Annotated in this window: 52 protein-coding genes (2 of these 52 only partly in view); 37 read left to right on the plus strand and 15 right to left on the minus strand. The window is 74.4% G+C overall.

Annotation, left to right across the window (positions count from 1 at the left end; genetic code table 11):
* From gadC to BIV28_RS11745, 5 genes are all read left to right on the plus strand, one after another.
* A protein-coding gene (gadC, locus tag BIV28_RS11725) for a glutamate/gamma-aminobutyrate antiporter GadC (protein ID WP_076262011.1) crosses the window boundary here: on the plus strand, positions 1-639 show its 3' portion. The gene continues 825 nt to the left of window position 1, outside the view; the window shows 639 of its 1,464 coding nt (coding positions 826-1,464); its start codon lies off the left edge, out of view; it ends in the stop codon at positions 637-639.
* Positions 636-1,079: a hypothetical protein gene (locus tag BIV28_RS11730; RefSeq protein WP_076262012.1), complete on the plus strand. Its 444-nt coding sequence runs from the start codon at positions 636-638 to the stop codon at positions 1,077-1,079. The genes gadC and BIV28_RS11730 overlap by 4 nt, the downstream gene beginning before the upstream one ends.
* 6 nt (positions 1,080-1,085) lie before the next feature.
* Positions 1,086-2,435, plus strand: coding sequence for a dipeptidase (locus BIV28_RS11735; protein ID WP_076262014.1), 1,350 nt, complete (start codon positions 1,086-1,088; stop codon positions 2,433-2,435).
* A 1-nt stretch (position 2,436) separates the two neighbouring features.
* Positions 2,437-2,760, plus strand: coding sequence for a hypothetical protein (locus tag BIV28_RS11740; protein ID WP_076262015.1), 324 nt, complete (start codon positions 2,437-2,439; stop codon positions 2,758-2,760).
* 114 nt (positions 2,761-2,874) lie between these two features.
* The gene (locus BIV28_RS11745) at positions 2,875-4,110 is read left to right on the plus strand and encodes a threonine/serine exporter family protein (RefSeq protein ID WP_242652928.1); all 1,236 of its coding nucleotides are present in this window, start codon (positions 2,875-2,877) and stop codon (positions 4,108-4,110) included.
* Positions 4,111-4,165: 55 nt separating this feature from the next.
* Here BIV28_RS11745 and BIV28_RS11750 read toward each other — a convergent pair whose 3' ends face one another.
* A complete protein-coding gene (locus tag BIV28_RS11750) occupies positions 4,166-6,514 on the minus strand; it encodes a heavy metal translocating P-type ATPase (protein WP_076262017.1) in 2,349 nt (782 codons plus the stop codon).
* Between the two features lie 118 nt (positions 6,515-6,632).
* Here BIV28_RS11750 and cmtR point away from each other — a divergent pair, with 118 nt between their 5' ends.
* Together cmtR and BIV28_RS11760 are read left to right on the plus strand one after the other, a co-directional pair.
* Positions 6,633-6,989 carry a Cd(II)/Pb(II)-sensing metalloregulatory transcriptional regulator CmtR gene (gene cmtR / locus BIV28_RS11755; protein WP_076262018.1) on the plus strand — a complete coding sequence of 119 codons (357 nt, stop codon included), beginning with the start codon at positions 6,633-6,635 and terminating at the stop codon, positions 6,987-6,989.
* Positions 6,986-8,980 (plus strand): heavy metal translocating P-type ATPase, encoded by a 1,995-nt coding sequence (locus BIV28_RS11760; RefSeq protein WP_423221538.1) that lies wholly within the window; start codon positions 6,986-6,988, stop codon positions 8,978-8,980. Before cmtR ends, BIV28_RS11760 begins: the two co-directional genes overlap by 4 nt.
* Before the next feature lie 37 nt (positions 8,981-9,017).
* Here the strand turns inward: BIV28_RS11760 and BIV28_RS11765 are convergent, their stop codons facing one another.
* Both BIV28_RS11765 and BIV28_RS11770 read right to left on the minus strand, forming a co-directional pair.
* On the minus strand, positions 9,018-9,944 hold the full coding sequence (locus BIV28_RS11765) for a cation diffusion facilitator family transporter (RefSeq protein ID WP_076262020.1): 927 nt from the start codon (positions 9,942-9,944) through the stop codon (positions 9,018-9,020).
* Positions 9,941-10,369 carry an ArsR/SmtB family transcription factor gene (locus BIV28_RS11770; RefSeq protein WP_076262021.1) on the minus strand — a complete coding sequence of 143 codons (429 nt, stop codon included), beginning with the start codon at positions 10,367-10,369 and terminating at the stop codon, positions 9,941-9,943. Before BIV28_RS11770 ends, BIV28_RS11765 begins: the two co-directional genes overlap by 4 nt.
* A 129-nt stretch (positions 10,370-10,498) precedes the next feature.
* Here BIV28_RS11770 and BIV28_RS11775 point away from each other — a divergent pair, with 129 nt between their 5' ends.
* Positions 10,499-10,705, plus strand: coding sequence for a hypothetical protein (locus tag BIV28_RS11775; RefSeq protein WP_076262023.1), 207 nt, complete (start codon positions 10,499-10,501; stop codon positions 10,703-10,705).
* A gap of 10 nt (positions 10,706-10,715) precedes the next feature.
* Here the strand turns inward: BIV28_RS11775 and BIV28_RS11780 are convergent, their stop codons facing one another.
* On the minus strand, positions 10,716-11,186 hold the full coding sequence (locus BIV28_RS11780; RefSeq protein WP_076262024.1) for a hypothetical protein: 471 nt from the start codon (positions 11,184-11,186) through the stop codon (positions 10,716-10,718).
* A 227-nt stretch (positions 11,187-11,413) separates the two neighbouring features.
* Between BIV28_RS11780 and BIV28_RS11785 the strand changes: the two genes are divergently transcribed.
* Positions 11,414-11,848: an SRPBCC family protein gene (locus BIV28_RS11785; protein ID WP_076262026.1), complete on the plus strand. Its 435-nt coding sequence runs from the start codon at positions 11,414-11,416 to the stop codon at positions 11,846-11,848.
* Between the two features lie 3 nt (positions 11,849-11,851).
* Here the strand turns inward: BIV28_RS11785 and BIV28_RS11790 are convergent, their stop codons facing one another.
* Entirely contained in the window at positions 11,852-12,757 is a 906-nt protein-coding gene (locus BIV28_RS11790) for an alpha/beta hydrolase (protein WP_076262028.1), read from the minus strand.
* A gap of 190 nt (positions 12,758-12,947) precedes the next feature.
* Between BIV28_RS11790 and BIV28_RS11795 the strand changes: the two genes are divergently transcribed.
* Entirely contained in the window at positions 12,948-13,517 is a 570-nt protein-coding gene (locus BIV28_RS11795) for an NADPH-dependent FMN reductase (RefSeq protein WP_076262029.1), read from the plus strand.
* Between the two features lies 1 nt (position 13,518).
* Here BIV28_RS11795 and BIV28_RS11800 read toward each other — a convergent pair whose 3' ends face one another.
* From BIV28_RS11800 to BIV28_RS11810, 3 genes are all read right to left on the minus strand, one after another.
* Complete coding sequence (locus BIV28_RS11800; RefSeq protein WP_076262031.1) at positions 13,519-14,160, minus strand: trimeric intracellular cation channel family protein; 642 nt, start codon at positions 14,158-14,160, stop codon at positions 13,519-13,521.
* Between the two features lie 8 nt (positions 14,161-14,168).
* A complete protein-coding gene (locus BIV28_RS11805) occupies positions 14,169-15,437 on the minus strand; it encodes an amidohydrolase (RefSeq protein ID WP_076262033.1) in 1,269 nt (422 codons plus the stop codon).
* A 142-nt stretch (positions 15,438-15,579) separates the two neighbouring features.
* Complete coding sequence (locus tag BIV28_RS11810; protein WP_076262035.1) at positions 15,580-16,773, minus strand: thiolase family protein; 1,194 nt, start codon at positions 16,771-16,773, stop codon at positions 15,580-15,582.
* A gap of 193 nt (positions 16,774-16,966) precedes the next feature.
* Between BIV28_RS11810 and BIV28_RS11815 the strand changes: the two genes are divergently transcribed.
* The 3 genes from BIV28_RS11815 to BIV28_RS11825 are packed head-to-tail and all read left to right on the plus strand — an operon-like array spanning position 16,967 to position 19,433.
* A complete protein-coding gene (locus tag BIV28_RS11815) occupies positions 16,967-17,929 on the plus strand; it encodes a beta/alpha barrel domain-containing protein (protein WP_076262037.1) in 963 nt (320 codons plus the stop codon).
* Positions 17,930-17,974: 45 nt separating this feature from the next.
* Positions 17,975-18,370 carry an ArsR/SmtB family transcription factor gene (locus BIV28_RS11820; protein ID WP_076262038.1) on the plus strand — a complete coding sequence of 132 codons (396 nt, stop codon included), beginning with the start codon at positions 17,975-17,977 and terminating at the stop codon, positions 18,368-18,370.
* 1 nt (position 18,371) lies between these two features.
* Positions 18,372-19,433 (plus strand): cation diffusion facilitator family transporter, encoded by a 1,062-nt coding sequence (locus tag BIV28_RS11825; protein ID WP_083707272.1) that lies wholly within the window; start codon positions 18,372-18,374, stop codon positions 19,431-19,433.
* 63 nt (positions 19,434-19,496) lie between these two features.
* Here the strand turns inward: BIV28_RS11825 and BIV28_RS11830 are convergent, their stop codons facing one another.
* From BIV28_RS11830 to BIV28_RS11840, 3 genes are all read right to left on the minus strand, one after another.
* Positions 19,497-20,141, minus strand: coding sequence for an SH3 domain-containing protein (locus tag BIV28_RS11830; protein ID WP_076262040.1), 645 nt, complete (start codon positions 20,139-20,141; stop codon positions 19,497-19,499).
* Positions 20,132-21,874, minus strand: coding sequence for a lamin tail domain-containing protein (locus BIV28_RS11835; RefSeq protein WP_207555935.1), 1,743 nt, complete (start codon positions 21,872-21,874; stop codon positions 20,132-20,134). Before BIV28_RS11835 ends, BIV28_RS11830 begins: the two co-directional genes overlap by 10 nt.
* A gap of 130 nt (positions 21,875-22,004) precedes the next feature.
* On the minus strand, positions 22,005-23,069 hold the full coding sequence (locus BIV28_RS11840; protein ID WP_076262043.1) for an alcohol dehydrogenase catalytic domain-containing protein: 1,065 nt from the start codon (positions 23,067-23,069) through the stop codon (positions 22,005-22,007).
* Positions 23,070-23,130: 61 nt separating this feature from the next.
* Between BIV28_RS11840 and BIV28_RS11845 the strand changes: the two genes are divergently transcribed.
* The 3 genes from BIV28_RS11845 to BIV28_RS11855 all read left to right on the plus strand — a co-directional run bounded on the left by BIV28_RS11845 (position 23,131) and on the right by BIV28_RS11855 (position 26,116).
* Positions 23,131-23,688 carry a GNAT family N-acetyltransferase gene (locus BIV28_RS11845; RefSeq protein ID WP_207555936.1) on the plus strand — a complete coding sequence of 186 codons (558 nt, stop codon included), beginning with the start codon at positions 23,131-23,133 and terminating at the stop codon, positions 23,686-23,688.
* 309 nt (positions 23,689-23,997) lie between these two features.
* Positions 23,998-24,774, plus strand: coding sequence for a lysozyme family protein (locus BIV28_RS11850; RefSeq protein WP_076262045.1), 777 nt, complete (start codon positions 23,998-24,000; stop codon positions 24,772-24,774).
* Between the two features lie 154 nt (positions 24,775-24,928).
* Positions 24,929-26,116: a sensor histidine kinase gene (locus BIV28_RS11855; protein WP_207555937.1), complete on the plus strand. Its 1,188-nt coding sequence runs from the start codon at positions 24,929-24,931 to the stop codon at positions 26,114-26,116.
* Here the strand turns inward: BIV28_RS11855 and BIV28_RS20025 are convergent.
* The gene (locus BIV28_RS20025) at positions 26,113-26,253 is read right to left on the minus strand and encodes a hypothetical protein (RefSeq protein WP_207555938.1); all 141 of its coding nucleotides are present in this window, start codon (positions 26,251-26,253) and stop codon (positions 26,113-26,115) included. The genes BIV28_RS11855 and BIV28_RS20025 overlap by 4 nt on opposite strands.
* A 38-nt stretch (positions 26,254-26,291) precedes the next feature.
* The gene (locus tag BIV28_RS11860; RefSeq protein WP_076262047.1) at positions 26,292-27,842 is read right to left on the minus strand and encodes a lanthionine synthetase LanC family protein; all 1,551 of its coding nucleotides are present in this window, start codon (positions 27,840-27,842) and stop codon (positions 26,292-26,294) included.
* A gap of 84 nt (positions 27,843-27,926) precedes the next feature.
* On the opposite strand from BIV28_RS11860, the gene BIV28_RS11865 reads away from it, so the two are divergent.
* The 17 genes from BIV28_RS11865 to BIV28_RS11945 all read left to right on the plus strand — a co-directional run bounded on the left by BIV28_RS11865 (position 27,927) and on the right by BIV28_RS11945 (position 50,431).
* The gene (locus tag BIV28_RS11865) at positions 27,927-28,574 is read left to right on the plus strand and encodes an HAD-IA family hydrolase (RefSeq protein WP_076262049.1); all 648 of its coding nucleotides are present in this window, start codon (positions 27,927-27,929) and stop codon (positions 28,572-28,574) included.
* 392 nt (positions 28,575-28,966) lie between these two features.
* Complete coding sequence (locus tag BIV28_RS11870; RefSeq protein ID WP_076262051.1) at positions 28,967-29,602, plus strand: sensor histidine kinase; 636 nt, start codon at positions 28,967-28,969, stop codon at positions 29,600-29,602.
* A gap of 14 nt (positions 29,603-29,616) precedes the next feature.
* Positions 29,617-30,270 carry a response regulator gene (locus BIV28_RS11875; protein WP_076262053.1) on the plus strand — a complete coding sequence of 218 codons (654 nt, stop codon included), beginning with the start codon at positions 29,617-29,619 and terminating at the stop codon, positions 30,268-30,270.
* Between the two features lie 97 nt (positions 30,271-30,367).
* Positions 30,368-31,114 carry a response regulator transcription factor gene (locus tag BIV28_RS11880; protein ID WP_083707274.1) on the plus strand — a complete coding sequence of 249 codons (747 nt, stop codon included), beginning with the start codon at positions 30,368-30,370 and terminating at the stop codon, positions 31,112-31,114.
* The gene (locus BIV28_RS11885; RefSeq protein WP_083707275.1) at positions 31,107-32,390 is read left to right on the plus strand and encodes a DegT/DnrJ/EryC1/StrS family aminotransferase; all 1,284 of its coding nucleotides are present in this window, start codon (positions 31,107-31,109) and stop codon (positions 32,388-32,390) included. The genes BIV28_RS11880 and BIV28_RS11885 overlap by 8 nt, the downstream gene beginning before the upstream one ends.
* A 44-nt stretch (positions 32,391-32,434) precedes the next feature.
* The gene (locus BIV28_RS11890; protein ID WP_242652929.1) at positions 32,435-33,895 is read left to right on the plus strand and encodes a polysaccharide biosynthesis protein; all 1,461 of its coding nucleotides are present in this window, start codon (positions 32,435-32,437) and stop codon (positions 33,893-33,895) included.
* A 136-nt stretch (positions 33,896-34,031) separates the two neighbouring features.
* A complete protein-coding gene (locus BIV28_RS11895; RefSeq protein WP_242652931.1) occupies positions 34,032-35,534 on the plus strand; it encodes an RtcB family protein in 1,503 nt (500 codons plus the stop codon).
* Between the two features lie 112 nt (positions 35,535-35,646).
* Positions 35,647-40,146 carry a PKD domain-containing protein gene (locus tag BIV28_RS20440; protein WP_076262057.1) on the plus strand — a complete coding sequence of 1,500 codons (4,500 nt, stop codon included), beginning with the start codon at positions 35,647-35,649 and terminating at the stop codon, positions 40,144-40,146.
* A 365-nt stretch (positions 40,147-40,511) separates the two neighbouring features.
* A complete protein-coding gene (locus tag BIV28_RS11905; RefSeq protein WP_076262058.1) occupies positions 40,512-42,233 on the plus strand; it encodes a hypothetical protein in 1,722 nt (573 codons plus the stop codon).
* Positions 42,230-43,222, plus strand: a complete 993-nt coding sequence (locus BIV28_RS11910; protein WP_207555939.1) for a hypothetical protein — start codon at positions 42,230-42,232, stop codon at positions 43,220-43,222. Before BIV28_RS11905 ends, BIV28_RS11910 begins: the two co-directional genes overlap by 4 nt.
* Entirely contained in the window at positions 43,222-44,436 is a 1,215-nt protein-coding gene (locus BIV28_RS11915) for a glycosyltransferase (RefSeq protein ID WP_076262062.1), read from the plus strand. Before BIV28_RS11910 ends, BIV28_RS11915 begins: the two co-directional genes overlap by 1 nt.
* On the plus strand, positions 44,433-44,903 hold the full coding sequence (locus tag BIV28_RS11920; protein ID WP_076262063.1) for a hypothetical protein: 471 nt from the start codon (positions 44,433-44,435) through the stop codon (positions 44,901-44,903). Before BIV28_RS11915 ends, BIV28_RS11920 begins: the two co-directional genes overlap by 4 nt.
* A gap of 5 nt (positions 44,904-44,908) precedes the next feature.
* Complete coding sequence (locus tag BIV28_RS11925) at positions 44,909-45,940, plus strand: phosphotransferase family protein (protein ID WP_242652960.1); 1,032 nt, start codon at positions 44,909-44,911, stop codon at positions 45,938-45,940.
* Between the two features lie 59 nt (positions 45,941-45,999).
* Positions 46,000-47,322: an O-antigen ligase family protein gene (locus BIV28_RS11930; protein ID WP_207555940.1), complete on the plus strand. Its 1,323-nt coding sequence runs from the start codon at positions 46,000-46,002 to the stop codon at positions 47,320-47,322.
* Positions 47,319-48,602: a lipopolysaccharide biosynthesis protein gene (locus BIV28_RS11935; protein ID WP_076262068.1), complete on the plus strand. Its 1,284-nt coding sequence runs from the start codon at positions 47,319-47,321 to the stop codon at positions 48,600-48,602. Before BIV28_RS11930 ends, BIV28_RS11935 begins: the two co-directional genes overlap by 4 nt.
* Positions 48,599-49,648, plus strand: a complete 1,050-nt coding sequence (locus tag BIV28_RS11940; protein ID WP_076262069.1) for a hypothetical protein — start codon at positions 48,599-48,601, stop codon at positions 49,646-49,648. Before BIV28_RS11935 ends, BIV28_RS11940 begins: the two co-directional genes overlap by 4 nt.
* Positions 49,649-49,651: 3 nt before the next feature.
* Complete coding sequence (locus tag BIV28_RS11945; protein WP_083707277.1) at positions 49,652-50,431, plus strand: sugar transferase; 780 nt, start codon at positions 49,652-49,654, stop codon at positions 50,429-50,431.
* Here BIV28_RS11945 and BIV28_RS11950 read toward each other — a convergent pair.
* Positions 50,394-52,034, minus strand: coding sequence for a Rieske 2Fe-2S domain-containing protein (locus BIV28_RS11950; protein WP_076262071.1), 1,641 nt, complete (start codon positions 52,032-52,034; stop codon positions 50,394-50,396). The genes BIV28_RS11945 and BIV28_RS11950 overlap by 38 nt on opposite strands.
* 160 nt (positions 52,035-52,194) lie before the next feature.
* Here BIV28_RS11950 and BIV28_RS11955 point away from each other — a divergent pair, with 160 nt between their 5' ends.
* Positions 52,195-52,986 (plus strand): helix-turn-helix transcriptional regulator, encoded by a 792-nt coding sequence (locus tag BIV28_RS11955; protein ID WP_207555941.1) that lies wholly within the window; start codon positions 52,195-52,197, stop codon positions 52,984-52,986.
* A 30-nt stretch (positions 52,987-53,016) separates the two neighbouring features.
* On the opposite strand, the gene BIV28_RS11960 is transcribed toward BIV28_RS11955, so the two are convergent.
* Positions 53,017-54,039: an NHL repeat-containing protein gene (locus tag BIV28_RS11960; protein ID WP_076262072.1), complete on the minus strand. Its 1,023-nt coding sequence runs from the start codon at positions 54,037-54,039 to the stop codon at positions 53,017-53,019.
* A 293-nt stretch (positions 54,040-54,332) separates the two neighbouring features.
* Between BIV28_RS11960 and BIV28_RS11965 the strand changes: the two genes are divergently transcribed.
* The 3 genes from BIV28_RS11965 to BIV28_RS11970 all read left to right on the plus strand — a co-directional run.
* Positions 54,333-55,961 carry a DEAD/DEAH box helicase gene (locus tag BIV28_RS11965; protein ID WP_076262074.1) on the plus strand — a complete coding sequence of 543 codons (1,629 nt, stop codon included), beginning with the start codon at positions 54,333-54,335 and terminating at the stop codon, positions 55,959-55,961.
* Between the two features lie 92 nt (positions 55,962-56,053).
* Entirely contained in the window at positions 56,054-56,221 is a 168-nt protein-coding gene (locus BIV28_RS20030; RefSeq protein WP_207555942.1) for a hypothetical protein, read from the plus strand.
* A gap of 97 nt (positions 56,222-56,318) precedes the next feature.
* On the plus strand, positions 56,319-56,825 hold the 5' portion of the coding sequence (locus BIV28_RS11970; RefSeq protein WP_207555943.1) for a hypothetical protein. Its footprint extends 54 nt past the window's final position; only the first 507 of its 561 coding nucleotides appear in the window; it begins with the start codon at positions 56,319-56,321; the stop codon falls past the right edge of the window.

Genomic DNA, 56,825 nt, shown 5'->3' on the forward strand with positions numbered 1-56,825 from the left:
TCCCTGACGGCGGGTGTGATGCAGGCCTTCGACGCCGTCCTGGCCAACTTCGGCGCGCAGTGGCTCACGCCGATCTTCGGGATCATGCTGGTGTCCGCCTCCCTCGGAGGCATGCTCACCTGGCTGGCGGGCCCGTCCAAGGGACTGCTGCTCATCTCACGGCAGGAGGGCTACCTGCCGCCGGTGCTGCAGAAGCTCAACAAGAACGGCGTCCAGCAGAACATCCTGGTCGCCCAGGGCATCGTGACGACCATCATCGGCCTCGGCTACGCCTTGATCCCCAACGTCTCGAGCGCCTACTGGATCTTCTCCGTCATCACCACGCAGGTCTACCTCATCATGTACCTGTTGATGTTCGTCGCCGCAGTTCGACTGCGCCGCAACGATCCTGACCATCCGCGGGGGTACCGCGCCCCGATCCTCGGGGCCCTCTGCGGGGTCGGGTTCGCAGCCTCACTGGCCGCCCTGCTCATCGGGTTCATCCCACCCTCGCAGTTCGAGTCCGGCAGCCCGGCGCTGTACCTGCTCATCGTCGCCGGCGGCGCGCTGGGTCTCGGGCTGCTGGTGCCGTTCCTCTTCTACCGGTCGCGCAAGCCGTCCTGGAAGCAACCAGAGGCCGCGGAGGTGAGCCAGTCATGACCGTCACCGAAACCTCCTCGAAGAAGGAGAACCGAACCACGTACATCGTCATGGGGGCCCTGGTGCTGGTGCTCACGGTGATCGCGTTGGTCACCTTCCACTCCGGCAAGACCTCGCAGGAGGCACAGCAGAAGGCCGTCCAGCTGACCGCCGCCCTCACGGCCGCCGGCGCACGTGCCCCCAGCCAGGAGACGCTGGTGCGACTCTTCGGCAACGACGGCGGCTCCGTGTGCGACGACCCCAACGGGGCCCTGCGACGGGGAGTCCTGACGCAACAGCTGATGAACGGCGCTGCCGGCCCGGGCATGCGCCCGGTCATCGCGGACCGACGCGTCGTGGGTGCCCAGCTGCTCATCATGAAGGTCTACTGCCCGGACGAGGTGCCGAGCTTCCAGGAGTTCGTCAACAGCCTGAACCTCAGCGACACCGTGAAGGGCTGAGGAACCGTGGACCTGCGTGGCCGGGTGACCGGGCTGATGGGACGCGCGCGAACGGACCTCGCCGAGCTGGTGGTGATCCCGTCGGTCGCAGATTCGCGGCAGTACCCGCCGGAGGGGTGTGCGCGTGCCGCCCAGTGGGTCGTCGAAGCCTTCATCGAGGAAGGCTTCCGCGACGCCCACCTGGAGGAGACGGCGGACGGCAGCCAGGCGGTCATCGGCTCACGCCCGTGCGCGGATCCGGCAGCACCGACGGTCCTGCTCTACGCCCACTACGACGTCCAGCCTCCCCTGGATGAGGACGCCTGGCGTACCCCGCCGTTCGAGCTGACCGAGGTCGACGGACGCTGGTACGGGCGCGGCGCGGCCGACTGCAAGGGCAACATCGTCATGCACCTCACCGCGCTGCGAGCCCTGGGTGACGACGTGCCGGTCAACCTCAAGCTCGTGGTCGAGGGCTCGGAGGAGCAGGGGACCGGCGGCCTCGAGGACTTCGTGCCCAAGCATGCGGAGCTGCTCCAGGCCGACACGATCCTCGTGTGCGACACGGGAAACGCGTCCGTCGGCGTCCCGGCCGCGACGGTGAGTCTTCGTGGCATGGTCAACCTCGTGGTCAGCGTCGACGCGTTGTCCTCGGAGGTGCATTCCGGCATGTTCGGCGGAGCTGCCCCGGACGCCCTCGCGGCTCTGGTTGCCATGCTGGCCACCCTGCGCGACGCGACAGGCGACACCACCGTGACCGGGCTGGACCACGGCCAGACCTGGCCGGGCGAGCCCTACCCGCCCGAGCAGTTCCGCACCGACGCGGGACTGGTCGACGGCGCGGCCCTGCTGGGGAGCGGCACCGTCTCCGACATGCTCTGGGCACGTCCCGCCCTCACCATCTTGGGCATCGACTGCCCGCCCGTGCTCGGCTCCGCGGCGGCCATTGCACCGCACGCGAGGGCCCGCCTCAACCTGCGCATCCCTCCGGGGACCGAGCCGGACGTGGCGGAGAAGGCGCTGACGGAGCACCTGCTCGCGAGTGCCCCGTGGGGAGTCCGCGTCGGCGTCGAGTCGGAGGCGACCGGAGCGCCGTTCCTGGCTCGGACCGACGGCCCCGCCTACCGCGCCATGGCGGCGGCCATGGAGGAGGCGTTCGGGACTTCGATGGTCCATCTCGGCCAGGGCGGCTCGATCCCCTTGTGCAACGTCTTCGCGGAGACCTACCCGAACGCAGAGATCGTCCTCATGGGCGTCGAGGAGCCGCAGGCTCTCATCCACGCGCCCAACGAGAGCGTCGACCCGCGGGAGATCGCCCGTCTCGCTCTCGCCGAGGCACTCTTCATGCAGGGACTGGCGTCGGGGAGGGAGCGGTGAGGTGGACGCACGGAACACGATCTCGATGACCTTCCGGGCGAGCGGCGGCGAGGCCGTCGCGGCCCTGGAGGAGGCAGCGCGGCGCGCCGGGATGCAGCACCTGTCCTCGGACGCCGTGACCGGCATCTTCGTCTTCACCGCCGGGCGGCTCGTGCTGTCCGCCGGAGAGAAGGTCACGGCCCGGATCCACGAGGTGGTTCCGGGCACCGTGGAGGTGACGCTGTCCTCGAACCTGCAGTTCGGCCTGGGGAACGTGGGTGCCGGGGGCGTCGGCCGGGACCGCATGGGCGAGGCCCTCGGCCAGCTCCTGCCGCCGGCCACCTAGCCCGAGGGCCTCGGTGTCCCCACGGTGATCCGGAAGGCGCTGTCGCACCTGACGCACCTCGCGTCCCGGCGCCTGGGGGTCCGGGCTCGCACGGTCGAACCCGAGCCCCAGCCGGTGCCCCCGCCCCCGCCCGAGGCCGTCGTCGAGCTGCTGCGGCACCTCGGGGTCTCGCTGACCCGCGCAGGAGACGCGACGCAGCGCGTCACCCGGATCCTCGAGGACGTGGCCCGGGTGTATGCCGCCAGGGGCGTGACCTTCTTCGTCGTCCCGACAGGAGTGTTCGTCCGCATCAGGACGGGGGGCACGAGCCGGATGGACTTCCAGGCCGGCGCCAGCGCACCCCTACGGCTCGATCAGATCGACGCTCTCTACCGTCTCGTCGACGACATCCGCCACGGGCTGGTGGACGCCGAGCCCGCCCGCGCGAGACTGGGCCGCCTGCTGCAGGCCGAGCCGCGCTTCGGGCGAGTGGTCTCGATCCTGGCCAGCGGGATCCTCACCCTCGGTCTCGGTCTCGTGCTCAACCCCACCGCCGCAGCCCTCCCGGCATTCCTGTCGATCGGCTTCCTCGTCGGTGCCCTCCGATGGTGGGCCGACCGCAACCCGGTGCTCTCCCTGGTGCTGCCCGTCGCCGCGGCGGCACTGGTCACCGCGCTGGTCTTCCGGTGGCTGGCTCCGGCGCTCGACAGCCCGCCCCTCGAGATCGTCATCCCGACCCTGATCACCTTCCTGCCGGGGGCGGCCCTGACGGTGGCGACCGTCGAGCTCTCCACCGGCGACATCGTCGCGGGCTCTGCCCGCCTGGTCGACGGGCTCCAACGGCTCTTGGTCCTGTCCTTCGGCATAGCCCTCGGAGTCGAGGTCGGTGGCCTCCCGACGCCGCCCAGCGTTCCGGGAGCAGCCCTGGGCCCGTGGGCGGCCTGGGTGGGCGTGCTCGTCTTCGGGGTCGGCCAGTTCTTCGCCTCCTCGGCGCCGCCCGGGACCCTCCCGTGGCTGCTGCTCGTCCTCTACGTCGGCTACGGGATCCAGGCAACGTCCGGCCTCGTCCTCGGCCCTCTCGGAGCCAGCTTCCTGGCAGCCGCGCTGGTCCTGCCGGTCTGCTACGCCATCCAGAGCCGTCGCAGCGGCCCGCCGGTGCCGGTCACCTTCCTGCCCACCTTCTGGCTTCTCGTCCCCGGCTCGCTCGGCCTCCAGGGTGTGGCACAGATGGTGGGTGCCGACCAGGTGGCGGGGCTGGGCGACTTCCTCGACGCGCTCCTGACCATCGTCGCGATCGCGGTCGGGGTGGTCGTGGGCTCCGGCCTCTCCGAGCGGATCGGTCGCGTGACGTCGACCTGGCGCGGGCTCTAGTGCGGCCAAGGCCAAGGCCAAGGCCAAGGCCAAGGCCGACGCTCGGCGGCTGCGGTCACAGCCGCCGCGTGCGCAGGCGGAGGGCGTTGCCGATGACGCTGACCGACGAGAGGGCCATCGCGGCAGCCGCGACCATCGGGGACAGCAGGAGCCCGAAGGTGGGGTAGAGGACGCCGGCGGCGAGCGGGATGCCCGCGGCGTTGTAGACGAACGCGAAGACGAGGTTCTGGCGGATGTTCGACATCGTCGCCTCGGACAGCGCGCGCGAGCGGACGATGCCGGTCAGGTCGCCCTTGAGCAGGGTGACCCCGGCGCTCTCGATGGCGACGTCGGTGCCGGTGCTCATCGCGATCCCCACGTCAGCCGCGGTGAGGGCGGGGGCGTCGTTGACGCCGTCGCCCGCCATGGCTACTACCCGGCCCTCGGCGCGCAGCGCGTTGACGACGTCGCTCTTGTGATCCGGGAGCACCTCCGCCTCCACGCGGTCGATGCCCAGGCTGCGGGCGACGGACCGCGCGGTGACCTCGTGGTCTCCGGTCAGCATGACGACCTCGATGCCGTCCTCCCGCAGCGCCGCGAGCGCGGCCGGGGTGGTGTCCTTGACGGGGTCGGCGATGGCGAGCACCCCGGCGACCGCGCCGTCGACGGCGACGTGGACGGCGCTCGCGCCGTCGGCCCGCAGCCGGTCGGCCTCGGCATCCGAGCCGGAGGTGTCGATGCCGTGGGCAGCCAGGAAGCCACTGTTGCCCACGAGGACGCGTCGACCCTCGACGGTCGCCGTGACGCCCTTGCCGACCGGCGCGTCGAAGTCGGCGGCCGGTGGGACGTCGAGACCGGCGTCGGCGGCCGCCCGGACCACGGCGAGCCCGAGCGGGTGCTCGCTCGCGCGCTCGACGGCGGCCGCGAGCCGCAGCACGTCGTCGTCGCGCCAGCCCTCCGCGGCGGCGACGTGGGTGACGGTCGGGCGTCCCTGCGTCAGGGTGCCGGTCTTGTCGACGACGAGGGTGTCGACCTTCTCCATGAGCTCGAGGGCCTCGGCGTTCTTGATGAGGACGCCGAGGGACGCGCCGCGGCCGACGCCGACCATGATCGAGACCGGCGTGGCCAGCCCGAGCGCGCAGGGGCAGGCGATGATGAGGACGCTGACCGCGACGACGAGGGCGTGGGCGAGCCGGGGCTCGGGCCCGATGACGGCCCACACGACGAACGCGACGATCGCGGCGGCGATGACGGCGGGCACGAAGACGGCCGAGACGCGGTCGGCCATGCGCTGGATGGGGGCGCGGGAGCGCTGGGCCTCGGCGACCATCTGCACGATGCGCGCCAGCATCGTGTCGCGGCCGACGCCCTCGGCGCGCACGACCAGCGAGCCGGTCTGGTTGACCGTGCCGCCGATGACGGCGTCGCCGCCGGTGCGGGTGACCGGCATCGACTCGCCCGTCACCATCGACTCGTCGACGGTGGACCGGCCCTCGTGGACCGTGCCGTCGACCGGCACCGACTCGCCGGGCCGGACCCGGAGCAGGTCGCCGACCTGTACCTGTTCGAGGCCGACGTCGGACTCGGTGCCGTCCGACCCGAGGCGGTGCGCGACCTTCGGGGTGAGGTCGAGCAGGGCGCGGATGGCGCCGGACGTGCTTTCGCGGGCGCGCAGCTCGAGGACCTGCCCGAGCAGCACGAGCGTGGTGATGACGGAGGCTGCCTCGAAGTAGACCGCGACCGCGCCGTCCATCCGGAAGGCCTCCGGGAACAGCCCCGGCGCCACCGTCGCGACGACGCTGAAGAGCCAGGCGACGCCCGTGCCCATCGCGATGAGGGTGAACATGTTCAGCCGCATCGTGCGCACGGAGGTCCACCCCCGCTCGAAGAACGGCCAGCCGGCCCAGAGCACGACCGGTGTCGCGAGGACGAGCTGGGCCCACGTGGCCACGGAGGCGGGGATCGCGTCGTGCAGGGCCGGAACCAGGTCGCGGCCCATCGACAGGACGAGGACGGGGATCGTCAGCGCCACCGCGAACCGGAAACGACGGGTCATGTCGGCCAGCTCGGGGTTGGGGCCGGAGTCGACGGTCACGGTGACCGGCTCGAGCGCCATCCCGCAGATGGGGCACGAGCCCGGCCCCGGCCGCCGGATCTCCGGGTGCATCGGGCACGTCCACTCGACGTCGTCGCCGGTGGCCTCGTGGGCATCGTGGCCGGCGTGTGCCTGACCAGCCGAATCGCCCACGTAGCCAGCAGGGTTCGCGGTGAACCTCGATCGGCACCTGGCTGAGCAGAAGTGGTAGGTGTGCCCGTCGAGGTCGTGGCGGTGCTCGCTCGTGGCGGGGTCGACGTCCATGCCGCAGACAGGGTCCTGCACCAGGGGGCGCGTCGCCGCCATCGAGGGGTCGCGATCGGTTTCCATACCTCCAAGATACCCCTATGGGGTATCTAGTCAAGGGGCCCGGTGACGGCCGGGGGCTCGGCTCGGGGGCCGTGGAGCCCGCTGGTGGACACGTCAGCGGACGCTGTATGGTCAGCGAGTGCTGACCATTGACCCGCGCCTCGACGTCATGACCCGGCTCGGGCGGGCGATGTCCGACCCGACGCGGGCCCGCATCCTGACGGCCCTCCTCGACGGGCCGGGCTACCCCGCCGTGCTCGCCCGCGAGCTCGGGCTGACGCGCACCAACGTGTCCAACCACCTGGCGTGCCTGCGTGGCTGCGGCCTCGTCGTCGCCGAGGCGGAGGGCCGGCAGACGCGGTACGAGATCGCCGACCCGCACCTGACCCTCGCGCTCGAGTCGCTGCTGGCCGTCGTCGTCTCCGTCGACGACGGCACGGCCTGCTCGGACGTCGGGTGCGAGCTCGGCTGCTGCCGGCCGGGAGAGGCGCCGTGAGCCGCGAGTGCTGCGGCCCCGACGAGCCGGCCCGCGCCGAGGGGGAGGCGCTCGCGCAGACCCCGCTCGAGCTGCGCCCCCTGACGCCGTGGTGGCGGGACCGGCTGCTGCTCCTGCCCGCCGTGTCCGGTGTGGCCCTCGTCGTCGGCTTCGTCGCCGGCCGCCTCGGTGCCGACGCCGTCGCCACGGTGGTCGAGGTCCTCGGGCTGGCCGCCGGCGCCTGGACCTTCGTGCCCGGCGCGCTGCGCAGCCTCGCGCGCGGTCGCCTCGGCGTCGGGCTGCTCATGACGATCGCCGCCGTCGGTGCCGTGGCCCTCGGACGCGTGGCGGAGGCCGCCGCGCTCGCCTTCCTCTTCTCGGTGGCCGAGGCGCTGGAGGAGCGGGCGATGCAGCGCGCCGAGCACGGGCTGCGCGCCCTGCTCGCCCTGCTGCCCGACACCGCCGACGTCGAGCGCGCCGGCGAGGTCGTCGCGATCCCGTCGGCGCAGCTGCGGCGGGGCGACGTGCTCCTCGTCGGCGCCGGCGCGCGCATCGGCACCGACGGCGTCGTCCTCGACGGACGCTCCAGCCTCGACACCTCGCCCGTCACCGGCGAGTCGATCCCGGTGCCGGTCGAGGCGGGCGACGAGGTCGCCGCCGGCTCCGTCAACGGCTCCGGCACCCTGCGGGTCCGCGCCACCGCCGACGGCCGCGACAACTCCCTGACGCAGATCGTGCGGCTCGTCGAGGAGGCCCACGCCCGCAAGGGCCAGCGCGCGCGGCTCGCCGACCGCATCGCCCGGCCCCTCGTGCCGACCGTCCTCGTCCTCGCCGGGCTCGTGGCCGCCGCGGGGCTGCTCACCGACGACCCGGGGCTGTGGCTCGAACGGGCCCTCGTCGTGCTCGTCGCCGCCTCCCCGTGCGCCATGGCCATCGCGGTCCCGGTCACGGTGATCTCGGCCATCGGCGCGGCCAGCCGCCTCGGTGTCGTCATCACGTCCGGGGAGGCCTTCGAGCAGCTCGGCACCGTGCGCACCGTGGCGCTCGACAAGACCGGGACCCTGACCCGCAACGAGCCCACCGTCGTCGCGGTGTCGGTCGCCCCCGAGGCTGACGGGACCGACGAGGACGCCGTGGTCGCCCTCGCCGCCGCCCTCGAGGCGAGCAGCACCCACCCGCTCGCCGACGCGGTCCGCACCGCCGCGCAGGCGCGCGGGCCGGTGGGCGCCGCCACCGGCGTCGAGGAGCAGCCGGGTCACGGCGTCTCAGGGTTCGTCGACGGCCGCGCGGCACGCGTCGGCAGCGACCGCTGGGTCGACCCTGGCCGGCTGCGCGACGCGGCCGACGCCATGGCGTCGGAGGGCATGAGCGTCCTCGTCGTCGAGCGCGAGGGCGCCGTCATCGGTGTGATCGGCGTGCGCGACGAGCTGCGCCCCGAGGCCCCGGAGGCGGTCGCGATGCTCCGCGACCTCGGCGTCGGCGTCGTCATGCTCACCGGTGACGACCGGCGCACCGCAGCCGCGCTCGGTCGCGACGCCGGGATCGACGACGTGCGGGCCGAGCTGCTGCCTGCCGACAAGGCGCGCGCGGTCGAGGCCGGTGCGGGGCTCGGGCCGGTCGCGATGATCGGCGACGGCATCAACGACGCCCCCGCCCTCGCGGGGGCCGCCGTCGGCATCGCCATGGGCGCCACCGGTTCTGCCGCCGCTGTCGAGTCCGCCGACGTCGCGTTCACCGGTCACGACCTGCGACAGATCCCGCTCGCCCTGGCGCACGCCCGACGCGGCCGGCGGATCATGACCGGCAACATCGGCCTGGCGCTCGCGATCATCGTCGTGCTCGTGCCGCTCTCCCTCGCCGGTGTCCTCGGGCTCGCCCAGGTGGTCCTCGTGCACGAGGCGGCCGAGGTGCTCGTCATCCTCAACGGCCTCCGTGCAGCCCGGGTGCGGCGTCGGACGGACGCCGGGACCGAGGTGCGCGAGCCTCGGCCCGCGACCTCACTGACGGCCTAGCCGCCGACGGGCCGGACCGAGGGCGACGCGTCGCGGGTCACCACGAGGTCTGGGCACAGGCGCTGGAGCCGGCCGGTTCGACCTGCAGCGTGGCGTGCTCGATGCCGAAGCGCTCGCGCATGACCGCCGCGGCCTGGGCCAGGATCGCGCCGGAGTCGACCGGGGCCGCGCCACCCTCCGCGACCGCGGTGACGAGGTGGGCGGTGGCGACGTTCATGCCCGACGTGAGGGTCCACACGTGCAGGTCGTGCACCTCGATGACGCCCTCGATCCGGGACAGGGCCTCCTCGGCCTCGTCCGGGTGCATGCCGGCGGGCGCGTGCTGGCCGAGGACGGCCAGGACCTCGCGCCCGAGCATCACGGCGCGGACCGCGACGAAGACGGCGATGGCGAGGGCCACGACGGTGTCCCACCACGGCTGGCCGGTGGTGCCGACGAGGATCGCTGCGGCGATGACGCCGACCGAACCGAGGGTGTCGGCGAGCACCTCGAGGTAGGCGCCCTTGACGTTGAGGCTCTCGCCGGCCCCGCCCCGCAGCAGCGCGATGCACACGAGGTTGACGACGAGGCCGAGGGCGCCGACGAGCAGCATCGGGCCCGAGGCGACCTCGGGCTCGGCGCCGATGCGCCCGATCGCCTCGATGCAGATGTAGACCGCGACGCCGAGCATGAGCAGGACGGCCAGACCCGACGCGAAGACCTCGGCGCGGTAGGAGCCGAACGTGCGGCGGCCGGTGGTGTCCTTGCGGGTGGCGATGCGCGTGGCCACGAGGGCCGCCCCGAGGGCGACGACGTCGGCAGCCATGTGTCCGGCGTCGCTGATCAGGGCCAGGGAGCCGGAGCTCAGGCCGACGACGAGCTCGACGACGAAGAACGTGGCCACCAGCCCGAAGGCCAGCTGCAGGCGCCAGCGGTGGGCTCCGGCGGCCGAGGCGCCCCCGCCGTGCGAGTGCCCGTGGCTCATGCGCCGGCCCCTCGGCCCGTCCGTGCTGCTGTCCCTGCGCCGGCGGAGTTCTCGTGGGTCAGGTGCTCTCGGGTGACGTCGAGGAGCATCCGGACGTGGGCGTCGGCGAGCCGGTAGTACATGAGCCGGCCCTCGCGGCGGGCGACGACGACCCGCGAGGCGCGCAGCAGGCGCAGCGACTGCGACACCGTCGTCTCGGCGACGCCGGTCGAGGCGGCGAGGTCGCAGACGCACAGCTCGCCGGCCTCGAGGAGGGCGTAGAGCAGCTTGGCGCGCGTCGGGTCGCCGAGCAGCTTGAAGACGGCGGACACCTGGACGAGCTCGTCCTCCGGCAGGGCACGGGACCGGACGTGACGCACGGTCTCCGGGTGGACGCAGTGGTCGGTGCAGGCGTCGATCCCGACGACCGTCTCATCTGAACGCATGCTCAGATATTACGGGCGAGTGGCGAGTCACGGAACCGGGGCCGGCGCACTCCGGGCAAAGAGGGCAGACGGTCGCCGCCACGCCAGCCGGGTCGTCTCGACGTGGCCCCGAGCGGGCATGACCATGGCATGGACGACGAGGAGAGGCTGCTCTGCGAGTGGCAGGCGGCGCGCGAGGCCTACGACGAGGCGCTCGTGTCCCTCTTCCCCACCGGCGCGGGCGGGAGCGGCGGGCGGCCAGATCCGCTGCTGCTGCGCGAAGCCGCACACCGACGCGCGGTCGAGGAGCTCGCGCGACGCCGCTACTACGCGAGCCGCGGACTGGACGGCGCCTGAGGCGCCTGGCTCACGTGACGAGGTCCAGGCGGTGGTCCTGGCCGCGGAAGCTGAAGGTGTCGCCCACGCGCTTGCCGACGATGGCCGCGTAGACGGGGGAGCCGGCGCCGATGCCCTCGTAGCTGACCCCGTCGCAGTCGAAGGCGTCGCTGCTGACGCCGACGACGTAGTGGTCGCCGTCGAAGCCCACGACGGCGCCGGGGCCGACCTCGGTCGTCGGCGTGAAGTCGAGCGCGCGGATGGCGTCGAGGGACTCGCGCGAGTGCGCCGCGGACCGCTGGAAGAGACCCTCGAGGTCGCCGGCCTCGAGCGTCTGGGACGAGTCACCGGCCTCCGGCACGGCGTCGCGGTCCTGGCGTGCGGCGTCGCGCTCGGCGGTGCTCTGGCTCGTCAGCGCTGCGAGCGCGGACTCGGCGTGCGCGATGAACGCGTCGCGCACGCGGAGCTTGCCGTCGGCGTCGAGGCCGGTGGGCTGCGTCATGGGTCTGTCCTGCCTGACGTCGGGAACGCTGGAGCAACTCTCCAAGGTAGATCCCCGGCGCCGTCCCGGTCGAGGGATCCGGTCGCGCCTGGGACGCTTGACGGCTTGCCCGTGGACGCCTGCGACCACCTTGTCGGGGCTCCTGGCCGGCGGGAGAATCGCAGGGAGTCGCGGTGCAACGACCACCGAAGCGACCACTGGAACGACCACTGACGGGAGGGGCCGACATGCCATCAGCGCGACGGACCATCGTCATCGAGCGCCCCATCGAGGCCGTCTTCGCCTTCTTCACCACGCCGTCCAACGACCTCCGGTGGCGGCCCCACGTCCGCGAGATCGACGGCCCGGCGCAGCTGTCGACCGGAGCCCGGATCCATCAGGTGGTCGCCGGGCCGGGTGGCCGGGGGATACCGGCCGACATCGAGGTGACCGAGTACGCGCCCTCGACCGCCTACGCCTTCAGGGTCGTCGCCGGACCCGCACGACCCCAGGGGGCGTATGCGTTCACGAGCGCCGGGCCCGACGCGACCGAGGTCACCTTCTCGCTCTCCGCAGAGCTCGGCGGCCTGAAGAAGCTCGTGATGGGCGCCCCGGTGCAGAAGTCGATGGACGGCGAGATGGCCTCGCTCGACACCGCCAAGCGTCTGATCGAGTCCGGCTAGCCATCAGCCGCCGTCGCTCGCGCCGCCCACGACCGGGACGCGCGCGCCCTGGCCGGTCGCGATCTGCGCGACGGCGCGCACCGAGTCGGTGCCGGCGGCCAGGTAGCCGTTGTGCCCGTGCGCCCCGCCGACCGGGAGTGGCCGTGCCCCGAACGACGGGGACGTCGGGTCGGCGGCGTGGCCGAAGCCCTCGAGCCGGGTGTGCGGGACGAGGCCGATGGGGTCGTCGGCGGCGACGCCGGCCCAGACCGTCGCGCGGGTCCGCAGGGCCGATCGCGTCCACACGTCCATGCCCGGCGACCCGACGACGACGAGGTTGGAGACGCGCAGGCGGGGAGCGGCGTGGCCGCAGACCACCGAGCCGTAGCTGTGGCACACGAGGCTGACGGTGGCCGAGCGCGGGAGGTGGTCGACGAAGGCGACGAGGCGGGGCGCGCCGTCGAGGGCGCGGTCCGAGCGGGCGGCGTCGGCGTCGAGCCCTGCCGGGGCGTCGTAGTCGAGCCAGACCACCACGGCGGCCGGTGTGTGCGGGTCCGAGCGCTGCATCTCGGCGAGGAGGGTGCGGGCCTGGACCGCAGGGTGCCGGCGTCCGGCCTCGTGCTCGTCGCGCAGCAGCGGACCCGTCCAGCCGACGCCGGGGACGATGACGGCGATGTGACGCGCGCGACGCACGTCGCCGAATGCCTCGACGAGGCGGCCGTGGCGTGCGTCGGAGCTGAGCACCGTGGCCCGCGGACCGCTGACCTGCACGGGGGTCCCGTCGCTGATCGACTGGCCGACGGCCGGTGCCGCCCCGACGAGGAGGGTCGCGAGGGTGACGGCGGCGAGGGCGAGCCGGTCGCGCAGCGATCCCCGAGTGGGGCGTCTGGAGGAGGGGGTGCGTCGGTGAGGGTGGGGTCGTCGATCCACTCGGCGTCCTTGTCGTCGGTCAGGCGGCAAGGTCGTGAGTCTGACGAAGAAGCCTGTGAGCGGTTCACAGGAGCCGGGTCTCAGCGACCTCCGGGGTGGGCAGCGGGGCGGAAGTCTGGGAGCCTGCAAGGAGCCGGGTCCGACCCGAGGCTCGACTGCGACCCACCCAGTCCAGCACCTTGGAGGCTCCATGCCCACCTACGACGTCGGCTACTTCGTCGGCAGCCTGTCCTCGACCTCGATCAACCGGACGCTGAGCCGCGCGCTGATCCGCCTGGCCCCGAAGGACCTCACCTTCACCGAGATCCCCATCGGCAACCTGCCGCTCTACAGCCCCGACTTCGACGCCGACTACCCGGCGGAGCCGCAGGCGCTCAAGGACGCGATCGCCCGTTCGCAGGCGGTGCTCTTCGTGACGCCGGAGTACAACCGCTCGATCCCGGGCGCCCTGAAGAACGCCATCGACTGGGCCTCCCGACCGTGGGGCCAGAACTCCTTCGACCACATCCCGGCGGCGGTCATCGGGGCCTCGCCCGGCCAGATCGGAACGGCGCTGGCCCAGCAGAGCCTGCGCGGCGTGCTCAGCTTCTGCAACGCGCGGCAGATGACGGCGCCCGAGGCATACGTCACCTTCCGCCCGGGGCTGTTCACCGACGACGGCGAGGTGACCGACGAGTCCACGGCGGACTTCCTGTCGGGCTTCATGCAGGAGTTCCGCGACCACATCGAGCGGGTCCTCACCGTCCTGCCGCGACCGTGAGTCACCCCTGCTCGCGCGGCGGCGTACCCCGGGGGGTCGGCGCGTCGAGGTCGTAGCGGATGCCGACGACGCGGATGCCGAAGCACAGGCAGGCGGCGACGAGGGCGCCGGCGGGTCCCGGGGCGCCGAGCTCGTGGGCCGTCACCGTGGCGGTGGCCCCGACGAGCGCCGGGATGGCGTAGAGCCCGCTGCTCAGCACCGTGGGGACGTGCCCGAGGAGGACGTCGCGCAGCGTCCCACCCCCGACGCCGGTGATCGCCCCCAGCAGGACCGCGGGCAGCGGTGCCATGCCGGAGTCGAGCGCCTTGAGGGAGCCGGTGACGGCGAAGAGGCTCAGGCCCATCGCGTCGAAGACGTTGATGGACAGGGCGATCCGATCGAGACGAGGGCCGAGGAAGAAGGCGAGGAGGGCGCCGGAGGCGGCGACGACCAGGTAGCGCCAGTCGCTGAAGGTGGCCGGGGGCAGGGAGCCGATGAGCACGTCGCGGATGATGCCTCCGCCCATCGCGGTGAACATGCCGAGCGCCACGACGCCGACGATGTCCAGGCGGGCGGTGCGGATCGCGGTGAGCGCCCCGTTGAGCGCGAACACGAAGGTGCCGGCGAGGTCGAGGACGAGGAGCAGGAGGCCCGACGTGCTCATCGACGCGCTCAGCGTCCGAGCCAGGCCAGCGCGGCGACGACGAGGGCGGAGGTCCCGGTGTCGAGCGTCGGCTGGACGACCGGCGCGAAGAAGGGGGAGTGGTTGACGGGCACGTCCTGGGCGACGGTGCCCGCCTCGACGGCTGCGCGGTACGCGTCGGGGTCGCTGCCGCCGATCCCCCAGTAGGTGTACGGGACGCCGAGGGCGGTGGGCAGGTCGCTGAAGTCCTCGCTGGCGCTCTGCAGCGGCAGCTCGGTGGCGAGCTCGCCGAAGTGTGCGGCGAAGGCCGCACGGACGCGCTCGGTCGTCGCCGCGTCGTTGACGGTGGGTGGGAACCGGTCGAAGAGCTCGAGGTCCGGCTCGGCCGGCGACCCGGACGCCTGGCACTCGGCGACGACGATCCTGCGGACGGCATCGAGGACCGCCGCGCGGGTCTGCTCGTCGTAGGTGCGCACGTTGAGCTCGAGGACGGCGTGGTCGCCGATGACGTTGCTCTTGGTGCCGGCCCGGATGCTGCCCACGGTGAGGACCGCCGGCGTCGTCGGGGCGAGCTCGCGCGAGACGACGGTCTGGAGCCGGACGACGATCATCGCCGCCAGCACGACGGGGTCGACGGCCGCCTGCGGCATCGAGCCGTGCGCGCCGCGCCCGTGGACGGTGACGCGCAGGCTGTCGGCGGCCGAGAGGACCGCACCCGGGCGGGTGCCGACCGTGCCGGCGACCCCCGGCAGGACGTGCTGCGCCAGCGCCACGTCCACCGACCCCACGAGCCCGGCGAGGCCGTCCTCGACCATCCGCCGGGCGCCGTCGCCCAGCTCCTCGGCGGGCTGGAACAGGGCCACGACGGTGCCGCCCCAGGCGTCGCGGTGCCCGGCGAGCAGGTCGGCCGCGCCGAGCAGGCAGGTGACGTGCACGTCGTGCCCGCACGCGTGCATGACCGGGACCGCCTCGGCGGCATCCTCGACCGACGCCTGTGCGGTGCTCGCGTAGGCCAGGCCGGTCGCCTCCTGCACCGGCAGCGCGTCCATGTCGGCGCGCAGCAGCACCGAGGGCCCGTCGCCGTTGCGGAGGATCCCGACGACGCCGGTGCCACCGACGCCCTCGGTCACCTGGTAGCCGCTCCCGCGCAGCCGGTGCGCGACGGCGGCCGCGGTCTGCGTCTCCTGGTGGGACAGCTCGGGATGCTGGTGCAGGTGGCGGTAGAAGTCCTCCTGCCAGGGCCGGCAGGCCCCCAGGCCGGACAGGACCGCCGTGGCGGCGGACGCGGAGCTGGACATCGGGCCTCCTCGTGGTCGGCGCCGTCGGGCTGCCGTGGAGAACCCGACCACGGTATCCCCGCACCCGGGAGCGGGGAGGCCCGCCGCCCCGCCAGTACGTCACGGCCCGGACCCCCCGCGACGACGGACGCTGCCGGCGCCGTCAGGACGCGTCGGGGTTCTCGAGCACGACGGCCAGGCCCTGACCGACGCCGATGCAGATGGCGGCGACGCCCCAGCGCTCGTTCCGCTCGCGCAGGACCTTGGCGAGGGTGGCGACGATGCGTCCGCCGGAGGCGCCGAGGGGGTGGCCGAGGGCGATGGCGCCGCCGCGGGTGTTGACGATGTCGGGGTCGACCTTCCACGCGTCGAGGCAGGCCAGGGACTGCACGGCGAAGGCCTCGTTGAGCTCGACGGCGCCGACGGCGTCCCACCCGATGCCGGCCCGGGCCAGCGCGCGGCCCGCGGCCTCGACGGGGGCGTAGCCGAACTCCTGCGGGGTGAGGGCGAAGGCGCCACGGCCGGCGATGCGGGCCAGCGGGGCGGTGCCGATGACCTCGGCCGCGGCCTCGGAGCCGAGCAGGACCGCGGACGCGCCGTCGCTGAGGGGCGAGGCGTTGCCGGCGGTGATGGTGCCGTCGGGGCGGAAGGAGGGGGTGAGCGTCGCGAGCGTCTCGACCGAGCTGCCGGGGCGGATACCCTCGTCGCGGGTCAGCCCGGTTCCCTCGACCGGTACGACGAGGTCGTCGTAGAAGCCGTCCTCCCAGGCCTGGTGGGCGAGGCGGTGCGACCGGGCGGCGAACGCGTCCTGGCGCTCGCGGGTGATGCCGAAGCGCTCCTGCAGCTGCTCGTTGGCCTCGCCGAGGGACACGGTCCAGGCCGGGTTCATCCGGGGGTTGACGAGGCGCCAGCCCAGCGCCGTGGACACCGCGGTGAGGTCACCGGCCGGGAAGGCGCGCGCCGGCTTGGGCATGACCCACGGGGCGCGGGTCATCGACTCGACGCCACCGGTCAGCACGATGTCGGCATCGCCGGTCTCGATGGCCCGGGAGCCGGCGTGGACGGCGTCGAGGCTCGAGCCGCAGAGCCGGTTGACCGTCGTACCCGGGACGCTCACCGGCATCCCGGCCAGCAGGGCCGCCATGCGCCCGACGTTGCGGTTCTCCTCGCCGGCGCCGTTGGCGTTGCCCCACACGACGTCGTCGACGCGGCCCGGGTCGAGGTCCGGGGTGCGGGCGAGCAGCGCCGAGATCGCGTGCGCGGCGAGGTCGTCGGGCCGGACGCCGGCGAGGCTGCCGTTGAACTTGCCGAAGGGGGTGCGGACGGCTGCGTACACGAACGAGGTCGACGAGGTCACGAGGGGAGCCTAGGGGCCCGACGCCGGACGAGCGCCGGCACCGGCCCGCACCCCGGTCGAGAGGTCCTGACCGGGAGCTCCCTCCACGGCGCTGCCGGCCAGGACGTCGACGGCATACCCGTTTTGTCCGTCCTGTCCACATTCGGGGCATGGCCGGCGATCGTCGCACCCGGTTCCGGGTAGTGCGTCCACCGTGAACGTCCACGACGCGGGTGACGAGGCACGAGGGCCCCTGCCGCGCACGCCTGCCGTGCTGCGGGGCCTGCCCCACGCCGGGGGCGGCGTGGAGTCCGGGATCTCGGTGCCGCAGCTGGCGCGCCTGGTCGACCACCGCCTGCACGTCGAGAGCCTCGACCCGGACTCCCTGGCCCGGTCGGTGCGCCTGGCCGTCGAGTACGGGGTGGGCGCCGTGACGTGCAGGCCCGGCGACGTCGCCACGGTCGCGACGCTCGTGCGGGAGCACGCCACCGACGTGGGGCTGCGCTGGCGGCGCCCGGGGTCGCCGGGGCAGTCAGCGCCGGCCGGGACGGCGGGCGCCGCCCCGCCGTGGCGGTCCCCGCTCGTGGGCGTCGCCACGGCCCTCGAGTTCGAGCGGCGGGCCACGAGCGTCGAGGCACTCCTCGAGGAGACGCGCGACCTCACCCTGTCCGGGGCGTCGGAGCTCGCCCTGCTCGTGGACGAGCAGCGCCTACCGGTGCCTCCCGCCCGAGACCGGGTCCTCGCGGCCGCCCCGGCACCGACGCCCGACCGCGGGGCCCGGCGCGACTGGCGCGAAGCGGTGGCCGCTCTCGTCGAGGCGCAGCCGCGGTACCGGTTCCGGCTGCGGGTGCACCTCGACACGAGCGAGATGACCGACGACGTCGTGCGTCGGGCGTGCGAGTCCCTGCGCGCTGCGGGCGTCTGGATGGTGCAGGCCGGGACGTGGCGCGGGCCGCGCACCAGCTTCAGCCAGATCCGCGTCATGCGTGAGGCGCTCGGCGGGGCGACGCGTCTGAAGTGGACGAGCCCGGTCTCCTCGCTGCACGGCCTGCTCCTCGCGGTGGCCGAGGGCGTGGACCGGTGCAACGCCGAGGACACCTTCGTGCTGCTCGGCGCAGCCGAGCAGCACGCCCGCGTCGGTCCCATCCGGGTGCCGAGGCCGGGGCTGGTGGGCTGAGGTGCCCGCTCGGGGGCAGGACCCGCGGCGGGTTATCATCTGCGCATGGATGCAGATGCGCAGGCAGCAGACCTGCCGAGCGAACAGGTCGAGCTCGCGGTCGAGATCTTCCGGATGCTGGCCGACGCCACCCGGATCCGGCTGCTCTGGGCGTTGACCGAGGGGGAGCTGTCGGTCAACGACCTTGCCGACCGCGTCGGCAAGCCCGGCCCGTCGGTCTCCCAGCACCTCGCCAAGCTGCGGATGGCGCGGATGGTGCGGACGCGGCGCGACGGCAACCAGGTGTTCTACCGCGTCGACAACGAGCACGTCGCGAGCCTCGTCCGCGACGCGGTCCACAACGCCGAGCACGCGACCGATGGAGTGCCCCGGCACCACCGGTCGGCCGACGTCGCCGCGATCGCGGCGACGGGTGGAACCACGACACGGACGACGGGCTGAGATGCACGACCACGACCAGGACCACGCGCAGGACCACGCGCACGACCACGACCAGGACCACGCGCACGACCACGCGCACGACCACGCGCACGACCACGGTCACGACCACCGAAGGGGCCTGTGGGCCCGTGTGACCCATGCCTTCACCCCGCACTCTCACGATGCCGCCGACTCGATCGACCCGGCGCTCGAGTCGAGCGCGAGGGGGGTCCGGGCCGTCAAGGTCGGCCTCGTGGGCCTCGGCGCCACGGCCGTCCTGCAGCTGGCCGTCGTGTCCGTGTCCGGCTCGGTGGCGCTGCTGGCCGACACGATCCACAACTTCTCCGACGCGCTCACGGCCGTGCCGCTGTGGATCGCCTTCGTCCTCGGGCGCCGGGCCGCCACGAAGCGGTTCACCTACGGCTACGGCCGCGCCGAGGACCTTGCCGGCCTCTTCGTCATCGTGATGATCGCGCTGTCGGCCGTCCTCGCCGGCTGGTCCGCCGTCGAGCGGCTGCTGCACCCGGCGCCGGTCACCGACCTCGGCTGGGTCGCGCTCGCGGGCCTGCTCGGCTTCCTCGGCAACGAGGCGGTGGCCGCCTACCGGATCCGTGAGGGCCGGGCCATCGGGTCGGCGGCCCTCGTCGCCGACGGGCACCACGCCCGCACCGACGGCCTCACCTCCCTCGCCGTCCTCGTCGGGGCCGGCGGCGTCGCGATCGGCTGGGGCTGGGCCGACGCGGTCGTCGGCCTCGTCATCACCGTGGCCATCCTCGTGGTGCTGCGCACCGCGGCCCGCGACGTGCTCCGCCGGCTCATGGACGGCATCGAGCCACAGCTCGTCGAGCAGGCCGAGGCCACCCTCGCCGCCGTGCCCGGCGTCATCGGGGTGCGCGGCGTCCGGATGCGGTGGATCGGTCACCGGATCCATGCCGAGGCCGAGCTCGACGTCGACGCCGGCGCGACCCTCGCCGAGGCCCACGCCCTGGCGCACCGCGCGGAGCGTGAGCTGGTCCGCACGACGCCGCGGCTCACGACCGCTGTCGTGCACGCCTACCCGGCGCACGAGACGGTGGCGCACTGACGCAGTGGGGCGCCGGCCGGTCGGTACGTCCGGACAGCGCCCCCTGCGTCGGTTCGGTGGCGCTCAGTGGTGGTGGCCACCCTCCGTCGCCCCGCCGGACGCGTGGCCCGACGCGTCGACGCCGCACCCCTCCCGCGGGGCGAGCTCGTGCACCGCGGCACGGGGGACCCAGCCCGAGGCCGACCCCCGCCCGGGGGAGACGAGGCGGACGCGGGCCCGGCCGTCCCTGACCTCGAGCACCAGGGCCTGCTCGCCGGCCGGCAGCCGGCGGCCGGCGAGGGAGACCTCGCAGGTCGGGCGTCCGCCGACGAGGTGGACCTCACGCCGGAGGTAGAAGTCGTCGACCCAGCCCTCGACGGGCGGCCCTTCGACGGTGCGGACCTGCAGCCAGGTGCCCTCGATCCGCACGACGCGGGCGAGCGTCCCGTCGCGGACCTCGCCCACCGCCTGCCGGCTGCCCGGGGCGGAGTGGAGCGCGACGTCCTCGGAGACCAGCTCGCCGTGGTCGTCGCGGCCGCTGACCAGCACGAGCGGCGTCGTGGACTGGGCGAGGACCGCCGCCCGGGCGACGTCAGGCGTGCTGGCTCGCGGCGCCGGCGCACCGATCGCGCCGCCCGGGCCGGCGGATGCCGCGGTGACGGCGAGCCCGCCGGTCACGAGGACGACCGCCGCCGCGAGGCCGGCCGACAGGTGGCGCCTCACGGGCACGTCGCCGGGTTGGCGGTGCCCTTGGTGACGTTCGCGGAGATCGTGGCGCACCACGCCCCGCCGTCGGACGTCCGGTGGAACACCTTGTCGTACTGCGTCGACCCGAGCGAGTAGGTGTACGTGTCGTAGACCGTCTCCACGCCGCCGGCGATCTTCAGGAACCGGACGGACTCCGAGCCGGTGTTGTTGAGGTAGCTCGCGCCGACGTCCATGACCCAGCGGCCGCCCGCGGGGATCGTCGTGCCGGCCGGGATCGCCTTGGGCGCCCCGCCGCCACCGGCGAGGTCGTCGACGTAGTGGCCACCGACGTCGACGGAGCTCGCCGTCGGGTTGTAGAGCTCGACCCACTCCGTGCCGGTGCCCGAGGGAGCCATGAGGAACTCGTTGACGACGACCTTGGTCGGGTCGCCGGTGCCGCCGCCGCCGGTGCCGCCGGTGCGCGTCGTGTACGTCTTGGTGCCGCCGTCGTAGTCGACGGTGAAGCCGGCGCCCGCCCCCGTCGTGGCGAGGTGGACCGTCCCGTTGTGGTTGAGGGTGCCGGTGTAGTCGATGGGGGCACCGCTCGGGTCGGTCGTGTCGCACGGGTCGTTGGCGAGGTAGATGTCGGCGCCGACGGACCGGAACGCGTTGAGGGTGCGGTTGCCCGGGTGCCCGAAGGAGTTGGCGCCGCAGGAGATGAACCCGACCTGCGGACGCGTCGCGTTGAGGTAGGCGTCGGAGGAGGAGTGGCCGGAGCCGTGGTGGTTGGCCCGGAGCGCGTTGACCGCGCCCATCTTCGTGCTGAGCAGCGCCTCGATGTTGTTGTAGGTGTAGCTGTTGGCGCTCGTCGCGTACTCGCCGTCGCTGTCGCCGGCCGTCGCGTAGACGAACGGCCCGAACGAGGTGCGCAGGCCGATCGAGTAGTCGTTCTCGCTCGGCGGGAGGGCATCGGCGCTGTGGTCGCCGCTGACGGGGGTGGTCCCGTCAGCCTCCATGACGTCCTTGCCGTTGGCCTCGACGACGCCGGAGGAGACGCCGGCGCCCAGATCGAGCGTCGGCCACGCCGCGGCGTTCGTGATCCGCAGGACCTTGCCGTCGATGTTGGCGCGGTCGGCCTGCGTGCTCGGGCCGTAGAGCCAGCAGATCCACCGCTTCGAGGTCTGCGAGGTCGTGCCGACGTTGTGCCACGCGGTCTCGGTGCTCGGCGTGGCCGTCGTGCCCACGTCGCAGTCCTTGTCGCCGTTGCTGTCGGTCCACACGCCGCCGTCGTGGTCGAGCACCTGGCCGACGGTGAAGCCGAGACCGCCCGCGGACGTCGGCGTCAGCAGCTGGTAGATGCCGTTGCCGTACGTCGTCGGGGCGTCGTTGGGGTTGCCCGGGTAGCCGATGTGGTCGAGGTGGTGGTGGGAGGCCATGACGTAGTCGAGGTGGACCGGTCCCGACGCGATGCCGCAGATGCTGCGGATCTGAGCGGCCACGGCGGTGGCCCGAGTGCCGGATCCCGTTGAGTTCCAGGCGGTCTCGCCGAGGTCGATGAGCAGGGTGCGGCCGGTCGGGCCGACGACGAGCTGGGAGTCGCCCTGCTCGACGTCGAACCAGTAGACGTTGAGCTCGCCGTGGCGCCACGTGCCGGACGTCGAGCAGTGGGGTGCGTCGGGCACGGCTGCGACGGCCGGGCGCGGGGTGAGGAGGGTGGCGGGAGCCGCGAGGGCGGCTCCCATGAGCAGCAGGGCAGCAAGGCGTTGTCGGTACACGGGCAGGGCCTCCGTGGGTGCGTCGTCGACGGCGCGGGGGGATCCACGCGGGCAGGAACGTAGCGTCGGCGACCTTTACCCCGAGGAAAGAGCAGGTCCGGGTTTGGTGTGGTCGGGTAAAACTCCCGGATCAGCGGCGCGGGTCGACCATGGTCATGCCCGCGACCGTCGCGCGGTCGAAGCCCGGCAGCAGCTCGGCGGCCTCGGCGAGCCCGACCGTCCGCTCGACGAGCCGGTCGGGCGCGAGCACGCCCTGCTCGACGAGCCGCATCAGGGCGGGGTAGTCGACGGCGGCCATGCCGTGGCTGCCAAACAGGTCGAGCTCCCAGGCGATGACGCGCGCCATCGGCACGCGCGGGTGCCCGTCGACGGGCGGCAGCAGGCCGACCTGCACGTGGCGCCCCCGCCGACGCAGGCTCAGCAGCGCGTCGGAGCACGTCTGCTCGCTGCCGACGGCGTCGACGGCGACGTGGCTGCCGCCGCCGGTGAGGTCGGCCACGGCTGCCGGGACGTCGACGACGCCCGCCGCGTCGATGCCGTCGGTGCCGTCCGCAAGGAGAGTGTGCTCGGCTCCGAGCGCGGCTGCGGCGGAGAGGGCCTCGGGGTTGCGGTCCACGGCGATCACCCGGGCACCGAGCGCGCGGGCGATCATGACGCAGCTGAGGCCCACACCTCCGGCGCCGACGACGGTGACCCACTCACCCTCGACGACACGGGCCCGTGCGGCGAGCGCCCGGTGGGCGGTGGCGAACCGACAGCCGAGGGCCGCCGCGGCCGAGAAGCCGAGCCAGTCCGGGAGGGCCACGAGGTTGGTGTCGGCGGCGTGCAGCGCGACGCGCTCGGCGAACGACCCCCAGTGGGTGAAGCCCGGCTGCTCCTGGTCGGGGCACACCTGGGCCTGTCCGGACCGGCACCACTCGCACCGCCCGCAGCCGCACACGAAGGGCACCGTCACGCGGTCGCCGACGTGCCAGCGCTCGACGTCGCGGCCCACCTCGCGGACGACGCCGGCGAGCTCGTGACCCGGCACGTGGGGAAAGGCGATGTCGTCGTGTCCCGCCCACGCGTGCCAGTCGCTGCGGCACAGTCCGGTCGCCACGACCTCGACGACGACCCCGGAGTCGGGGGCGACCGGGTCGGGCACCTCACGCACCTCGGGCCTCGCCCGAACGGCATCGATGACCATCGCACGCATCGCGCCATCATGACAGCGGCGACCGGGCCGGCACCGCCGTGTCCGGCCCTACGCTGTCGTCGTGGCCGTCCCGTCGATGCGCACCGAGCGGCTCGTGCTGCGCGGCTGGACCGACCGCGACCGCCGGCCGTTCGCGGAGCTGAACGCCGATCCCGTGGTGATGGAGCACTTCCCGTCGCGCCTGACCCGCGCCGAGTCCGACGCCTTCGCCGACCGCATCGAGGAGCACTTCGCGGTGCACGGCTTCGGCCTCTGGGCGCTCGAGGCGCAGGGCGAGTTCGTCGGCTACACCGGCCTGTCCGTGCCGCGCTTCCACGCGGACTGGATGGCGGCGCGGGAGCAGCCGGTCGTCGAGGTGGGCTGGCGGCTGCGGCGCGACGCCTGGGGCCACGGCTATGCCACCGAGGCGGCCCGGGCCTGCGTCGGGCACGCCTTCGAGGACCTCGGACGCTCGGAGGTCGTGTCGTTCACGACCGTCGGGAACGTGCGCTCCCGGGCCGTCATGGCGCGCCTCGGCATGCGGCCAGTCGCCGAGTACGACCACCCCGTCGAGGGTCACGCCGCCGTTCCCTCGGTGTGCTACCTGCTCCGTCGGTCCGCATCCGTGCAGGGCGCCTGACCTCCTGCGCACGCGACGGCCGGCCCGCGTCCGCGCCGTGCGGCCCGGCCTCCCGCGCGACGTGGCGTCCGCTGCGTATCCTCGGCCGGTGCGCGTCAGGGACCGGGGGTGATGATGACGCGTGGAGCCCGGCGCCCGGTGCGCGCCACGCCTCGCAGCACGCCCCGCTCCACGCCCCGCACCACGCCTCGCACCACGCCCCGCACCACGGCAGGCCGCGCCGGCTCGGGTCGCGGTTCGCGCGGCCCGACGAAGGCGGGACCCCCCGGCGCACCGGCCAGGTCGCGGCGGCTGCTCGGGTCGATCCCGGTGGCCGGCCTGCTGCTGGGCGCAGCGCTCCTCGGTGTCTCGTGGGCCCTCGGTCACGGGCTGCGGGTGCCCGTCGACCAGCCGGCGACCGGGTCGCTCGTCGACGTCGTCGACACGTCGGCCCTCACCGCTCCCGCCGAGGGCGGCACGGCGGGGCGGTCGTCCCGGGCCGGCTCGCACGGCGGTACGGGCGGCGGCCCTGCGGCGCAACCGGATCCGACCTGGGTCTCGCGCATCGCCGCGCGCACGGGCATCCCCACCGTGGCCTTGCGTGCGTACGGGCGGGCCTCGATCCTCGCGGAGTCCGACCTCCCCGACTGCCACGTCGGGTGGACGACGCTGGCGGCGATCGGCCAGGTCGAGTCGGCCCACGGAACCTTCGGCGGCGGACGCCTGCTGAGGAGCGGACGCAGCTCGAGGCCCATCGTCGGGCCCGCCCTCGACGGCCGGGACGGCGTCGCGGCGCTGCGCTCCGACGCCGAGGGCGTGCGCCTGCACGGGGACGCGACGTGGGACCACGCCGTCGGGCCGATGCAGTTCCTCACGAGCTCGTGGCAGCGGTTCGGTGCCGACGCGGACGCCGACGGGGTCGCCGACCCCACCGACATCGACGACGCCGCGTGGGGCGCGGCGCGACACCTGTGCACCGGCGGGACGGACCTGCGCGACGGGAGGGCGTGGGCGCGAGCGATCCTGGGGTACAACGCCTCCGACGCCTACGTCCGACGCGTGCTCGACCTCGCCGAGGGCTACGCCCGCTCTGCCGCCCGACGCTGACGGGCGTCTCCCGTCAGCGCACACCCTGCGCATGCCGAGGCCGGTCGGCGACCAGGCGAAGCATGCGCAGGCTCGGGCCGGCGGCGTAGGCGATCCGGACGCCGGCGCGCCGCTTCGCCGGGACCGTCCGACCCGGGCCGCCTAGGCTGGCGTCGTGGGACAAATCGGACAGTCGACGCCGACGGCCGGTGGCCGGGCTGCCCGGCAGGGGGCCTGGCTGTTCCTCGTCGCCGGGGTGCTGGCGCTGCTCGCCATCGCCACCGGGTCGCCGCGTCCGGGAGTGCTCGTCGTCGTGGCCGTCGCCGACCTCGCGACCGCCGCCCTGTGCCTGCTGCTGCCGTGGGGCCGCTGGCCGGTCACCCGGATCGCGTGGCTGGCCCTCATCGCCTTCGTCGTCCTCGGGGTGTCGACGTGGGCCTTCGGCGGCCAGGCGGGCGGCACGATCCCCTTCTACGTCCTGACCTTCGCCTGGCTCGGGCTGCACCAGCCCCCGCGGCTCGTCGTGTGGGCGGCCGTACCGGCCGCGGTGTCGTACGTCGCCGGCCTCCTCGCGGCGGGGGCCCCGCCCGAGGCCATCGGCGGCAGCGTCGTGCTCGTGCCGGTCCTCGTCGCCGTCGGCTACGTCATCTCGCGCACGATGTCCGACCTGCGCCGGAGCCAGCTCCGCCTCCGGGCGCAGGAGCAGTGGCGGGCCGCCATGACCGCGACGCTGGCCCACGACGTCCGCTCGCCCCTGACCTCCATCACCGGCGCGCTCGAGCTCCTCGCCGACGACCCGGGCACCCCGCGCGAGCTCGCGCCCCTCGTCGAGGCGGCGAGCCGTCAGGCCGAGCGCATCAGCCGCCTGGCCGGCGACCTGCTCGACCTCGAGCGCGTCGACCAGGGCCGGCTGCGGCTCGACCGCACGCTCGTCGACGCGCGGGCCCTCGCCGAACGGGTCGCCGAGCTGACCGACCCGCGGCAGGTGCGCGTCGAGGTCCCGGAGGGCCTCTCGGTGCTCGCCGACCGCGGACGCCTCGAGCAGATCCTCGTCAACCTGACGAACAACGCCGTGCGCCACGGGGCCGGCCCGGTGCTGCTCGGGGCCGACCGCGAGCCGGGCGCCGTCGTGCTGTGGGTGCGCGACCACGGGCCCGGCGTCACGCCCGAGGCGACGTCGCAGCTCTTCACCCGGCTCGCCGACGGCCGTCCCGGCACCGACTCGGTCGGGCTGGGCCTCTGGATCGTGCGGGTGCTGACGGAGGCGCACGGCGGCACGGTCTCGCAGGAGAACACGACGCCCGGCGCGGTCTTCCGGGTGCGCCTGCCGCAGCCGGGGCCCGATGCGACGCCCTTGGGCTAGTGCACCATCGAGTCCCAGAGGAACAGTGCCCCCTCGTGCACGATCGTCACGAGGAACACCAACAGGCCGACCAGCATCACGACGGCGATGACCAGGGGCGTGTAGTACCCCAGGCGTCCCCGACGATCACCGGCCACGATTCCAGTACAGCGCAACGGAATCCGCGAGGGAAGGCTCAGTCGTCGTCCTCGGTGACGCCGATGCGGATCTTGCCCTTGCCGGGGCACTCCTCCTGGTGCTCGAGGGCGTCCTTGCGGGCCTTGTCGCGCGCCCGCCGGGCCGGACCGGTCCAGTCGCAGCTCTTGCAGTAGCCGAAGGCGAAGGCGCCGTCCTCGTGGGCGCCGAACGCCTCACCCTTCTCGACCTTCTCGATGGTCGCGCGGTGCTGCTCGCCCTCGGCGTCGCGCACGGTCAGCTCTCGACCGTCGCGGGCCAGGAACCGGAGTCCGCGTTTGCGCGCCATGGGCCCATGATGCATCCCGCCGTCGCCGGGCGGTGACGCGGCCCACGAGACGGCGGCCCGACGCGTCGGAGGGTGGTCGGGCCACGGCGTCGCGTAGGCGTCGGGGCGACCCGTGCGAACGCGCGCGTACCGCAGCAGCTCACGCAGGATCCCGGCGTTGCCCATGGCCCAGCCGGGGCGGGGCTCGAGCTCGGACGGCGTCGCGCGGTGCTCGTGGTTGGACCAGCGTGCGCCCGACGCGTCGACGACGGCCCGGGCCAGCAGGTCCTCGACGAGCACGTCGGTGAAGGCCGGGTCCTCGCCCTGCTCCACCTCGCGGTCGAGGGCGAGGGCCAGCACGCCGGCCGTGCCGCAGCAGCGTCCGTTGTTGTCCCAGAAACCCGGTCGCAGCCGCGCCGGCAGGCCCGACGCCGTGACGGTGTGCCAGGACCGGTCCCCGATGGCCCGCCACGCGTCGTCGCCGGTGACCTGGTGCAGCAGCCGGAAGACCTGCGCGTCGCCGGCCGGACCGTTGCACCAGCCGAGGCTGTAGCGCTCGACGAGGTCGGGGCGGTGCGGCGGGTCGGAGTGCGGCACGAGGAAGCCCTCCGGGCCCGCCTCGTCGCGGCCCACGACGTCGGCCGCGCCCCGCAGCGCGAGGTCGAGCAGGTCGGGGCGCCCGGCCGCGGTACCGACCGACGCCAGGGCCAGGACGATGCCGAGGGTGCCGTGCGCGACGTGGTGCGAGCGCGGGGGAGTGGGGCGCACCGCCCAGTTGACGCCATGGACCGTCGGCGTCGCGGCCGCGAGGTAGGGCGTCACCGCGTCGACGGCGAGGTCGAGGTCGCCGACGCGCAGCGCCGCGAGCCCGATGCCGGCGTTGCCGGCGAACAGCTCAAACATCTTGCTCCACCGACCGTCGACGCTGGCGGACCGGACGCGCCGCAGCGCCTCCCGCGCGGCATCCTCGCGGCCGAGGGCGTGCAGGGCGACGGCGACCCCGCCGAGCCCGAAGTAGAGCGAGGAGCCCGCGACGGCGTCGAGGTCGCCGGCCAGGGCGTCGGCGCCGCTCTCGACGGCCTCGGAGTAGCGGCGCTCGCCCGAGTGGACCGCGGCCTCGTGCAGGGCGAGCAGGATGCCGGCCCGGCCGTGGTAGAGCGACACGTCGACCCGGTCGGACGGACCCCGGTCCGCTCCCGCGACGCCGTCGAGGAGCCAGTCGGCGGCGGCCAGCCCCACGAGCTCGGCGGTGGTGGCCCGGTCGGGCCGGCTGGAGTCCTCCATGTCCCGAACGTAGCGGCCCGGCGCCTCACGCCGCGGGGTGGACGGGACCGGCGAGGTGGGGGTGGAGCGCCTACGTTGGCTGGCATGCAGCTCGAGGTGGACGCGATCCTGTTCGACATCGACGGGACGCTCGTCGACTCCACGGCCGCCGTCGAGCGCACGTGGCGCGCCTGGGCCGCCGCCCACGACACCGACCCCGAGGAGATCCTCCGCGTCTGCCACGGCCGTCGTAGCCAGGACACCATCGCCCTGTTCCTGCCCGCCGAGGCCCGGGCCGCCGCCGTCGAGGCGCTCGAGCGCCTCGAGCTCGACGACCTCGCCGACACCGTCGCCCTGCCCGGTGCCGGTCCGCTGCTGTCCGGTCTCGAGCCGGGCCGGTGGGCGGCGGTCACCTCGGGTCCCCGGCAGCTCATGCAGGCACGGCTGCGCGCCGCCGGGCTCCCCGAGCCCGCGGTCCTCGTCACCGCGGAGGACGTGGCGGCCGGCAAGCCCGACCCCGAGGGCTACCTCAGGGCCGCGGCCGCGCTCGGAGTCGACGCGCGTCGGTGCCTCGTCGTCGAGGACGCTCCCGCCGGGGTCGAGGCCGGTCGCGCGGCCGGGGCGTCGGTGCTGGCCGTCGCGACCTCCCACGACGCGTCGGTGCTCGGCCGTGCCCACGCCGTCGTCGACGACCTCTCCCGCTGCCGCGTCGAGCCCGGGCCGGCCCGGCTCGTCGTCACGGCCACGAGCTGAGGGGCACCGGGCGCGCCGGACGGGCCGTCGTGCCGCCGCGACACGCCGGGAAGCGCCGGGAAGCGCCGGGATGCGCCGGGGGTCCGTCGCGCGCCCGACCCCGAAGCGGCCGAAAACACCTCGCAATCCGGACATTCGCTGTCGTCCGATGGTCAAGCAGACATGTCGCTTTCAGGTGCTTGGTGGCGAATCCTCCTGCGAATTCAGCGAATCGGCGGCTGGAATTCACCGAAAGACCGGGCGTGCGCAGGTGCGGTCGTAACCTGAAGTCGCTGGTTGGGGGGATGGGCCCGGGGACATCGCAGTGGCCGACCAGCGACAGATGCTGAACATTCGGGGGCGCGCACCGGGGGCGCGCGTATCAGCGCAGCCTTGAGGGGGGCGATTCGAAGATGGTGGAGTACGTCAGCCCGACCCACGTCGAACGCGGTGCGGGCACGATCGAGGCAGACCCGGTCCGCGGTCTGCTGCACGACCTGCGGGAACCGCTCGCGGCCATCCTGCTCCTGTCGACGTCTGCCGCCGGCGACGTCCAGGAACGCCTGGGTCACATCCGCGAGCAGGCCACCTGGCTGGCCGAGCTCGTGGCCTCGAGCCTCGAAGGCGCAGCCGGCGACGACCCACTCGTCGTCGACGCCGTGGCCGTCGCGCGCGAGGTCGCGGGCCGGGCCCGCATGACGACGACGGCCTCGATCGACGTCGAGGTGGCCGGCGACGGGCTCGTGCTCGCCCGGCCCGTCGCGCTCGCGCGGGCCCTCGGCTGCGTCGTGGACAACGCGGTCCGGGCCGCCGGTCCGACCGGCCACGTGCTCATCTGGGTGGGGGACGACGACGACGGCGTGCACCTGCGCGTGCTCGACGACGGGCCGGGGCTCGGCCACGTCGTGCACCGCACGTCGATCGGCCTGGCGACGACGCGGGCGATGGTCGCCGCGTGCGAGGGCGCGTTCCGCCTCGGGCCGCGCCCGGACGGCGGCGCGTCGGCCGACATCGCGCTCCGACGCGGCACTCACGTGCTGGCCTCCTGAGAGGGGCGGGGGAGATGAAGCTGGTCGTCTGCGACGATCACCGGCTGATCCTCGACACCCTCGGGGCCGCGCTGTCCGACCTGGGCTACCAGGTCACGACGGCGAACGGCCCCGACGAGGCGCTCGAGGCCGTCGCCGAGGTCAGGCCCGACGCGTGCCTGCTCGACGTCAACTACCCGGGTGCGTCCGGGCTCGACGTCATCGCGAGCATCCGGTCGGCGTCGCCGGGCACGCGCGTCATCATGTTCTCGGCCGACGCCTCCGACGTCTCGGTGCGCCGGGCCATCGCCATGGGCGCGTCCGGCTACGTCCGCAAGGACCGGGGGCTGCCGCAGCTCGTCGAGGCCATCGGCCTCGCGGTCAGCGGCCACCTGGCCGTCGAGCCGCGGATGCTCCAGAGCGCCATGCGGTCGGGCGACCCCCAGGAGAGCCCGACGTGGGTGCTGTCCTTCCTCACCGAGCGCGAGTGGCAGGTGCTGCGCTGCATCACCGACGGCCTCGGCACCGACGAGATCGCCACCACCCTCAACGTCCGCCGCAGCACCGCCCGGACGCACGTGCAGAACGTGCTGACGAAGATCGGCGTGCACTCGCGGCTGCAGGCCGTCGCGCTCGTCGCGGCCCACGCGGACGAGATCGAGTGGCCGGCGCACGTGCGTCCGGCCTGAGGACAGCCTGATGACCCGCTGAGTCATCCGTTTGACGTAGCGCGCGGTCGTGCCCGCGTCGGGTCCGCCCCGACGCGGGCACCGGCACTCTCGGGACATGGAACAGGACGTCCGTGTGGTCATGGTGGACGCGCGTCAGGGATTCCTCGACGCCGTCGCCCTGGTGCTGTCCGAACACCGCACGCTGCGCCTCGTCGGCAGCGTCGGGACCGTCGGGCAGGCCCTGGCCCACGGGCTCCCCGAGCACTGCGACGTCGTCGCCGTCGGCCTCGACGAGACCAACGACATCGCCGCCCTCGCGCAGCTGTGCCGCGAGTGCCCGACCCTCGGCATCGTCGTCATGTCCTCGGCGGACGGCGAGGTGCACCTGCCCGTGGCGCTCGGTTGGGGCGTGCGCGGCTGGGTGTCGCGCCAGGACGGCGTCAACGACCTGCTCGACGCGCTCGTCGACGTCGCCGCCGGCGAGGCGCACCTGCCGGCCGAGCCGTTGCACGCGATGTTCGCGGCGACGCTCAACGACCGGCCCGACGCCGTCCTGCCCGGCGCCCGGCCGCTGACCGACCGGGAGGCGGCGGTGCTCGACTGCCTCGCCGCCGGGATGTCCCGCCACGACATCGGCGTGGCGCTCGAGCTGTCGGACAACACCGTCCGGACCTACGTGCGGCGCATCCTGCGCAAGCTGCACGTCCACTCCGCCTCCGCGGCGGTGGCCATGACCAGGAGCGAGATGACACCGACCGGGATGACGAACGGGATGACGAACGGGATGACGAACGGCCACGTGACCGACGGCGCGACGAGGAGCAGCGAGATGGCGATGTCCGAGGTGCAGGTCCATGGTTGAGATCGCCCGCCGCCCCGCATCGCCGGCCCGGCCCGACGCCCGGCCTGACGCCCGGCCCGGAGCCCGTCACGCCGACCGCACCGCGCCGTCCGTCGTGGCGCCGGCCGCCCCGGCCCCGCACGTCGTGCCCTTCACCCGGACGCGGATCTGCCCGGAGGCCCGTGAGGCCGTCGCGGACGTGCTCGAGTCGGGGTGGGTCACCTCGGGCCAGCAGGTCGTCGAGTTCGAGGCCGAGCTGGCCGCCTACGTCGGCGCCGAGCACGGCATCGCCGTGAGCTCCTGCACGGCGGCGATCGAGCTGGCGCTGCGGGCAATGGAGCTGCCCGAGGGCTCGAAGGTGCTCATGTCGACGGTGACCTTCTGCGGCGCCGCCGCCGCCATCCGCCACGCCGGGCACGTGCCGGTCCTCGCCGACGTCGACCCGGTGACCGCGATGCCCTCACCGGAGACCGCGGCCGCCGCGGCGGCCGGGTGCGGCGGCGTCGACGCCCTCGTGGTCGTCCACCTGGCCGGCCTGCCGACGGACGTCCGGGCCCTGGCCGAGGCGGCCGGCGTCGACCTCGACCACGTCGTCGAGGACGCCGCGCACGCCCTCGGCACCGTCGTCGGCGACGAGCCGGTCGGCACCATCTCGCGGGCCACCTGCTTCAGCTTCTACGCCACGAAGAACCTGCCGATCGGCGAGGGCGGCATGGTCACGACCGACGACCCCGACCTGGCCCACCGCATCCGGCGGGCCCGCCTGCACGGCATGTCCGCGGACGCGTGGCGCCGCTACCTGCCCGGCGGCGGCTGGCGCTACGACGTCTCCGCCGAGGGGCTCAAGGCCAACATGACCGACGTCCAGGCCGCGATCGGAAGGGCGCAGCTGCGCCGGTTCGACCTCGACCAGGCCCGGCGCGCCGAGGTGGCCGCCCGCTACGACGAGGGGCTGTCCGGCATCCCGGGGCTGCGGCGCCCGCCGCGGGCCCTCACCGGCCGGCACGCCTGGCACCTCTACACGGTGCGCGTCGAGCCGGCCTACGGGACGAGCCGCGACGAGCTCATCGACGCCCTGCGGGCCCGTGGCGTGTGCACCTCGGTGCACTTCATCCCGCTGCACCACCTCACGTGGTTCCGGGACCACTGCATCGTCCCCGCCGAGGGGATGCCCGGTGCCGACCGGGTCTTCGACCGCATCCTGTCGCTGCCGATGGACGCGGTCATCACGGACGAGGAGATCGCCCAGGTCTGCACGGCGCTGGACGAGATCGCACGAAGGGGAGCGACAGGGTGACTACGACACTGAGCTATGGATGGACACCTGAGGACATCGGGTTCGTGCCGACGCTGCAGAAGGGTCTGCGGACCCTCATCGTCGGTGCCGGGGAGGCCGGGCGCGCCCTCGCCCGCGACCTCGAGAAGGTGCGCGACTTCGGCCTGGCGCCGATCGGCTTCCTCGACGACGACACGACCAAGCGCGTCGTGCGCCGGCTGCCGGTGCTCGGCAGCCTGTCCGACCTGCTGTCGGTCGTCACGGTGCAGCGCGTCGACGTCGTGCTGCTCGCGATCCCCGGCCTGCCGGCCGACCAGGTGCGCATCCTCGCCACGACCGCCGCGCGCGTCGGGGCCAGCGTGCGCCACCTGCCCTCGTTCATCTCGATGCTCCAGCGCGACGTCGTCGGCACCGACCTGCGCTCGCTCGAGGTCGGGGCCCTCATCGGCCGGCCCGAGATGCACGTCGTCTCGCCGGAGGTGCAGGCCACCATCCGGGGTGCGCGGGTGCTCGTCACCGGAGCCGGCGGGTCGATCGGCAGCGAGCTGTGCCGCCAGGTCAACGGGTTCGGTCCCGAGCGCCTCGTCATGCTCGACCACGACGAGTCGAACCTGCACCGCCTCCAGCTCGAGCTGACCGGCGAGGGGCTGCTCGACTCCGACGACGTCGTCGTCGCCGACATCCGCGACGCCGGCCGGATGCGGCAGGTCATCGCCGACGTCCGCCCGCACGTCGTCTTCCACGCGGCGGCCCTCAAGCACCTGCCGATGCTCGAGCGCCACCCCTGCGAGGGCGTCAAGTCCAACGTCGCCGGCACGCTCAACGTCGTGCGGGCCGCCGTCGAGCACGGGGTGGACCGGTTCATCCTCATCTCGACCGACAAGGCCGCCGACCCGACGTCGGTGCTCGGCGCGACGAAGCAGCTCGCCGAGCGCGTCACCCGGCACGCCTCCCGCGACTCGGGCCGCACGATCGTGTCGGCCGTGCGGTTCGGCAACGTGCTCGGCAGCCGGGGCTCGCTGCTGCACGTGCTCGCCGAGCAGGTGCGCAACGACGAGCCGTTCACCGTGACCGACCCCGAGGTGACCCGGTTCTTCATGACGATCGAGGAGGCCGTGGGACTCGTCCTCGAGGCGGCCCACCTCGCCCGGGGCGGCGAGACGTTCGTCCTCGACATGGGCCAGCCGGTCCGGATCGTCGACCTCGTGCAGAACTACTCGCGCCAGCTGGGGCTGCAGCAGCCCGACATCCGCTTCACCGGGCTGCGGCCGGGGGAGAAGCTCCACGAGGTGCTCTTCTCCGACGAGGAGGACCGCGAGCAGACGGCCCACCCGCGGATCTACAGCACGTCGAGCGACGCGAACGACCCCGACTTCGACGGCAACCTCGAGACGCTCTTCGACGCCGCCTCGCGCAACGCCGTCGACGAGGTCAAGTCGGCCCTCGAGCTGATCCTCGGCAACTACCAGCGGGCGCGCGACGAACGGCGCCTCGCGGTGGCGGTGCCCTACCCGGACGACTACTGAGCCGGACCGACCCGCACGGCTGCACGGCCCGCACGACCCGCACGACCCGCACGGCCCGCACGACCCGCACGGCCCGCACGGCCCGCGCGACCAGCACACGACCACGCACCACCACGACCAGGAAGAGGGGACGATCGTGGACCTCACCGTCATCGCCGGCACCGGCGCCGAGCACCCGGGACCGGGAACAGCCGGGGCGACCCGCCCGACGCCCATCGTGCCGGGCGGCCGCTCGGCACGCACCGCCACCGTCATCGAGGGGCCGGGCCTGCTGGCCGACGAGGCGACCCTGCAGTCCTTCGAGATGGGCGCGGCCGGCCTCGACCTCGCGGCGCCGCCGGTCGTCCTGCCCGACTTCCATCACAAGCGCAAGATGGAGATGCCTTCGAGCATCGCCGTGGCCACCCGCGGCACCATCCGCCCGACGTTCACCAGCTCGTCGGTCAACTGCGGCATGGCCCTCATCGCGCTCGGCACCGACAAGCCGGCCGACCACGCGGTCGACGCCTTCTACCGGGCCGTCAAGGAGAAGTACCCCTACCCGACGCGCGGGGCCCGTGAGCTGACGGCCTCCGAGGTCGTCGCGGCAGCCACCGACGGCGCGCAGTTCGCGGCGGAGCGGTGGGGCGTCGACGCCGAGGAGCTCGAGCGCATCGAGGAGTCCGGACGCGTCGACCTCGAGCCGTGGGGCGGGGGTGCACGGCTGCGCAAGGAGATCCCGGCCCTGACGTGGCAGCTCGCCCGGCTGCGGTTCGGCACCGTCGGCCCGACCAACCACTTCGTCGAGCTCCAGCAGGTCGAGGAGATCCTCGACCCCGAGGCGGCCGAGCTGCTCGGCATCCGCGAGGGCCAGGTCACGCTGCAGTACCACGCGGGCGGCGGCGTGCTCACCGGCGAGATCGGCCACCTGTTCCAGCGGCGCAAGGACACCGCGCGGACGATGAAGGCGGCCATGGCCGTGCAGAAGCCGCTCTACCACCTGGCCACGGCTCGGTCGGCGGCCCAGCTGCGCGAGCGGATGCGCCTCTACTTCGCCAAGGGCTGCGCGCCGGTCGACCTCGACAGCGACGAGGGCCAGCGGCTCATGCTCGCCAACGCGTCGGCGATGAACTACGGCTACGCCTTCCGCGTCGCGACGTACGCCGCGCTGCGGCGCCTCGCGCTCGAGGCGTTCGGCGGCGAGCCGGGTCGGCTGATCGTGGACTCGCCGCACAACTCGATCTACGAGGAGAACGTCGGTGGGCAGCGGGCCGTCGTGCACCGGCACAACTCGTGCCGGGCCTTCCCGGCCGACCGGATGCCCGAGGGGTCGGTCTTCGCGACGACCGGCCAGGCGGTGCTGCTGCCCGGCACGCACCGCACGTCGTCCTACCTCGCCGTCGCCGGCGCCCGCAGCAGCGACAGCCTCCACTCCGCCTGCCACGGCGCGGGCACCGTCATCGAGCAGTTCGAGAAGGACGGGCGCTCGACGCTCGACCCGGGCGGCCGCTCGACGCGTCGCTACCGCTACACCGACGAGGCGCCGTCGTCCGCGCCGCACCTCGACGACCACGGCGTCAACGCCGCCATGTCGGTGCTGACGCGGCACCGCATCGTGCGCCCGGTGGCGCGGATGCGCCCGTTCGCCGTCCTGCACTGAGCGCTCCCGTCGGCCCCGGCCGACCACCCCGTCCGCGTCTCGCCGACCGCCGACCACCCACCACCGACCACCCACCACCGACCCGACCGTCCCGCCTCGTCGAGGAGCCACCATGAAGCTTCGAGCCGCCGTCTCAACCGTGGCCGTGGGGGCGCTCGCCCTCGGGTGGCAGCTCGTCGTCGCCCCTCCGGCGTCGGCGGCGACCGCGTGGTTCGTCGACGGCGCCAACCCGGCCTGCTCCGACCAGGGGGCGGGCACGTCGGCGGCGCCGTTCTGCACCATCAGCCGGGCGGCGGTCAAGGCGGTGACGGCGGGCGACACCGTGACGGTCGCGCCGGGCACCTACCGCGAGCAGGTCAGCGTCGGGGCGTCCGGGGCGGCCGGCGTGCCGATCACGTTCGTCGCCTCGGCGCCGGGCGTCGTCGTCTCGGGCACGAAGGACCTGTCGACCGCGACGTGGACCGACGCGTCGGGCGGCACGTTCAGCACGCCTTTCACGCCGGCGAGCGTCACCAAGCAGGTGTTCCTCGACGGGGCCCGGCTCGCCGCGGGCACGAGCGCCACGGGCCTGGCGGCCGGGTCGTTCTTCTTCGACTCGACGGCCAAGGTGCTCTACGTCAACCTCGGCGGACCCTCGCCGAGCGGCCGGGCCGTCGAGGCGGGCGCGCAGACCTACGGGTTCAACCTGTCGGGCCGCAGCAACGTCGTCGTCGACGGGTTCACGACGACCGGCCAGAACGGCGTCGGCCTGCGGGTCAGCGCCGGCAGCGCCGTGACACTGCGCAACGTCACGAGCACGTTCAGCGCGAGCTACGGCGTCCTGCTCGAGTCCTCGAGCACGAACGTCACCGTGACGAACGCCCGGGTGCGCTCGGCCGCCTCGATCGGCATCCGGCTCTCGGCGACGACCGCCTCGACGATCACCGGCGCCAACGTCGCCGGCTCGGGCAACCACGGCATCTCGCTGCAGGGCTCGGTCGGCAACACGGTGCAGGGCTCGGAGTCGGCCGACAACGTCGTGACCGCCGGGACGGCCACGGCCGCCGGCATCGACGTCAGCTCGAGCTCCACCGACACCGTGCTGCGCGGCAACGTCGTGCACGGCAACCAGGACACCGGCATCCAGGTGTATAGCGGCTCCTCGCGCACCGTCGTCGTACGCAACACGAGCTGGGGCAACGGCAACCACGGCTTCGACACCCTCGCCTCGACCGGCGTCTCGTACCTGTCCAACACCTCCTACGGCAACCACGACGACGGCATCTCCGTCGAGGGCAACAGCACGGGGGCGACCCTGCGCAACAACATCTCCGTCGACAACGGCCTGGGGACCGGGCGGCACGACCTCTACGTCGAGCAGACCTCGATGACCGGGTTCACCGCCGACAGCGACGTCTTCTGGAACAGCCGCTGGGTACCGGCCGTGCGCATCGGGCTGACCCGCTACCAGACGCTGTCCGACTTCGCCGCGGGCACGGGCCTCGAGGCCGCGGGCCTCGGCTCCGACCCGCAGTTCGTCGACGCCGCCGCCCACGACTTCCGGCTCGCCGCGCAGTCCGCCGCGGTCGACTCGGCCGACGCCGGTGCGCCCGGCTTCGAGGCGACCGACGCCGCCGGCAACCCGCCCACCGACGACCCGACCGTGCCCGACCGCGGGGCCGGCACGCCCACCTACGCCGACCGCGGCGCGCTCGAGCGCCAGCCGCAGGCCGGCGACCAGGCCACGAACGCTCCCCACGCCGCGCTCGTGCTGTCCGCGACGACGGGCCAGGTGCCGCCGGCGGTGACGGTCACCGCCGACGCCCGCGGCTCGAGCGACGTCGACACCCAGGGCATCGCCACCTACACCTTCGACTTCGGCGACGGCACCGTCGTGGGCCCGCAGGCCTCCCCGGTCGCCACCCACGACTTCGTCGCCACCGGCACGCCCGTCGTCACCGTCACCGTCGCGGACACCGGCGGGCTCACCGGCACGGCGGTCGTGCCCGTCACCCTGACCGACCGGCCGCTCGTCACCTACCACGTCGACGGCACCAGCCCCTCGTGCTCCGACGCGGCCGACGGCACGACGACGCCGTTCTGCTCTATCAGCCGCGCGGCGGCGCTGGCCCTCGCCGGCGACACCGTCGTCGTCGAGGCCGGCGACTACCGCGAGCAGGTGACGCCCGCGCGCACCGGCATGACGACCGCGCCGCTGACCTTCCGCGCCAACGGGGCCGTGCGCGTCCTCGGCACGACCGACCTCGGCTCGACGTCGCTGTGGACCCCCACCTCCACCACCGCCTGGCAGGCCACGGTCGCCTCGGCGGCACCGATCACCCAGGTGTTCCGTGGTGGCACCCGGCTCGCCGCGGCCTCGAGCGCCACGACGACGACCGCCGGCACGTTCTTCTACGACGCCGCCGCCACCACCCTCTACGTCGACGCCGGCGGGGCCAACCCGGCCTCGGGCACGACCCTCGAGGCCTCGACGCGCTCCTACGGCTTCAAGCTGTGGAACGCCCGCTCGGTCGTCGTGGACGGCTTCTCGATGCAGGGGCAGAACGGGGTCGGCATCAGCATCCAGGACTCCGCCGACGTCGTCGTGACCTCGGCGCGGGCCTCGCTCGTCTCGAGCTACGGCGTCTCCTCCGACCGCTCGAGCCGCACCCGGGTGTCCGGGTCGACGACGACCGGCAACGGCTCGATCGGCGTGCGCATCGCCACGAGCCCCGACGCCGTCGTGAGCGGCAACACCAGCGCGTCCAACGGCTACCACGGCATCAGCATCCAGAGCAGCACGGGCGCGACCGTCGCCGACAACGTCAGCCACGACAACGTGCAGCCGACGCAGCGCCTCGCCAACGGCATCGACGTGAGCCTGGGATCGACCGGGGCCCTCGTCGAGCGCAACACCGTCTACGCCAACCAGGACTCCGGCATCGAGATCTACACCGGGTCCGACGACGCGACGGTGCGGCGCAACATCTCCTACGACAACGGCGACCACGGCATCGACTGCCTCAGCTCGCAGCGCGACCACGTCGTCGGCAACACGGTGGTCGGCAACTCGACCGCCGGCATCAACCTCGAGGGCGGCTGCTCCAGCTCGCTCGTCGCCGACAACGTCAGCGTCGACAACGCGGTGGGCAGCACGCGCACCATCGGCAACATCCGGCTCGACGAGGCGTCCTCTCCCGGCTCGACCGTCAACCGCAACCTCGTGTTCCAGAACGCGGGCGGGCCGCTGTACGAGTGGAACTCGGCGCCCTACACCACGGTGGCCTCCTTCCAGGTCGCGAGCGGGCAGGGCCCCAACGACCTCGGCAGCGCCCCGCGGTTCGTCGACGAGGCCGGGCGCAACCTCGCCCTGACCCTCACCTCGCCCGCCGTCGACAGCGCCGACCTGGGCGTGACCGGTGCGTCGGTCACCGACCACGACGGCATCGCGCCCGTCGACGTGCCGGTCATCGCCGACACCGGTGCCGGCAGCCCGGCCTACGGCGACCGTGGGGCGCTCGAGTACCACGGCAACCTGCAGCCCACCGGGCCCACCGCGGCGCTGTCGGCCAACCCGGCCACGGGCGCGCACGCCCCGGCGACGGTGCAGCTGTCCGCGTCGGGCTCGTCGGCCGGTGACGGTGCGATCACGTCGTACACGTTCACGTGCGGCAACGGCACGACCGTCGGCCCGCAGGCCGGCGCGACGGCCTCGTGCACGTACGCGAGCGCCGGCACCTACACCGCCTCGGTCCGCGTCGTCGACCAGTTCGGCCTCGCCTCCACGGCCAGCACCTCGGTCGGCGTCCTCGCGCCGTACGTGGCGCCGCGGGCGGCGTTCACGGCCACCCCGCGCACCGGTGTCGTGCCCTTCCCCGTCGCGCTCGACGCGTCCGGGTCCTCCGACCCGGAGGGCGGCTCGCTGACCTACACCTTCGTGTGCGGGACCGGCACGACGGTCGGGCCGCAGGCCTCGCCGACGGCCACGTGCACCTACGCGAAGACCGGGACGTTCACGGTCCAGGTGACGGTGCGCAGCAGCGTCAGCGGCCTGTCCGCGAGCGCCACGACGACCGTCACGGCGTCGGCCAACAAGGCACCGACGGCCTCGTTGACGCTGGTGACGCCACCGGCGACCGTCGCACCGGCCACCGCGACGCTCGACGCGTCGGGCTCCAAGGACCCCGAGGGCCGGCCGCTGACGTACACGTTCGCGTGCGGCAACGCCACGACCGTCGGGCCGCAGGCCTCGGCGCAGGCGACGTGCAGCTACCCGGCCGGCGGGTCGTTCAAGGCCACCGTGACCGTCACCGACGACGCCGGCAACAAGACGACGAGCGCCCCCGTCACGGTGACCGTGGGCGTCAACAAGGCGCCGACGGCCCGGCTCACGGTGACCCTGTCGAAGCCGACCGCGCCGACGGTCGCGACCCTCGACGCGTCCGGGTCCACCGACCCGGAGAAGCGGCCGCTCACCTACACCTACGCGTGCGGCAACGGCACGGTCGTCGGCCCGACGAGCGCCACCAGCGCCACGTGCACGCTCTCGACCAAGGGGACCTACCAGATCACGTTGACGGTCACCGACGACGTCGGCCAGAAGTCGTCGGTCACCGTGAGGACCAAGGTGTAGCTGCTGACGCCGCGGCGCCCACCAGCGCTCCGTGGCACCCCAGTCGCGACCGGGACGCCGTTCGCCCCCCACTCCCCCCGGGGGAACGTCGTCCCGGCCGCCCAGGGCGCGGTCCGAGCACTCCCCCCCGGCTCGGGCCGCGCCGGCCTGTCCGGGGCCTGTGCGGGGCCTGTCCGGGCCGTGTCCGGGGCCCGCTCCGGCCCTCCGGTGACGGCGGGGGCCCGTCCCCGCGCCGGAGTCATGCATTTGACGTAGGCGCTCGTCCGTTGCGGGAGCGATGTGGGGGCGCGGGGGCGCACCTAGCGTCGTAAGGGAGTCGGCGGGGCCGCACGGCCCCGACGCGTTCCACGGGTCCTGGGGGGATCATGACGATCGACGAGGCATTCGGCCGGGTCATCCGCGGCCACTGGCTGGTCATCCTGCTCTGCGTGCTGGTGCCCTTCGGAGCGGCCTGGTACATCGGCAAGAACCAGCCGAGCTCCTACGAGGCGGTGGCCCGCATCCAGATGGGCAGCGAGGCGGCGTCCTCCAACGTGCAGGCCGACGCCACGAGCCAGCGCGTCCTCGGCATCGCGACGAGCCCCGGCGTCGTGCGCCAGGCCCTCGACAAGGGCGGCCTCGACACCGACGTCGCGACCTTCGCCGCCAACAACATCGACGTGCGGCGCGTCGGCGTCTCGCCCGTCATGGAGATCGCCGTCACCGACTCCTCGCCGCGGCGCGCCACCGTCATCGCGACGTCACTGACGCAGGACGTCATCGAGTTCTCCAACGTCGGCGACCAGCCGGCCGTGGCCCAGCGGCGCACGGAGGTGCAGCACCAGCTCGACGCCCTCGCCAAGCAGCGCGAGCAGCTCGTCAAGAAGATGCCCGGCGCCTCGCCGAACGGCGTCCTCGCGCTCCAGGCGCAGCTGACGTCGCTGACGACCACCCAGGGCGAGCTGGAGCGGCAGCTGTCCGACCTCGACCTGTCCACGGCGACCACCGCGCGCGCCGTCCTGCTCGACCCGGTGCGCGAGCCGACGATCCCGCTGCCGGCGCACGTCTGGCAGCGGGCCGTGCTCATCGCCCTCCTCGGTGCGCTCTTCGGCGTCGGCCTCGCGGCCGTGCTCGAGGCGTTCCGGCCGCGGCTGCCGTCCCCGCGGGCCATCGCCCGCACGCTGGGGGTGCCGCACGTCGGCTACCTGCCGCACCGCGACCTGGCCCCGAGCACCCTGGGTGCCGCCGGGCCGATCGCCGACCGGCTCGCCCTGCTGGCGCGCCGGTACGACGCGACGCAGCTGCTCCTCGTTCTCGTGGACCCGCGCGAGGAGGCGTGGGCCCGGTCGCTCGCGCCGCTGCTCGGGCCGCAGGACGGCCGCTCGGACCACCGACTCGTCGTGCAGGTGCTCGGCCGGGAGTGGGCCGAGCCGGGGGAGCGCCCCGTGCTCGTCGTGCTCTCGCCCGACCAGGTGTCCTCGGCGGCGATCGAGCGCACGCGGGCCCTCGTCGAGGCGCTCGGCTGGCCGGTCGTCGGGCTCGTCAGCTACCCGCACGGCCACCGGCACCGCTGGCTGCCGCGTCCGACCGGGTCGGCCTCCCGCCGGGACGCGGCACCGGACACGACGCCCGAGCCCGCGGCCACCGCGCCGCGCGCCCGGAAGCCGGGCGCGGGCCGTGGGGCCGAGGCCGCCGGCGCGGCCCGTGACGGCGGCGAGACCGCGGTGTCGGTGTGGGAGTCCCCGTGGGACCGCGACCCGGTCCGGGTCGACCCGAACCGCCTCAAGGAGGCCGCCACGGTCACGGCGGTCGCGGCGGTCGCGACGCCGGCCAAGGCCTCGACGGCCGGCCCGGCGCCCGACGCGACGCCGGTGGCCCCGGCCGACGCGGGTGGACGCGCCGTCATGGCGGCCGCGCCGAGGCAGCGGCCCGACGACGACGCGCGCACGGCACCGGGCCGCGCTGCGTCGACGCCGGCAGGGCGCACGGACGGCCCGGACGGCCCGGACGGCGCGGACGGCGCGGACGCCACGAACGGCTCGCACGGCTCGGATGCCACGGGTGCCGCTGCTACGGCCCCGGTGTCCGAGGGGGTGCTCCACGGATGAGCGTGTGGCTGCGCACGGCGGGTCTCGTCGTGCACGTCGACGGTGACGAGCCCTGGACCGAGCTCGTCCGCGAGTCCTGCGCGGGGCAGGAGCTGCCCTCGCCGGCGGCCACGGCAGACATCCACGTCATGGTCTCCGCCGACGCCACGGTCGCGACCCGCGCCGGGCACCGGCTCGTGACCCGGGGCGCCTCGACCGACGGCCGCGAGGTGGTGCTCACCGACGCGTGCTCGAGCGGCCTCGACGTCGTGGTGCGCCCCCTGCCGGGCACCCTCGAGGTCGTCGCCCGGCCGCTGCGGGGCTGGCGCCAGCGGGCCCTGGGGATGGCCGCCCCCGACCGACAGGTGCTCCTGCAGCGGGCCGTGCTCGTGCAGTACCCGGCCCTGTGGTGGGCCGGCACGCGGGGTCAGGTGCCGATGCACGTGTCGGCCGCGACGGTCGACGGGTTCGCCGTCGTCCTCGCCGGGCCCGGCGGCGTCGGCAAGTCGACGCTCGTCGCCACGCTCACCGGGCCCGACGACGCGCCCGTCAGCGACAACCTCTGCACCACGGACGGGCGCACCGTGCACGGACTGCTGGAACCCACACGGGCAGAGGGCGGTTCGGGCCGGAAGATGCCCCACGGGCGCCGCGAGTCGCCGTGGGCGCGGCACGTCGACTCCGTCCGGCCGGACGCGCTGCTCGTCCTCTCCCGCGGCGACGGTGACACCGTCGAGGTGAGCCGCACCGATCCGGACGCCGCGGCCCGCGAGCTCGTCGGCGGCACCTACGCGGCCGGCGAGCTGCGGCGCTACTGGGCGTACGCGGCGACGCTCGCGCTCGGCACCGGCCGGGGCCCGGCCCACCCGGCCGTCGCCGACGTCGCCGACGCCCTGGCCACCAGCGTCCCCGTCCTCGCGGTTCGACTGCCGCGCACGCCCGGCACGACGCTGGGCGAGATCGTCGAACGGGTCCGGGCGATGGCGCCGGCCGAGGAGGTGGGGTCCTGATGACGACCCGAGTCATGCACGTGGTGACCCGATGCGTCGCCGGCGCGGGCGGCGTGGCCGTCCGCGGTGCCGTGGCGCTCGACCCGGCCCGCTACGAGAGCGTGCTCGTCACCGGCACGCGCGAGGGGCCCCTGCTCGACCGCGCCCGCGACGCCGGCGTCGAGGTCGTCGTCGTGCCCGAGCTCGTCTCGCCGATCTCCCCGCGCGAGGACGCCACCGCCTACGGCCGGCTGCTCGACCTCGTGCACGAGCGGCGTCCTGACGTCGTGCACACCCACAGCGCCAAGGCCGGCGCGCTCGGACGGATGGCCGCCTCGCGCGGCGACGTCCCCCTCATCGTGCACACCCTCCACGGCTTCCCGTTCCACGAGTTCCAGAACCCGGCCCTGCGAGCCGCCTACATCCGCATCGAGCGCCGCCTGTCGCGGGTCACCGACGCCTACCTCGCGGTCGGCACCGGTGTGGCCGTCGAGGCCCTGCGCCGCGGCCTCGCGCAGCCCGAGCAGCTGCACACCGTCGGGCCCGCCGTCGACGAGCCGAGCATCCGGCTCGACCCGTCGACCCGGGCGACGGCGCGGGCCCTGCTCGGTCTGCCGGACGACGTGCCGGTGCTCGGGACTGTCGGGCGCCTCGACTTCCAGAAGGCGCCCGAGGTCATGCTCGAGGCGCTGCGCCGGATGCGCACGCCGGCCGTGCTCGTGTGGGCCGGCGACGGCGAGCTGGCCGAGCGCACCCGCCGCGACGTGCACCGCCTCGGCCTCGACGAACGGGTGCACCTGCTCGGCAACCGCTCCGACGTCGCGGCCCTGCTGCCGGCGTTCGACGTCTTCGCCATGGCCAGCCGGTACGAGGGCCTGCCGTGCGTCGTCGTCGAGGCCCAGCAGTGCGGCATCCCGGTCGTGGCCACGGCGGTCAACGCCGTGCCCGACGTCGTCATCCCGGGCGAGACCGGCCTGCTCGTGCCGCCCGGCCGGGCCGACCTGCTCGCCGCCGCCGTCGACCACGTCTTCGCCCACCCCGACGAGGCGCGTCTCTGGGCGGCCCGCGCGCAGGCCCACCTCGGCAACCGCTACGACCAGACGACCGCCGGTGAGGTGCTCGACCGGGTCTACTCCCAGGGGCCCGCCCGGCCGCGCCGCCAGCTCGTCGGCTCCCTCGGCGCCGGCCCCGGCCACCCCGACCGTCCCGCCTCGCTCCGGACGAGGGCGTCATGACGGCCGCGCCCGCCGTCCTGCCGACCCGGCCCGGGGTGCCGGCGTCGGCGTCGGTGCTCCTGCCGTCGGGCGCGCCCGTCGTGTGGCCTTCGGAGCCCGCCGACGCGCAGCGGGCCCTCGGGCTGCCGCCCGGGTCCCCGGTGGCGCTCGCCGACCGTCGCGCCGGCGGACGGGCCCGGCTGCGCCGGGCCGCGGAGCGACTCGGCGTCGAGGTGGAGTCGGAGTACGTCGTGCTCCCGACGTGGTCGTCGGCGACGTTCGTGGCCGCCGACGACCGCGACGCCGTCACGTGGCTGCTCTCGACCTTCCTCACGACGCCGCCGCGGGTCGTGCGCGGGCGCCTCGTCCTCGAGGCGGTCCGCCGCGTCGTCGCGGCGATGACCCGCACGCGGGCCGGGGCGGCGTCGGTCCGGCTCGTCCTCGGCGCGCTCGTGCCCGGGCGCCTGGTCGTCGGGGTCCGCCGGTGACCGACATGGTCGCCCCGGACACCGTCCCCGCCGAGGCCGGTGACCTCCTCCGTGCCGCGCTGCGCGAGCACGCCGGCCCGACGACGCCGCGGCTCGTCGTGGTCGGGCTGTCCAAGGACGAGAACCCCAAGGCGACGATCCTCGTCTTCGACCCGGGCGGCGCCCGTCCGCGCCTCGTCGCGAAGGTGGCGCTGACCGCCGTCGCCGCCGTCTCCGTCGTCGCCGAGGCCACCTCGCTGCAGGCCCTCGGCAGCCTCGACCTCGGCCTCGTCGGCGGGACCGTTCCGCGGATCGTCGACATCCGGCGCGACCGCGGGGGAGCGGTGCTCGTCACCGAGGCCGTGCCCGGGACCCCGATGTCGGTGGACTACCACCGCTGGCGCGGCACGACGCGCCCCGACGCCGTCCGCGCCGACCTCGCCGGTGCGGCGTCGTGGCTGCGCGAGCTGTCCGAGGCGGTCGGCCCGCTGCCCGCAGCGTCGTCCGCCGGTGGGTGGCCCGGCATCGCCAAGCGGCTCCGCGCCCGGTGGCCGGCCGACCCCTTGGCCCGCGACGTGGCCGACGCGGTCGCCGCGACGCTGCCCGGCGTGCGGCTGCCCTCCGACGGGCCGTGGTCGGTCGTCCACGGCGACTTCTGGGCCGGCAACGTGCTGCGCACCGACGGACGCGTCACCGGCGTCGTCGACTGGGAGCACGCGGTCGTCGGCGGCGACCCGCTGCGCGACCTGACCCGGTTCGCGCTGTCCTACGTGCTCTACCTCGACCGGCACACCCGCACCGGCCGCGAGGTGCGCGGGCACCCGGGCCTCGTCGCCGGGCCGTGGGGCGAGCCCGTGCGCTACCTCGTGGCGGGGGAGGGCTGGCTGCCCCGGCTCGTCCACGGCGTCCTCGCCGAGCACCTCGAGCGGACCGGGCGCGACCCCGACCGCTGGCGCGACGTGCTGGCCCTGGGCACCGCGGAGGTCGCGGCGCTCTCGGACGAGGCCACCTTCGCGCGCCAGCACCTGCTCCTCGCGGCGGAGCTGTTCCGATGCTGACGGCTCGTACCCCGGACGCCCTCGACGGCACGGTCGGGAGCGGGGTCCGGAGTGCGGGCGTGGCAGATGTCGAGGGTGCGGACGGGACTGCGGCACAGGCCGTCCCGGGCCGCACGACGGCGCTGCCGGGGGCGCGTGGCCCGCGCCGGGTGGCCGTCGCCCTGACCTTCGCGATCTGCGCCCTGCCGCTGCTCATCCCGAGCGGACCGGGCAACACCGGCCTCGCCGACGTCGGCATCCTGGCCGTCGTCGTCACGGTCGCGGCGTGGCTGCGGATCAAGGCGGTGCCCGTCTCGGTGCCCTACCTGCTGCCGGTCGGCCTCCTCATGATGGCCGGCGCGGTCGCCGCCTACCACTCCGGCGACGCCCTGGCCCTGCTGCCCGTCGTGCAGGACGTCTTCCTGCTCGTCTGGTGCGCGTGCATCGCCAACGCGGTGCGCCAGTACCGCTGGCTGCTCGCCGTGGTGCTCCGGGCGTGGGTGTGGTCGGGCCTGGCCTGGGCGGCCGTGCTCTGCGTCGGGAAGATGGCCAACATCAGCTGGATGGCCGGGCTCAGCTCCAAGGACGGCGGGCGCGCGTCGCTGACCTTCGCCGACCCGAACCTGTGCGCGAACTACTTCCTCATCGTCGTCGCGCTGATCCTCGCCACGTCGGTGGTGCGCGGGCGCTGGGCGCGGGCCCTCGCCCTCTGCACGGTCCTGCTCGCCATCGTCTTCACCGGCTCGAACGGGGCCGCCATCGGCCTCGGCGTCATGATCGTGGTCGCCCTCGTCGTCGGCCTCGTCAAGCGTCGCGGGGTCGTCCTCGCCACGGCCGTCGCGTGCCTCGCCGGCGCCTCCTTCGCGGCGATCGCGCCGAACGTCGACCTCAACGCCGTCGGGGCCAAGGCGAGCGACAGCATCCAGGTGCTCCGCGACTCGCTCGGGCGCACCGACGAGTCGAGCGGGTCACGCACCGAGCTCGCGACCGAGACGTTCGGCCTCTACCTCGAGGGCGACCTGCTCGGCGTCGGCCCGGGCCGGACCAAGGCGACGCTGAGCGGGCAGGCCGCGCCGTACATCAAGGAGGCGCACAACGACTACCTCGCCACCCTCGTCGAGCGCGGGGCCGTCGGTGGTGTCGGGCTCGCCGTGCTCCTCGTCGTCGTCGCCTTCCGCGTCGGCCGGGTGGCGCTGTGGCCGCAGGACCCCGAGGTGCGCGCCCTCGTGCCGCGGCCCCAGTGGCTGCTCGCGCTGTGCTGCGCGCTCGCGGTCGCCGGGCTCTTCTACGAGGTCCTGCACTTCCGCCACGTGTGGGCGCTCTTCGGCCTCATCGCCGGCCTGGACCCGGGGTCGCGCGGGCAGCGGCCGTACGCACGGGTGCCCGAGGGGAGGCTGACATGACGTGGGTCAAGGTGCTCGAGCAGGCCCGGCCGCGGCTGCGCGGCGCCACGGCGCGGTCGGTGGTCGGCAACGTCGGGGCCCGCCTGGTGGCGCTGCTGTCCATCGCCCTCGTCACGGTCCTCGTGGCGCGCACGGGCGGTGCCGACGACGTCGGCGTCCTCGCCCTGATGCGGGTGCTGCCCGGCCTCGTCGGCGTCGTCGCCGCGTGCGGGCTGCCCGGCGCCATGGGCTACTTCGTCGCCGGCCCCGACGCGGGCCACCGCGGCCTGTGGCCGACCGTCATCGCGACGATGACCGTCGGCGGGCTGCTCGGCACCGCGGTCTGGGTCGTGCTGACCCCGCTCGTGCACGACCACCTCATGAGCACGACGACGACGGCCGTCGTCCTCGCGACCGGCGCGACGGTGGCCACACAGCTGCCGGTCGCGGTGGGCAAGTCCTGCCTGCAGGCGCTCGGCGACGCCCGGGGGTCCAACATCGTCACCGCGGCCGAGGAGGCCGTCTTCGTGCCGGCGTTCCTCGCGCTCTGGGTCGTCGGGCTGCGCGGCGGGTGGCTGCTCGTGGCCTCGCTGCTGCTGGCCGACGTCGTCGTCGCCGTGCACGCGTGGGTGCGGATCGCCAAGCGCGTCCACGAGCGGGGCGGCCACCTCGCCGGCCGTCCCGACCTCGCCCTCGCGCGCCGCATGGCGGCCTTCGGCGGCCGCAGCCAGGTCGGCGGCATCCTCAACCTGCTCAACCTGCGCCTCGACGTCGTCGTCCTCGGCGCGATGACCGGCCCGGCGCAGGTCGGCGTCTACGTCGTGGCCTCGAAGTACGCCGAGCTGCTCCGCCTGCCGGGCCTCGCGCTGACGTGGGTCACCTACCCGCAGTTCGCCGGTCGCGCGGAGGGCGCCCGGCACCCGGAGTGGCTCCGGGTGGGCCGGCTCGTCGCGCTGGGGGCGGTCGCGGCCGTGGTCGTCGCGGCCAGCGCCACCGTGGTCCTGCCGCTCCTCTACGGGGAGGCGTTCCGCGACGCCGTGTGGCCCGCGATCTGGATCTGCCTCGGGCTCGTCGTCGAGCCCGCGGCGGGCGTGGCCTCCGGGTACCTGCTCGGGACCGGGCGACCGGGGCTCAACTCGCTGATCCTCGGCGGCGGCTTCGTCGTGACGCTCGTGCTCGACCTGCTGCTCATCCCGCGCTACGGCTCGCTCGGGGCGGCCTGGGCCAGCGCCGTGGCCTACCTCGTCACGGACGTGCTCCTCGTCCGGTCGTGGAGACGCATCATCAGGGGGACACCATGAACACCAACGCCCGACGCCACTCCGCGCTGCCGACCGCAGCGCTGGGCGCGCTCCTGCTCGCCGGCTGCGCCGCCTGCTCCTCCGGGTCGGCGGCCTCGCCGACGGTCCCGCCCGCGGCGACGGCCACGGTGCGGCCGCAGTACGTCGCGCTCGCCGAGGCGGTGGCCGCGCACGGCGCGAAGGCCTGGATCGAGGCCGACCTCATCAAGGCGTGGCTGGCCGGCCCGGAGCCGTACGGGGCGGCCCTCGAGACGGTCGTGAAGCTGGCCGACCGGCAGGGCGTGGCCGGCGTCAAGATCGCCGACGAGCTCGGCTACGAGGACGACACCGACGCCACGACGGTCCTCGCCTTCCTCAAGTCGACGACCGCCACCCTCCACTCCCGGCTGCCCGGACGCAAGGTCGTCGTCGACCTCATCGTGCCCGAGCTCGGCTGCCTCAGCTGGAGCGGCGTGCCCGACACGGTCGCCGGGGCCGCCTCCGCCGACGGACGCCGCGCGTGCGGCGCCGCCGAGGTCGCGCGCAACCCCGCCGTGGCCCTGGCAGCCATCGACGGCTACATCGCCGGGGGCGGGCTCGACGTCGTCGACCTCAGCGCTGGTCTGCGCACCGACGGCGAGTACGCCGAGTGGGGCACCACCCGCGACGCCGCCATGGCCGCCGCGTGGGACGAGGCCTCGCGGCGGTGGGGCAGCAAGGTCCGCCTCCAGGCCCGCAAGGCGCTCGCGCACCCCGGCCCCTACGAGGGGTCGAAGGCGACGGCCGAGGCCGACATGCGCACCTACGTCGACATCCCCCTCGCGCACGGCGCCCACGCCGTCGACATCTGGACCTGGAGCCAGCCCTACAAGGGCGGCACCTACACGCTGACCGACCCGAAGCTCGCGCCCAACGACCTGACCCGGGCGCTGCTCGAGCGGCGCCGGCGCGGCGTCGAGCTGTGGACCCACATGACGCCCTCGTCGCTGCAGGTCGGCCTCGACCAGGACGTCGCCTCCGCCGTGTCCATCTTCAGCGGCGTGCTCGTCGCGTCGGGAACGGGGTGACCCATGACGATCCGCGACGCAGTGCCCGAGCCGTCCACACCGAACCCGGTGGGCGGGCGCACGGCCGTCACGACCGGAGGAGGCGCGCACGCGAGCACCGCCGCGGTGCAACGACGCCCACGCGTCGGAGCCATCTCCTGGCAGCGCCGGGGCCTCGACGTCGTCGTCGCCGGCGCGAGCCTCCTCGTGCTCTCGCCCGTCCTGCTCGCCGTGGCCCTCGCGGTGCGGATCTCGAGCCCCGGGCCCGTGATCTTCCGGCAGGTGCGGCTGACCCGCGGGCGGACTCCCTTCACGCTGTACAAGTTCCGCACGATGCGCGTCGGTGCCCCCGGACCTGAGGTGACCCGGCGGGGCGACCCGCGCGTCACCGCGCCCGGCCGGCTGCTCCGGAAGACGAGCCTCGACGAGCTGCCGCAGCTGGTCAACGTGCTGCTCGGGCAGATGACGCTCGTCGGCCCGCGGCCGGAGACGCCCGCCCTCGCGGAGCGGTACCCGGCCGAGGTCGCCTGGGTCCTCGACGAGACGCCCGGGCTCACCGGGCCGGCGCAGATCAGCCTGCGCGACGACGTCAGCGTCGTCGCGGTGCCCGGCGCGGGCCCGGCCTCGGCGGCCGACCCAGAGCTCGTGGAGCGCTGGTACGTCGAGAACCTCGTGCCGCGGCGCGTGGCCACCGACCTGACCTACCTGCGGCGTCCGTCCCTCTGGGCGACGCTGCGGGTCATCGGGTGGACGGCCCGCTACATCGTCACGGGGCGACCACCGGAGATCCGACTCGGCGGCTGACCAGCGGGTCGCACCGGGCGTTGAGGCACTCCCCGGTGCCGAGGTCGAACTCGAAGTTGTGGGCCAGGCACCGCAGGACGCCGTCGCGGATCACGGCGCCGTGCGCGAGGTCCTCGCCGGCGTGCGGGCAGTAGCGGCTGACCTCCCAGTCGCGCTGACCGTCCTCGCACCGCTCGGCGAGCGTCACGGTGTCCTCGGGGTCACGCTCGGTCTCGTAGCGCTCGACCTCGTCGAGGGCGGCCGCGTCGGCGTGCTTGAGCAGGCCGACGAGGTAGTCGTTGTAGCGGTCGGGGTCGCGCCAGGCCGAGATGCGCAGCGACAGGAACAGGTCCTCCCACCGGACGCGTCCGGTGAGCACCGCGTCGAGCCAGCGGGCCTCGACGGTGATGCGGTAGCCGGGTGCCGGGCTGCTGCCGGTCAGGTCGACGCTGCACTGCGACGGCCCGAGCTCGACGTCCCAGATGCCCCCGTCCTCGCCCTCGACGACGAAGCGCACCGTCATGCCGATGCGGTGCAGGAAGTAGTCCGACAGCGCGCCGAGCTCCTCGAAGTGCGCGGCGAAGCGCCGGGACAGCCCGCTGCCGCGGGGCGGGTCGGGGAAGCTCGCGTACACGGCGGCGACGTCACCGGCACGCCGCTGCGCGTACGCGTCGAGGTAGGCGTGGAGGTCGTCGGGCAGCCGGCCGTCGGCCGCGACGTCGTCGCGGTCACCGAGGAGGCGGAACCCCTCCCAGTGCGGGTCGGGCTCGACGACGCCGGTGCCGACGTCGATGCGGTCCCCGGGCAGCAGGCGCACGACCGTCTGGTCGCGCAGCCGCGACCGGAGGTAGGCGGCGGCCTGGCCCGTGTCGGGGAAGATCCCGGGCGGCGCGATCCGGTCGTTGTGCTGGGCCAGGGCCGGGTCGAGGAAGCACGGCGGCCCGGCGTAGGGCATGACCACCTTCGGCGGCGCGGCGCGCAGCAGGCGGCTCACCGACTTGAACTTGCCGAGGCGCTTGTCCGCGCTCATCGAGGCGATGACCTCCGGCGGGTACTCGTAGCAGATCGGGTGCCAGGAGGCGCCCGACATCTGCACGCCCATGAGGTCGAGCGGACGGCCCGCCTCCTCGACGGCCCGGCGCAGCTGCGCGACCGTGAGGCGGGCGTCGTTGGTGTGCAGGATCGCGTGGCCGGCGGCGTGCACGAGGATCGCCGCGTCGTGGCACATCGGCGACTGCTCCTGGATGACGGTCATCCAGTCGCCGTGCCGGTTGAGCGCGAGCCGCTCCCACCGGTCCAGCTCGATGACGACGTTGCGGATCCCCGCGGCGCGGATGCGCGAGATCATCTCCGGCGCCGGGTAGCGCGGGATGACGATGCGCACGTTCTCGGGCAGGATCCGCAGCAGGTCGAGGTCGAGGTGGTCGAGGTGCTCGTGGGAGATCGCGACCCAGTCGGCCTCGAGCACGTCGGGCCGCAGCAGGTGCGAGTTGTCGGGGAACGGGAACCACGACCCGAGGAAGGCGCCCTGTGGCGACATCCAGGGGTCGCAGAGCATCGTCAGGTGCGGGGCGTCGATGCGCAGCCCCGCGTGTCCCAGTGAGGTCACGACCGGCGCGTTCATGCCTCGATCGTGCGTCGGCCCGGTCGCGAGGGGCACCGCCGCGCGGACGACCCCGCCCTACAGCAGGTGCAGTAGGGCGGTGGGTGCCGGTGAACCCGCGCGACGCCGCGCCGGTCGACAGGGCATGCTGTGGTGCGACGGACAGGGGAGCGAGACCGACATGGAGCACGTGGAGCGTGACGGGCGGCCGGCCGGCGAGGAGGCCGCCCTGCTGGAGCTGCACGCCACCTCGGCGGCGCTGCGCACCCGCGTCGAGGGCCTCGTCCTCGATTTCCGGTCCGGTCGGCCCACGCCGGGTTTCCGGCTGCTGGGTGAGGGCCTGGAACAGATCGACAGCGGGCTCTCCGCGCTCGAGCCGACAGCCCGCTCGAGCGTCTTCACCATGCAGCCGCTGCTCTTCTGGGACCCCCGCAACGCGATGATCGACCTCGATGGCCAGACCCGCCTGCGCGGCCTCGACATCTGCATGATCACCAGCGGGCGCACCGCCGCGGCCTACCCGCTCCTGAGCTCGGAGATGCCGCACGTGCGGATCGGGCACGCGCCCACGCAGTTCATCCTCATCGACCGTGGCACGGCCGTCGTGGGCGGCCCGCCCAGCGACGGCGGGTACCCGTCCGCCTGGCTGGCGACCCGCGCCGACGTCCTGACGCTGGTCCGGTCGGTCTGGGACCAGGCGCTGCCGATGTCCCGGCCAGGGGTCCCCGACGGGGCCGAGCCACCGTTCACGCCGCGTCAGTGCCTCGTCGCCCGACGGATGGTGCTGGGGCTCAAGGACGCCGCCATCGCGCGCGAGCTCGGGGTGTCGGTCCGCACGGTGGCCGCAGAGGTGGCGGCGCTGCTGGACGGGCTCGGCGTGGCTTCACGTCCGGCGGCAGCGCTCGTGCTCCGGGGTGGGAGCGACCGCTCGGCCGAGGGGCGCCGGCGGGCACCCGTCGTCGACGAGCCCTGAGCAGGGGCGCGGCGTGCCGGGCGGTGGCGGCTAGACCGGTACGAGGCGCAGGATGACGTCGGCCTGGTCGTCGGAGACGTAGACGTCGCCGTTCGGGGTGACGAGCAGGCCCTGCGGCTCGACGAGGCCGGAGCGGGCGAGCACGGTCGGTGCCCCACCGCCGGCCGGCCAGCGTCGGAGGTCGTGGTTGACGTGCCGCACGTCGGTGACGAGCAGGGCGCCGGCTGCGTCGAACGCCAGGTCGTCGGGCATGCTCGCGCGGGCCACCCGGGTCCGGCTGCCGCCCGCTCCGAGGCGCCAGACGTCGCCGCCGCACTCGTCGGCGACGTACACCCGGCCGTGGGAGTCGACGGCGGCGCCGACAGGGTGGACGAACCCGCGCGCGAGCGGCGTCAGCGAGCCACCTTGCGGTGCAAGGCGATAGATCGTCCCGGTCACCGGGTCGGGGACGATGAGCGTGAGGGTCGTTGCGTCCCAGGCGATCCCGTCGACGCCACCCCGACAGGTCGCCTTGACCGGTTGCCCGGGCAGCGTCGCGAGGACGCGCGGTGCCGACCGGCCCGCCGCGAACGACAGCACCCGGTTGGTGTTCTCCTCGGCCACGACGAGCGTGCCGTCGGACAGCTGGACGAGCCCCTCCGGGCCGTCGAGGCCGCGGTGCACGACACGCGTCGAACCGTCGGCGGCCAGACGCGTGACGGTGCCGTTGGTGTAGTCGCTGTAGAGCAGGGCGCCCGTCGGGTCGAGCGCGAGGTCGTCGGGATGGTCGGCGCCGTGGTGCACGACGCTCGTCCGGTACCCGCGTGGAGCGAGGGCAGTCGGCGTCGGGGCGGGCGGGGACGACGTGACTGCCGTCGTCTGGGTCGCACCCGGGGCGGAGGTGCTCGCCGGCGGCGTGCCGGCCGGACGCGTCGAGGAGGAGGTGGCGGACGCGTCGGCAGAGGGCCCCGGGACGGCTGCGCTGCAGGCGACCAGACCGGCGCACACCACGGCACCGGCCACGGCCGGGGCCACGGCCCGTGGCACCAGGGAGAGGCCGACGCGTCCGCGCACGCCCCGAGGCTAGGTGGCGCTCCTGTGCCGGTCCCGTGAGCAGGCTACGAGCCGCCGTGGGGTCCGGCGCCGCGCGCCCGGAGGGGTAGCGGAGCGGCCCTCGTGGTCGGGGCACCCGCGCGGACCCGGTAGACTGGATGACAGCGACCCGCCCAGTTCTGCCTCGGGTCGCCTCTTCTGCGCCTGGCGCCCCGCGCCGGCCCGTCGATTCGCTCTTGCGCCGCGACCCCTCGATGACCGAGGCCCCTCGCGCCGGGCAGAACGACCACATCCACGTTCTGGAGTACCCACCTGTGTCCACTGACACGACCTTCGCCGCCCTCGGCGTGCCCAGCTCCCTCGTCGCGGTCCTCGACGACCTCGGCATCACCACCCCGACCCCGATCCAGGCCGCGACGCTGCCCGACTCCGTCGCCGGTCGCGACGTGCTCGGCCGCGGCCGCACCGGCTCCGGCAAGACCTACGCCTTCCTGCTGCCGCTGCTGACGCGCCTGTCGCAGTCGGGCCGCCGCCCGCAGGCGCGCCGTCCCCGCGCGCTGGTGCTGGCCCCGACGCGTGAGCTCGCCACCCAGATCGAGGCGTCCATGGCGCCGCTGGCGCGCGCGCTCGGCCTGAGCTCGCAGACCGTCTTCGGCGGCGTCGGCCAGAACCCGCAGGTGCAGGGCCTGCGCAAGGGCGTCGACGTCGTCGTCGCCTGCCCCGGCCGCCTCGAGGACCTCATGCAGCAGGGCCACGTGTTCCTCGACGCCGTCGAGATCACGATCCTCGACGAGGCCGACCACATGGCCGACCTCGGCTTCCTCCCCGGTGTGCGCCGGATCATGGACAAGACCCCGCGCGACGGCCAGCGGCTCCTGTTCTCGGCGACGCTCGACGGCGCGATCAACGTGCTCGTCAAGCAGTTCCTCACCAACCCCGTGACGCACCAGGCCGACTCGGCCCAGTCGCCGGTGTCGACGATGAGCCACCACGTGCTGCACGTCGACAACGGCGCGCACCTGCCCGTCATCGTCGACCTCGCCGCGGCGCCGGGTCGCAAGGTCGTCTTCACGCGGACCAAGCACCGCGCCAAGAAGCTCGCCAAGCAGCTGAACGCGTCGGGAGTTCCGGCCGTCGAGCTGCACGGCAACTTGAGCCAGGGCGCGCGCACCCGCAACATGGACGACTTCCACTCGGGCCGGGCGCAGACGCTCGTCGCCACCGACATCGCGGCCCGCGGCATCCACGTCGACGACGTCGCCCTCGTCATCCACGCCGACCCGCCGGTCGAGCACAAGGCCTACCTGCACCGCTCCGGCCGCACCGCCCGCGCGGGCAACGCCGGCACGGTCGTGACGATGATGCTCGACGAGCAGGTCCGCGACGTGCGCGACCTGACCCGCAAGGCCGGCATCCGCCCGACGACGACGCGCGTCGCGCCGGGACACCCGCTGCTCGAGGAGCTCGCCCCGGGCGAGCGCTCCTTCGCGGGCGCGCTGGTGCGCGAGGAGGCCCGTCCGGGCGCCCGTGCCGGTGCGGCAGCGGGGGAGTCCTCCGGCCGGGGTCGTGGCCGCGGCCGTGGTCGCGGTCGTGGTGCCCAGTCCGCCGAGGGTGCGGCCGCGGGCGGCGCTCGCGGCACGGGTCGCTCCGGTGGGCGTGGTCGGGGGCGCTCCGGTGCCGGGACGTCCGAGTCGCGTCCCGACTCGCGTCCCGACTCGCGCCCCGACTCGACGGCCGGATCGCGCTCCGGCGCCTCCCGGTCCGGCGCTCGTCGCTCCGGTGCCCCGTCGGGCCAGGGGCGTCAGGGTGGCCAGGGCGGTTCCGGCCGCTCCGGCGGCTCGGGGCGTCGTGGCGGCTCGACGACCGTCTACTCGACGAGCAGCGGCGGCAGCGCCGCGGCCTTCTCGGCCGGCACCCGCGCCGGGTCGCGCCGCTCCCGCTGACCTCCCGGGCTGCTCGGCCCGGGCGAGGCGGGACCGGCGTGCTGACGCCGAAACCCTTGCGGTGACGCGCCGGTCGGGGTTCCACTGGGACCGTGGGACGTCCTTCAGCCGTGGCGCTCGTCGTGCTGGCCCTCGTGGCCGTCGTCGTGACGGTCGACGTGCTGTTCTTCCGCAACCACTTCTGGGAGCGGCTGGCGGTCAACGTCGGGATCGTCCTCGTCTTCGGGGCGTTCTACCTCCGTTTCGCCCGCAGGTCGTGACCCCGCGCCCGGCAGGACCCGCGGGTCACGTGGCGGTCCGTGCCGGTGGGCTCGCGCGCCTGCGGCCGCCCGGCGCGCTGCGTGGCAGGCTGGGCGCGTGCCTTCGCGACTGCGGTTCACCCTGAGCCAGTTCGGCTCCAAGTCCGGTGGGAAGGACGCATTGTCCTCCCTCCTCGACGCCCCCTCCCTGCCGGGCGCGGGCTGGAGCGTCGTCGACGAGCGCACGTGGCTCACGGGCCGGCAGCGGCCGGCCGAGCCGTGGGCGCAGCGTGCGGCGGCCGCCGGCAGCGTCACGGCGTGGCGGTCCCTGCGCTCCGGCAGCCGGTCCCTGTGGGTCCAGGTGGTCCCGGCGGCCGGCGCCGACGACGCCCGCGCCGCCCTGACGGCCGTGCCGACGGCGCTGCTCGCCAACCAGCGCGCCCAGGTCCGTCTCGAGTCCGAGGCCGACGTCGAACCACCCGTCCTCGCCGGGGCGGACGCCGCCTGGGCGCACGTGCAGCACACGTCCGGGCACCCCGACGCCGGCACCTCGCTGCTGCTCTGCTGGACCTCCGGCGACCGGCTCCACGCCCTCGGCGCCGCCGGCCGCCCGGAGTGGACGTGG

The organism is Intrasporangium flavum, from assembly GCF_001956915.1.
GTDB classification, from domain to species: domain Bacteria; phylum Actinomycetota; class Actinomycetes; order Actinomycetales; family Dermatophilaceae; genus Monashia; species Monashia flava.

Coding starts and splice junctions, on each gene's coding strand:
- BIV28_RS11805 (WP_076262033.1), bottom strand. CDS start 15,437: ATGTCCAGCTCCGCGTCCGCCGCCACGGCGGTCCTGTCCGGCCTGGGG.
- BIV28_RS11820 (WP_076262038.1), top strand. CDS start 17,975: ATGGATGCAGATGCGCAGGCAGCAGACCTGCCGAGCGAACAGGTCGAG.
- BIV28_RS11860 (WP_076262047.1), bottom strand. CDS start 27,842: ATGGAGGACTCCAGCCGGCCCGACCGGGCCACCACCGCCGAGCTCGTG.
- BIV28_RS11865 (WP_076262049.1), top strand. CDS start 27,927: ATGCAGCTCGAGGTGGACGCGATCCTGTTCGACATCGACGGGACGCTC.
- BIV28_RS11825 (WP_083707272.1), top strand. CDS start 18,372: ATGCACGACCACGACCAGGACCACGCGCAGGACCACGCGCACGACCAC.
- BIV28_RS11800 (WP_076262031.1), bottom strand. CDS start 14,160: ATGAGCACGTCGGGCCTCCTGCTCCTCGTCCTCGACCTCGCCGGCACC.
- BIV28_RS11915 (WP_076262062.1), top strand. CDS start 43,222: ATGACGACCCGAGTCATGCACGTGGTGACCCGATGCGTCGCCGGCGCG.
- BIV28_RS11920 (WP_076262063.1), top strand. CDS start 44,433: ATGACGGCCGCGCCCGCCGTCCTGCCGACCCGGCCCGGGGTGCCGGCG.
- BIV28_RS11840 (WP_076262043.1), bottom strand. CDS start 23,069: ATGCGTGCGATGGTCATCGATGCCGTTCGGGCGAGGCCCGAGGTGCGT.
- BIV28_RS11935 (WP_076262068.1), top strand. CDS start 47,319: ATGACGTGGGTCAAGGTGCTCGAGCAGGCCCGGCCGCGGCTGCGCGGC.
- BIV28_RS11950 (WP_076262071.1), bottom strand. CDS start 52,034: ATGAACGCGCCGGTCGTGACCTCACTGGGACACGCGGGGCTGCGCATC.
- BIV28_RS11905 (WP_076262058.1), top strand. CDS start 40,512: ATGACGATCGACGAGGCATTCGGCCGGGTCATCCGCGGCCACTGGCTG.
- BIV28_RS11750 (WP_076262017.1), bottom strand. CDS start 6,514: ATGGAAACCGATCGCGACCCCTCGATGGCGGCGACGCGCCCCCTGGTG.
- BIV28_RS11775 (WP_076262023.1), top strand. CDS start 10,499: ATGGACGACGAGGAGAGGCTGCTCTGCGAGTGGCAGGCGGCGCGCGAG.
- BIV28_RS11795 (WP_076262029.1), top strand. CDS start 12,948: ATGCCCACCTACGACGTCGGCTACTTCGTCGGCAGCCTGTCCTCGACC.
- BIV28_RS11885 (WP_083707275.1), top strand. CDS start 31,107: ATGGTTGAGATCGCCCGCCGCCCCGCATCGCCGGCCCGGCCCGACGCC.
- BIV28_RS11730 (WP_076262012.1), top strand. CDS start 636: ATGACCGTCACCGAAACCTCCTCGAAGAAGGAGAACCGAACCACGTAC.
- BIV28_RS11870 (WP_076262051.1), top strand. CDS start 28,967: ATGGTGGAGTACGTCAGCCCGACCCACGTCGAACGCGGTGCGGGCACG.
- BIV28_RS11925 (WP_242652960.1), top strand. CDS start 44,909: ATGGTCGCCCCGGACACCGTCCCCGCCGAGGCCGGTGACCTCCTCCGT.
- BIV28_RS11780 (WP_076262024.1), bottom strand. CDS start 11,186: ATGACGCAGCCCACCGGCCTCGACGCCGACGGCAAGCTCCGCGTGCGC.
- BIV28_RS11955 (WP_207555941.1), top strand. CDS start 52,195: ATGGAGCACGTGGAGCGTGACGGGCGGCCGGCCGGCGAGGAGGCCGCC.
- BIV28_RS11770 (WP_076262021.1), bottom strand. CDS start 10,369: ATGCGTTCAGATGAGACGGTCGTCGGGATCGACGCCTGCACCGACCAC.
- BIV28_RS11945 (WP_083707277.1), top strand. CDS start 49,652: ATGACGATCCGCGACGCAGTGCCCGAGCCGTCCACACCGAACCCGGTG.
- BIV28_RS11940 (WP_076262069.1), top strand. CDS start 48,599: ATGAACACCAACGCCCGACGCCACTCCGCGCTGCCGACCGCAGCGCTG.
- BIV28_RS20440 (WP_076262057.1), top strand. CDS start 35,647: ATGAAGCTTCGAGCCGCCGTCTCAACCGTGGCCGTGGGGGCGCTCGCC.
- BIV28_RS11785 (WP_076262026.1), top strand. CDS start 11,414: ATGCCATCAGCGCGACGGACCATCGTCATCGAGCGCCCCATCGAGGCC.
- BIV28_RS11875 (WP_076262053.1), top strand. CDS start 29,617: ATGAAGCTGGTCGTCTGCGACGATCACCGGCTGATCCTCGACACCCTC.
- BIV28_RS11880 (WP_083707274.1), top strand. CDS start 30,368: ATGGAACAGGACGTCCGTGTGGTCATGGTGGACGCGCGTCAGGGATTC.
- BIV28_RS11910 (WP_207555939.1), top strand. CDS start 42,230: ATGAGCGTGTGGCTGCGCACGGCGGGTCTCGTCGTGCACGTCGACGGT.
- BIV28_RS11765 (WP_076262020.1), bottom strand. CDS start 9,944: ATGAGCCACGGGCACTCGCACGGCGGGGGCGCCTCGGCCGCCGGAGCC.